We start from the raw sequence: 51,358 nt of genomic DNA, 5'->3' as shown, positions 1-51,358 counted from the left end.
GGCTTGATGATCCGGCTCTCGCGCCGCTCAGCCTCGGCCGCCTGGGCTTCAGCCTCCCTCGCCGCCTCGCGAGCGTCACGCGAAGCATCCCGATCCAGCTTGAAGGTGAGCGCCAGGGTCAGGCGCACGGTGCGTGAGGTCTTGTGGAAGGCTTCGGTGAGGAGCGCCCGTTCTTCCGGCGTCTCCGCCGCACGGGCCTGGACCGCAAGGTCGCGGGCCAGCATCAGGCCGAGCTCTGCGAGCTCGCCCAGGATCTGCTCGGCTCTCTCGCGCTTGGCCACTGCATCCGACACGAACAAAACAAGAACATAGATTGAGCCGGGAGTCAAGGATTTTCGTATCCTCCTCCCACAAGGGGAGGAGGATTGGTGAGGATGCCATTTCCAGCCTAGGACCCATGCCGGCCAATTTGCCTTGGCGTCGCATCACCCATGAGATCGAAGGGGCGCTCCGCGCGGGTGCGCCGGCGACGAGGAGACCGTCCGAAGGTCGGCGATGGGTGGTTAGGGGACATTCGCCGAGCGCTCGTGGAGTGTCAGTGTCTGGCGCACAGCGGCCAGATTGACCTCTGGCTTCATCTAGCGCGCCATCGGCAACCGGTTGCTGACGAACTGGGCGAACTTCTGCCAGGGCGGGCCGAAGTTAGAAAGGATCACCAGCGTGTAGCCGCTGTCCGGGAAGGCCCGGACGTCGCCGTTGGCCCCGGGGCCCCCGCCCTGATGGCCGAAGAAGGGTTTCCCGTTCTCGGCCTTTCCCGAGATGTCGTAGGGATAGCGGCGCCCCGCGATGGTGGCGTCGCCGTGGAGCAGCAGCTCGGTGTGGGCTTGGTCGAGCAGCCGTCCGGCCATCAACGCCGTCATGAACTTCAGCAGGTCGCCAGCGCTCGTGTACTCGCCGCCGGCAGGCGTAGGCGCGCGCAGGCTTTTCATCGGGTCCGTTGAGACCAGCTTGCCGGCGGTAAGGGTATATCCCGTCGCCCGATGCGGTGCGGGCGTCGCGTAGGGCGCCGTCCCACTCTGCGTCATGCCAGCCGGCGCAAAGACATGATCGCGCAGATAGTCGCCCCACGGCTGGCCCGAGACGCGTTCAACGATCCGCCCAAGGATGATGAAACCGAAGTTCGAATAGCTCTTTCGGCTGCCCGGCTCGAAAAGCGGATCGCGGGCGCCGGACAGCGCGATGTAATCGGCGGGCGTCAGCAGTGGCTTCCCTTGCGGGGCCGCGCCGTCGGGGAAATCGCCTGTGCCGCCGGTGTGTGTGAGGAGTTCGTTGACGGTGACTCTCGTTGCGACAGACTTGTTCGGATAGTCCGGCAGATAGCGGCCGACGGGCGCGTCGAGGTCCAGCTTCCCCGACTGCGCCAGCTGCATCACCGCGACCGTCGTGAACATTTTGCCAATGGAGGCTGTCCCCAACTGGCTGTTCACGGTCATGGGAATCCTGCGTTCGCGGTTCTCCTGCCCGCCCGCGTACTGGAAAATCGGCTTGCCGTGCCTGGCGAGCAGAAGGACGCCCGAGAACAGCCCCGCCGCCGTCTCTCGATCGAGCCTGACCTTCAGCGCCGTCAAGAGTTGCGCCTCGTCGAGGACCGGCAGCGGCGGCGCGTCGGTGGGCCGCGGGACGGGATGCGGCTGAAGCAGGGTGATACGATGCGGGTCGCCCGGCTCCACCAGCATCGCGAACTCATCGAAACTGTCGGTGTCCCGTTCGGCCAGGATCACGGATATGATGTTCGGCCCCGGAGCGATGACCTTGAAGGGGACCAGCGGGCCGGTGGTGCTGCGGACCTCCACGAGCGTATCGGACTGCCACTTCGTGGCCGACATGACGTCCCGCACGTAGGCCTTCAGTTCAGCCTCGTCGCCGCGGTTGTAGACCGCGAGCCAATCGGCGAACCGCTTACCGGCGGGTGTGTCGGGAAGCACCGCGGCTGCGAGGCCCTGTGCGGCGCTTTGCGATGGCGGCGCAAGCAGCGTCGCAAGGCCCGCTACGGCGGCGATGCATATCGCGACGATCTTCATCGGAGTCTCCGCTACGATTTTGGAAACTACATATGTAAATCATCGGGTCAAGAGGTCCATTGGGATGAGCCTGAGTCCGCTTCGCGGACGCACGTGAATGTCGGCTACTGGTGCTTCCTGCCACCTGACTCCGCGTCGACCAGCGTCCGCAACGGGTCACAAGCCGACGCTCCGCGTCACCCCCTAGTTCGCCCCGCCGCCCGCCTCCGGCCCCACCACCGCGCGGAACCTGTGCACCGGCGGCGGCATGGGGGAGTCCGGGCCCTTGACGCTCTTCCAGATGATCTCGTTCAGCCGGTGCATGGGCGCCTCGTCGGCGTCGGCGAAGTTCATCTTGGCGCTTTCGCGCGCGCCGTAGGCCTTGGGCGAGTTCATCTCGTTGACGTCGTACTGCGCCGGCAGGGCCTTGTAGGGCGTCAGGTCGGCGGTGGTCCCGAAGGCGGCGTAGAACGGCGTGGCCGCGGCGTCGTACTGGCTGAGCGGCGGCATGCCGAGCAGGAGCTCGATCGAGCGCACCATCGAGCTCGTGGTGTAGAGCGTCGAGTCGACGATCCCGCGCTTCACATAGGGGCTGATCACCAGGCAGGCGGTGCGCCGCGCGTCCACGTGGTCGGGACCGTCCTGGGCGTCGTCCTCCATGATGAAGACGGCGGTCTCCGGCCAGTAGCGGCTGTGGGTGATGGCCTCCAGCATCCGGCCCAGCGCCACGTCCTGGTTGGCGACCATGGCCCGGGGTGAGAACGACTTCGGGTCGGTCCCGTGGGTGTGGTTCTCCTGCATCGACATGACGATGTAGTTCGGCAGGCGCTTTTCGGGGTCCTTCGAGTCGAAGTTCTTCTCGTACTCGCTGAACTCCTGAAGGAAGACCTTGGCGTTCTCGGTGTCGCGCACCCGGTTCTGCAGATAGTTCGGCGAGACGTGACCGACCAGGCCGTTGGCGCCGGGCACGCTGGACATCGGCTCGCCGGTGGAGGCCCGCGTCGCGTACTCGCCGTAGCTGCGATAGGTCAGCCCCTTGCGCCGCGCCGCGTCCCACAGGTAGCCGGACGAGGGCATGTAGGCCATGGAGCGGTTCTTCGCCTGGCTGTGGCCGCCGTAGTTGGCGGGCCAGGACTTCTCGTTCTGGTCGGTGGCGTAGGCGGCGTTGGCCCAGGAGTGGCCGTCCTGGCTGACGTCGCCGTCGGCGTAGCAGTTGTCGAACGCGGCGAACTGCTCGGCCATGGCGTGCTGGTTGGGGGTGATCTGGCGACCGAAGATCGCCAGGCGCGGATCGCCATTGGTGCGCGGCAGGTCGCCATAGACCTGATCGTAGGTCCGGTTCTCCTTGATGATGTAGATGATGTGCTTGATCGGCGAGCCCGCGCCCACCTTGCTGGGCATGATGCTGGGCGTGCGGAAGGGCCGCGCCTCGGCGAGCAGCTTGTCGTTGTAGGGCGTGTTGGCGAACACCTGCCTGGTCCAGCCCGCCAGGTGGGCGCGCAGGCCGGCCAGCGGCAGGCGCTCGACGCTGCTGCGCTGCAGGGTCTTGATGGTCTCGTCACCGCCGTACTTCGACGCCAGCGGGCTGGTGGGGCCCTTCAGGTCCGGATGGCCGGATTCCCCCTTGGTGGCCCCGATGTAGAGCACGTTTCCGCCCTCGGCGAGGGTGAGCGCCGAGGGGTACCAGCCGGCCGGGATGAACCCCAGCACCTCGCTGGTCTCGCGCTTGCGGATATCGATCACCGCCACGTCGTTATTGTCGGCGTTGGCCACGAACAGCAGCTTGCGCCTGGCGTCCAGCGCCAGCGAGTTCGGGGTCGAGCCCAGGGGCGCCTTGGGATAGAGGGCGACCGAGATCACCTGCATCACCGCCCCAAAACGGGGGCCTGGGCGCGTGTCGATCACATAGACGGTGTTCTCGTTGGAGCAGGCCACGAACAGCCGCCCGTCGGCGGCCAGCACCATGTCGTTGGGGTTGAAGCCCACCGCGATGGTCTTGACCACCTTCTCGCTGGCGACGTCGACCACGCTGACCGACTTGTCGCCCCAGTCGGAGACATAGAGCCGCCTGCCGTCGGCGCTCAGCGCCAGCTCATAGGGGCTGATCCCGACGTGGATGCGCTTCTTCACCACGCCGGTCCTGGCGTCGAAGGCGACGACGTCGGTGGCATCCATGGACGTGCCGCGGTTGGCCGCCCAGACCAGGCCGCGCTTCGGATCGGCACGCACGCCGGACCACCAGGTCTGGTCGGTGGGCGGCTTGTCGGTGAACTGGGCCTTGGGCGTCGGGCTGAGCCGGCCGTTGGCGTAGCTGAGCGCATAGATCGGCGCGAGGCTGGCGGCCTCCTTCTTCTCGCCGTTGGCGTTGCCGCCGGAGACATAGAGCGTCTTGCCGTCGCCCGACCAGGCCAGGCCCAGCCAGGTGGTCTTCAGCGGAACCTCCTGCACCAGCTTGTGGGTCTTCTGGTCGATGACCGACAGGCCGTGCGGCAGGTAGCCGGAATGGCCGGCGACGATCACCTTGCCGTCCGGCGAGGGCAGCATCTTCAGGACAAGGTCGTTGAGGTCGGCCACCGACTTGCCGGCCGGGGTGACGCGCCAGCCGTTGGGCAGGTCGAAGCCGCCGCCGCCCGGCAGGGGCCCCGGCAGGGCCGTGGTCGCCTCACCGATGGTCCTGGGCGCGGGATCCGCGGCCCAGGTCGCCGCGGCCACGCCGGCGGCGACCACCGCCGTCAGGCCGGCGATCCAGGCGGATGAGGTGGGGCGCATGCGTGGCTCCGGCCGGGTTGGTTCCTGCCGAGCTTGGGCGCGTCAGGCCCCGCGCGCAACGCCGCGCGGTCGCCCTGGTCTGGCGCCGGATTGCGATAGGTTGATGAAGCCGCCCGCGGGCGAGCCGTTCAGGAGCAGGCCGTCCAGCGGCCCTTGGGACGCGGCATGGGCGGCTCGTCCGAACGCGGCGGGGCGCGCGGCGTGGAGGTCGGCGTCTTGGGCGCGCTGGGGGCGGCGTCCTGGGCGCTGTCGCGCATCCGGCAGCCGGCCTCGGCCATCGGGATTTCGCCCACCGTCACCAGGTCGGCTTCGAACAGGGTGTTGTGCTCGGTGTCGCGGTAGGTGAGGTGCGCGGCGGCGGTCACCTGCTCGACCTTCACCGGGACCAACACAGCCTGCGGCCCCGGCTGGGGCATGGCCTGGGCGCCGGCGGCGAAGGCCAAGACGCTGGCGGCGGCGGCGAAGAACAGCTTTCCCATGGGGCGGGCCTCCCACTCTGGAGCCCAGCTTAGAGCCTCGCGCCGCCGGGCCCGAGTTAAGCTTTGGTCATTCGGCGGGTTTGGCGAGCGCGGTGGCCTTGAGCGCGGTGGCCTTGAGCGCTGGGCGCGAGCGTTTCCAGGCGGCATAGGCGAACACCACCGCCCCGCCCCAGATGAACACGAACGAAAGGGCGCGAAGCGGCGAGAGCTGCTCGCCCTCGGCGACGCCGACGATGAAGCCGGTGGTCGGGCCCAGGAACTGCAGGAAGCCCAGGGACGACAGCGGAATGCGCCGCACGGCCCAGGCGAACAGCACCAGGGGCACGGCGGTGAACGGCCCGCAGGACAGCAGCCACAGGGTCGCGGGCCAGCTCGCGCCCAGGTGGCCCGCGCCCTTCGCCTGCAGCCAGGCCACATAGGCCAGGCCGAAGCCGGCCAGCAGCAGGCACTCGACCAGCAGCCCCGCCTGGGCGGGGACCGCGACCCGCTTCCTGACGATGCCGTAGGCGCCGAAGGAGAGCGCCAGCGCCAGCGAGACGATGGGCAGGCCGCCGATGGCCACGGCCTGGACGATCACCCCGCCGGCCGCCAGCGCGATGGCCAGGTAGCCCAGCCGGTCGATCCGCTCGCGGAAGATCAGCGCCCCGGCCGCCATGCCGATCAGCGGGTTGATGTAGTAGCCCAGCGCGGTCTCCAGCACGCGGCCGGAGTTCACCGCCCAGATGTAGATCGACCAGTTGCCGGCGATCAGCAGGGCCGAGATCGCCAGCCAGGCGAGGTTTCGCGGGTGGCGGAAGGCCGTGCGCACCTCGGCGCCCTGCCGCGCCCAGACCACGAAACCCAGGGCCATCGGAACGGCCCAGACGGTCCGGTTGGCGAGGATCTCCCAGGAGGAGATTCCCAGGCGCCCCATGGCCTGGAACACCAGAGGCACGATCCCCCAGATCAGGTAGCAGACGATCCCCGCCGTGAGCGCCCGACCGCTTCCGACCGATGGGGACGCCGGTTCGGCGTTGGAAACGGTCAAGACTCTAACATCCTTCGGGCGTGAGCGGCCTCACGCCCGGGGGCGGGCCTCGCCTGACGCAGGCGGTTCCATGGCGTCAGGCCAGGGCTTTCTGGCGGATCAGGCCGCGTTCATGGAGCAGCTCGGCGATCTGCACGGCGTTGAGCGCGGCGCCTTTCCGCAGGTTGTCGGCGACGACCCAGAGGCTGAGGCCGTTCTTGATCGTCGGGTCCTTGCGGATGCGGCTGACGAACACCGGGAACTCGCCCTGGGCTTCCTTGGGCGTCATGTAGCCGGTGGAGTCGCGCTTATCGACCACCAGCAGGCCCGGCGCCTCGCGCAGGATGTCGCGGGCCTCGTCCTCGTCGAGCGGGGTCTCGAACTCGATGTTCACGCTCTCCGAATGGCCGACCATCACCGGCACGCGGACGCAGGTCACCGTCAGCTTGATCGCCGGATCGAGGATCTTGTGGGTCTCGTTCCACATCTTGTGCTCTTCGTCGGTGTAGCCGTCGTCCTTGAAGGCGCCGATGAAGGGGATGACGTTGAAGGCGATCTGCTTGGGGAAGGTCTTCGGCGGCGTGGCGCCCAGGACGAAGACGTTCTTGGTCTGGTCGAACAGCTCGTCCATGCCTTCCTTGCCGGCGCCCGAGACCGATTGGTAGGTCGAGACCACCACGCGCCTGATCTTCGCCGCGTCGTGCAGCGGCTTCAGGGTCACCACCAGCTGGGCGGTGGAGCAGTTGGGGTTGGCGATGATGTTCTTGCGGTCGGCCCAGGCGACGTCGTCGGGGTTCACCTCCGGCACCACCAGGGGCACGTCCGGGTCCATCCGCCAGGCCGAGGAGTTGTCGATGACGATCGGGCCGGCGGCGCCGATCTTCGGCGACCATTCCTTGGAGAAGGTCCCCGAGACGCTCATCAGCACCAGGTCGACGCGGCTGAAGTCGAACTGCTCGATGTCCTCGCAGCGGACGATCTGGTCGCCGAAGGAGACTTCCACGCCGATGGATTTGCGCGAGGCGATCGCGTGAATCTTGTCCACGGGGAAGTTCACTTCCTCGAGGATGTTCAGCATTTCGCGGCCCACGTTGCCCGTGGCGCCGACGACGGCGACCCGGTAACCCATCGGTGTTCTCCTAGTCTTGAGGGAGCGTCCCGTTACGCTCCCAAGCCGGCCGAAGCAAGGCGAGGGATACTCGCAAGCCCCCCAGCGGAGCTGAAGTGGGGGCGGCGTGGCGCGGGCGCAACCGCTGTTCCCACCGATGTCATCCTGGCTTGGCCGCAGGCGAAGGCCGGGACCTGTGCACGCGGCGGCGGAGACTAGGTCGGTGTGTCGCCGCCGTGATAGTTCCTGGGCGGCGATGTTCATGGGTCCCGGACATGCCGCTTCACGGGCATTCCGGGATGACCGCTGCACCGACCTGACGGGGAACTTCCGATGTCCGACACCGCCGCGCCGGTCCTCACCGGCATTCCCTTCTCCGACCTGATGGGGGTGGAGATCACGGTCCGCGAGAAGGACCGGGTGGTCGGCCGCATGACCGTGCGCGAGGACCTCTGCACCGTCGGCGGCATCCTGCACGGCGGCGCCTACATGGCCTTCGCCGATGCGCTGGGCGCGGTGGGCGGGGTGCTGAACCTGCCGGCGGGCGCGCGGACCACGACGCTGGAGAGCAAGACCAACTTCCTGCGCGGCGCGCCGGTGGGCTCGAGCGTGACCGGCGAGGCGACGCCCCTGCATATCGGCCGCCGCTCCAGCGTCTGGCAGACGAAGATCACCAATGACCAGGGCAAGCTGATGGCGCTGGTCACCCAGACCCAGATGACCATCGAGGGCTAGGTGCGACCGGGCGAGCGCGCTCTCAGCCCGGCGTGGCCGCGTTGCACACCGAGTCCGTCGCCGCTTCCAGCTCCAGGTCGCCCGCCACGTCGGCGGCCATCGCCCCGTCGACCGGCGCCGACACCCGCTCGGCGACGATCCACGGGCCGCAGGCGGCCGCGGAGGATCGCGTGTAGGTGGGCGCGCCGTTCACTGTCCCGGTGAACCGCAGGGTGGTGAGCTCGGCCGGCTTCACGTGGCCAGGCTTGGCCGGCGACTGCAGGCTGGCCGTGGTTCCCACGTACGGCGCCAGGTCGGCGATCCGGCTGCGCATGGCGGCCACGGATTCCCTCAGCACCGCCTGCACGGTCTTGGGCGGGGCATAGCGGGTGGCATAGAGGGTGACCGAGACTTTCCCGATGTTGACGCCGCAACTCACGTCCTCGCCGCGCGCCAGGCCGGGATAGATCGCCAGCCCGTTGGCGGGCTCCGTCAGGAATTGGCAGATCAGGCCGCTCTGGATGTGGCGCAGCTGGATCACCGCGCCGCGGCTGTCGTTGGCGAAGACGCCCTCGGCCTTCGCCTTGGCGATCATCCGGTCGCCGGCCCCCTTCGCCGCGGCGATCTGTTCCGGCGTCGCGGGCCGCGCCTCCTGGAACACCTGGGCCGCCGCCGGCGCGGCGGTCGTCAGGACCAGCAGGGCAAGGACAGGCGGGGCCGTCCTTGGGCGCATCAGCCCTCCGCCATCTTCAGGATCGCCGCCCATTCGGCGTCGCGCACCGGCGAGACCGACAGGCGGCCCTGGCGGATCATCTCCAGGCCGGCGAGCGCGGGATTGGCCTTCATGGCCTGCAGGCTGACCGGGTGTTTCAGCGGGCGCACCGCGGCCAGCTCCACGGCGACGAAGCGGCCGGCCGGGTCGCTGGGGTCTAGGAAGGACTCCTTCACCACCTTGGCGACGCCGACCACCTCCAGGCCCTCCTGGGAGTGGTAGTAGAGCACTTCGTCGCCGAGCTTCATGGCCTTCAGATGCAGGGCGGCGGCGTTGTTGCGCACCCCGTCCCAGACGGTCTTCCCGTCCTTCCGCAGCTGCTCGAAGCTGTATTTGGCGGGCTCCGACTTGACCAACCAGTGCGCCATCATCCGCTCCCGCCGCTGTCCGGGGCGGAGAGGATCATGTGGGCCGCCGGCTTGGCAAGATGACCCTGGCCGAATGTCGCGAGCGCCCCGTTGACGCGGCCACTGCCGACACCCCATGTCGCGCGCCTGGAGGGCCGATGCCGAACACAGATTCCGAACGCGACCTGCTGCTGCGCGCCGCGGAGCATGCCCTGGCCTGGCTCGACGGACTGGACGCCCGCCCGGTGGCGACCACGGCGACGCTGGCCGAGATGCGCGCGCGGCTGGGCCGCCCGCTGGCGGACCGGGGCGTCGATGCGGCCCAGGTGATCGACGAGCTGGTGGCCGACACCGAAGGCGGCATCCTGGGCTCGCAGGGTGGACGCTTTTTCGCCTGGGTGATCGGCGGCGGCGCGCCCTCGGCCATGGCCGCCGACTGGCTGACCACGGTCTGGGACCAGAACGCCGGCATCCACGCCTGCGGCCCGGCCGCCTCGGTGGTCGAGGAGGTGGCGGCGGGCTGGCTGAAGGCCCTGTTCGGCCTGCCGGAGGAGGTCAGCCTCGGCTTCGTCACCGGCACCCAGATGGCGCACGCCACCTGCCTGGCGGCCGCGCGCCACGCGGTGCTGAAGGGCGCGGGCTGGGACGTGGAGGCCAAGGGGCTGGCGGGGAGCCCGCCGATCCGCATCCTGGCCAACGCCGAGCGCCACGGCTCGGTGGACCGCGCGGTGCGGTTCATGGGCCTGGGCTCGGACAACATCGAGCCGCTGGCGACCACGGACGGCCAGGTCTCGCCCGAGGCGCTGGGCGCGGCCCTGTCGGCCTCGCGGACGCCGACCATCGTGGCGCTGCAGGCGGGCGAGCTGAACCGCGGCGCCTTCGACCCGTTCGCGGCGCTGGCGCCGATGGCGCGGGCCGCCGGGGCCTGGACCCATGTGGACGGCGCCTTCGGCCTCTGGGCGCGGACCAGTCCGGCGCACCGCGACCTGGCCCACGGCATCGAGCTCTGCGACAGCTGGACCACCGACTGCCACAAATATCTGAACGTGCCCTACGACTCCGGGCTCGCCATCGTGCGCGACGCCGCCGCCCATCGCGCGGCCATGACGCTGTCGACCAGCTACCTGCCGGCCGGCGGCGCGGCGCGCGACCAGATCGACTGGAACCCGGAGTTCTCGCGCCGGGCGCGGGGCTTCCCGGTCTATGCGGCGATCCGCGAGCTGGGCCGCGACGGCGTGGCCGGGCTGGTGGCGCGCACCTGCCGCCTGGCGCAGGTGCTGGTCGACGGCCTGGGCGGCCTGCCCGGCGTCGAGGTGATGGTGCGGCCGACCCTGAACCAGGGCGTGGTTCGGTTCCGCTCGCCCGCGGCCGGCGCCACGGACGCCGATCACGACCGCCATACCGACGAGACGATCGCCGCCATCTGCGCCTCGGGCGAGGCCTTCTTCGGCGGGGTCACCTTCCAGGGCCGCCGCTGCATGCGGATCAGCGTCTGCAACTGGCGCACGACGGACGAGGACGTGGCGCGGACCATCGAGGCCGCTCGGACGGTGCTGTTGCGGAATAGTTGACTCTATCAACTATATGCCGTCACCTCGGGGCGGGAGGTCCCCCGTCATGTCCGAAGGCACGCACCCGGTCACCGCCGTCCGGCGCTTCAACCGCTTCTACACCTCGGCCATCGGGGTGCTGGACCGGCGATACCTGGGCAGCCCCTACGGCGTGGCCGAGGGCCGGGTGCTCTACGAGATCGCGACGGGCCCAGGAGGGGGCGAGGGCGTCACGCCGAAGCGGATCGGCGAAATCACCCGCATGGACGCCGGCCAGCTCAGCCGCATCGTCGGCAAGCTGGAGCGTGACGGCCTGGTGGCGCGGCGGCGTTCGGCCACCGACGGCCGCTCCATCGAGCTGTCGCTGACGCCGGATGGCGCGGCGATGTTCGCCGGCTTCAACCAGAGTTCGGCGGCGCTGGCCGAGCAGTTGATCGGCGGGCTGTCGGCGCAGGAGCGGCGCAGCCTGGTGGACGCCCTGGAGACCGCGCAGGACCTGCTGACGCCGGGCGAGCGTCCGCCCGCGCCCATCGTGCTGCGCGGCCATGCGCCTGGCGACATGGGCTGGATCACCGAGCGCCACGGGGTGATCTACGGCCGCGAGTACGGCTGGGGTCCGGGGATCGAGGCGGTGACGGCCCGGGTCTGCGCCGACTTCCTGGAGCACTTCGATCCGGACCGCGAACATTGCTGGATCGCCGAGCGGGCGGGCGAGCGGGTCGGGTGCGTGTTCATCGTCAAGGACACGGCGCCAGAGACCGCGCGCCTGCGCCTGCTGATGCTCGAACCCAGCGCGCGCGGGACAGGGCTTGGACGGCGGTTGGTCGAGGAATGCGTGCGTTTCTCTCGCGAAGCCGGCTACCGCGAGATCGTGCTTTGGACGCATGCGGTGCTGACCGCGGCGCGCAGGATCTACGCCGCCCAGGGGTTCGAGATCGTCGAGACCTGGGAGCACGACGAGTTCGGCGCGATGGAGGTCAGCGAGACGTGGCGGTTGAGGCTTTAGGGCCGTGGAAGGCGCGAGCCGTCAGTCTGAGCCTTAAATCCACGGCGCGCATCATCCCTGGAAGCTAAGGACGGGGGTCCCTCTGATGAGGGGCCGTTTCCCGGGGTCCGCGTTCGACCCGTTGCGGACGTTTGCTCCTCTCCCACAGCGCTGCCGCGCTTGGGAGAGGAGATTCCGCTTTCCACCCGCTGCGGACATCGGCAACCCACAGCCACCTGGCGTGGAAGGCGCCGTCCTAGCTCGCGTCGCCTACAGCTCCGCCAGCACCGCGTCAGCCATCTGGACGGTGGTGAGGGCCCCGCCCAGGTCGGGGGTGCGAGCGCCCTTTTCCAGCGCCTTGCCGACCGCGGCGAACAGCCTGTCGGCGAGGTCGGCGCGGTCCAGCGACCAGCGCAGCGCCATCTCGAACGAGAGGATGGCGGCCAGCGGGTTGGCGATGCCCTGGCCGGCGATGTCCGGCGCCGAGCCGTGGATCGGCTCGTAGAGCCCCGGCGTCCCCGGCGCGCCCAGGGCGGCCGAGGGCAGCATGCCGAGCGAGCCGGTGAGCTGGGCGGCCTCGTCCGACAGGATGTCGCCGAACAGGTTGTCGGTAACCAGCACGTCGAACTGCTTGGGGTTCTTCACCAGTTGCATGGCGGCGTTGTCGGCCAGGATGTGTTCCAAAGCGACGTCGGCGTAGTCGCGCCGGTGCAGGTCGGTGACCACCTGGCGCCACAGCAGGCCGGTCTCCATGACGTTGGACTTCTCGGCCGAGTGGACCTTGTTCCTGCGGCCGCGCGCCAGCTCGAAGGCGACGCGCGCGATCCGCTCGATCTCTTCGGTGGTGTAGACCTGGGTGTCGACGCCGCGCCGGCCGCCGCCAGGCAGGTCTTCGATGCCGCGCGGCTTGCCGAAATAGACCCCGCCGGTCAGCTCGCGCACGATCATCAGGTCGAGGCCCTCGATCACCTCGCGCTTCAGGGTGGAGGCCCCGGCCAGCGGCTGGAAACACAGCGCGGGCCTCAGATTCGCGAACACCCCCATACCGGCGCGCAGGCCGAGCAGGCCGGCCTCCGGGCGCTTGTCGCGCGGCGCGTCGGCCCACTTCGGCCCGCCGACGGCGCCCATCAGCACCGCCTTGGCGGCCTTGGCCTCAGCGAGGGTCTCGTCGGAAAGCGGCGTGCCGAGTTCGTCGTAGCTCGACCCGCCGAACGGTCGCTCGTCGACCTTCAGGTCGTTGGCCAGGCGGCTCGCGAGGCGGCGCACCTCGGCGGTGACTTCAGGCCCGATCCCGTCGCCGGGCAGGAGCAGAAGGTCGGTCATGGGAAGGCCTTTGATCTAGAGCGCGCGTTCCGAGGCGGTCTCGTAGGCGAAGAGTTTGCGATCGGAAACCCCGTGCTCGGCGCAGGCCGCCCGCCAGACCTTCATGTGATCGGCCTGGAAGTGGGCCTCGATCGCCGCCTGGTCGCGCCAGACCTCGAACACCCGGATCAGGCCGGGCTCGGCCACGTCCTCGCCGTAGCTGTAGGTAAGGCAGCCGTCTTCCGCGCGGCTGGCGGCGAGCATGCGCAGCTGGTGCGGCCGCAGGGCGTCCAATTGATCGGTGGGCACGCGCACCGTGCCCGCGATGATGATGCTCATGCGTCCTCCAGCCTCGATCGATGACTCAAAGACTTTTCAACCGTCATGGCCGGGCTTGTCCCGGCCACCCATGAACACCGCCATTTGCGGGTGAGACGGATGTGTCGAAGCCGCGCTTATCCCTGAGCCACCTGCGCGTATGGATGGCCGAGACAAGCCCGGCCATGACGTTTCGCATGCGTGTTTGCTCATGCCTCTTCCAGCCAAGGCTGGGCGAGCGCGCGCTTCATCTCATAGAGGTCGATGTCGCCCGACGCCTGCAGGGTCTCGCCGATGGAATCCAGGCCGTTCAGCATCTTGGCCTTGCGCACCGGATCGATCTCGAAATGGAAGGTCTGGCCGGAGGGTGAGACCAGGGTCTGGGCTTCCAGGTCGACCGTCACCAGGTGGTTGCCGCCCTTGGCCTCGGCCATCAGCGCCTGCACCTGCTCGGCCGGCAGCACCACGGGCAGCAGGCCGTTCTGGAAGCAGTTGTTGTAGAAGATGTCGGCGAAGCTGGTGGAGACCACGCAGCGGATCCCGAAGTCCATCAGCGCCCAGGGCGCGTGCTCGCGGCTCGATCCGCAGCCGAAGTTGTCGCCGGCCACCAGCACGCCCACGCCCCTGTACTCCGGCCGGTTCAGCACGAAGTCGGGCTTTTCGCGGCCCTCGGCGTCGAAGCGCAGGTCGTAGAACAGCCCCTTGGCCAGGCCCTCGCGCTCCACGGTCTTGAGGAACTGCTTGGGGATGATCTGGTCGGTGTCGATGTTGGCCAGCGGCAGCGGCGCGATCTTGGCGTCCAGACGGGTGAAGGCGTCCATCACGCGGCCTCCATCTGTGGGGTCTGCTGGATCATTAGGGTCGGCGCGCCGCCCGGCGCGTCGCGCACGGTGAAGACGTGAGAGCCGGGCTTGCGGCCGGCGCGCAGCTCCGAGACGTCGAAGCCCGCGGCGGCGATGCGGGCGCGGGCCGCCTGCGGGTCGCTCACCCGCCAGGCCAGGCCGCCGAAGCGGTCAGGATCATCGCTCACCGGCGCCTTCAGGCTGGCGCCCACCTCGAACACCGCCTCGCCGCAGCGGAAGAAGAGTTGCCGCGCCCCCCACTGCTCGTTGGTCCGGTCGAGCCGCAGGTCGAGGCCGAACTTCGCGCCATAGAGGCCCAGCGCACGCTCCGGATTGGGCGTGCCGACCACGATGTGGTCCAGCCCGTCGATGTCCGAGGCCGGGTCGCCCAGCGGCTTCGAGGCGATGGCGCTGTGGGCGCTCGCCAGCACGAAGTCGAGGCCGGCGGCGCTGACCCGCGCCAGCGCCCCGGCCGGTTCGACCGCGAGGCCGCGGCGGGCGAACAGGCGCGAGGCCTTGGCCACGTCCTCCACCGCGAAGGCGGCCAGCCAGATCCCTTCCCCGGCGGCGTCCAGCCGGGCGCGGACCCGCTCGCCGGCCGGCCCGTCGCCGCCCTTTCCACCATTTGAGGGCGCGATCACCTCCAGCGCCACGTTCGGGAACCGGAACCAGGCCCGGTCCGCCCCCTCGCGCGGCGCGAAGTCGGGTTCGCGGCCCAGCAGGCGGCGATAGCCGTCCACGGCGGCGGCGAAGTCGCGGACCGCGATGGCGATGTGGTCCAGCCCGGTGATCACAGGAAGAATTCCCTGACGTCGGCGATATGGCCCTTGATGGCGGCGGCGGCGGCCATGATCGGGCTCATCAGATGGGTGCGCCCGCCGCGGCCCTGGCGGCCTTCGAAGTTGCGGTTGGAGGTGGACGCGCAGCGCTGGCCCGGCGGCACCTTGTCGGGGTTCATGGCCAGGCACATGGAGCAGCCCGGCTCGCGCCATTCGAAGCCGGCGGCGGTGAAGATCGCGTCCAGGCCCTCGGCCTCGGCCTGCTCGCGCACCAGGCCCGAGCCCGGCACCACCATGGCCCGGACGTGGGAGGCCACATGCCGGCCTTCCGCGACCTTCGCCGCCACCCGCAGGTCCTCGATGCGGCTGTTGGTGCAGGAGCCGATGAACACCACGTCGACCGTGGCCTCGGTGATCGGCTGGCCGGCTTCCAGGCCCATGTAGTCCAGCGCGCGCTCGGCCGAGGCGCGCTTGTCGGGGCTCGCGAAACTCTCCGGCGCGGGCACGGTGTCGGTGACGGCGATCACGTCCTCGGGGCTGGTGCCCCAGGTGACCAGGGGCGCGATGGCGCCGGCGTCGAGGGTGATCTCGCGGTCCCAGTGGGCGGTCTCGTCGCTGAAGAAGCCCTTCCAATAGTTCAGGGCCATTTCCCAGGCGCCGCCCTTGGGCGTGGCGGGGCGGCCCTTGAGATATTCGAAGGTGGTCTCGTCTGGGGCCACCAGCCCCGCGCGCGCGCCGGCCTCGATGGTCAGGTTGCAGAGCGTCATGCGCCCTTCCATGGAGAGCGCGCGCACCGCCGAGCCCGCGTATTCGATGACGTAGCCGGCGCCGCCGGCCGTGCCGATCGCCCCGATCACCGCCAGGGCATAGTCCTTGGCGCCGACGCCCGGGATCGGCTCGCCCTCGATGTTGACGCGGAAGTTCTTCCCCTTGGCCTGGCGCAGGGTCTGGGTGGCCAGGACGTGCTCGACCTCCGAGGTGCCGATGCCGTGGGCGAGCGCCCCGAACGCGCCGTGGGTCGAGGTGTGGCTATCGCCGCAGACGATGGTCATGCCCGGCTGGGTGCGCCCCTGCTCGGGGCCGACCACATGGACGATGCCGTTCCTGATATCGCCCATGGGGAAGAACTCGATCCCGGCGTCCTTGACGTTACGGGCGAGCGTCTGGAGCTGCAGCCGCGCCTCGTCGTCCTCGACGGCCTCGACGCCCTTGGCCTGGCCCTCGGTGGGAACATTGTGGTCGGCCACAGCCAGGGTGCGGTCGGGGCGGCGCACCTTGCGATGGTGGGTCCGAAGCCCGGCGAAGGCCTGGGGCGAGGTCACCTCGTGGATCAGGTGCAGGTCGATGTAGAGGATCGCCTCGCCGTCCTGCTGGGTCACGACATGGGCGTCCCAGATCTTGTCGTAGAGGGTCTTGCCTGAGGAGGAGCTTTGGCCGGGCATGGGCGGCATGTAGGTCCGCCCACCCGCGCACGTCTAGTGCTGCGGCGCCGCATTTTCCGGTGTGCGGCGCAATTTCCTGCCCCGCGGCCCTTGCAAAGCCGCCCTTGACCCCAAACGTAATTGTCCACGCCGCGAATGGGGATATTCGTCAGCGCATGCCAGGGCCGAACGACTGGGATCTGTTCCAAAGCCTGCACGCGGTGCTGGAGGCCGGCACCCTGTCCGCGGCGGCGCGCCTGCGCGGCCTGACCCAGCCGACGCTGGGCCGCCATATCGAGGCGCTCGAACAGCGCCTGGGCTCGCCGCTCTTCCTGCGCAGCCCGCGCGGCCTGCAGCCCACCGACCTGGCGCTGGAGCTGAAGCCGCACCTGCACGACATGTCGGCGGCCGCCTCGGCGGCGGTGCGCGACGCCTCCGGCGCGGCCAACTCCCTGGTCGGCTCGATCCGGGTCTCGGCCAGCGAGATGGTGGGCGTCGAGGTCCTGCCGCCGATGCTCACCAGCTTCCGCGAGCAGCACCCCGGCGTGGTCATCGAGCTGAAGCTGTCCAACTACAACGACGACCTGTCGCGCCGCGAGGCCGACATCGCCGTGCGCATGACGCCGCCCAGCCAGAGCTCGCTGGTCGCCAAGAAGGTCGGCGAGATCGTCCTGGGCTTCTACGCCACCGCCGAATACCTCGAGCGGCACGGCACGCCCCAGATGATGGAGCAGTTCAAGGACCACACCATCATCGGCTTCGACAGCGGGGTCAGCATCCGCGACGTGCCGGGCATCAACATGCCGGTCAGCCGCGAGCTGTTCACCTTCCGCTCGGACAGCGACCTGGCCCAGACGGCGGCGGTGCGGGCCGGCTTCGGCATCGGGGTCGTCCAGACGGGCCTGGCGCAGCGCTACGGCCTGGTGCGGGTGATCCCGAACTTCGACTTCTTCACCATGGGCTGCTGGATCGTCATGCACGAGAACCTGCGCGGCAGCCGGCGCATGCGCCTGATGTTCGACCACCTGGTCGAGGGCATGACCGCCTACGTCCGCGAGAGCCGCTGCGCGTGAGTGGGCCGCCCTATGCCGGAGGGTGCCAGTGCGGCCAGGTCCGCTGGCGCGCGTCCGCCGCGCCGGAGAACGTCAGGCTCTGCCACTGCCGAAACTGCCAGCGCGCGACCGGCGGCCCCTATTTCGCGCGCATCCTGTTCCCGGCGCAGGCGGTGGAGCGCTCCGGCGAGACGACGGCCTGGGCCTCATCGCACCGGCTGGTCCGGCAGGCCTGCGCCCGCTGCGGGACGCCGGTGTTCGCCGAGCCCAATGACGCGCCCTATCTGGCGGTCTCGCTGGCGACGCTGGACGAGCCCGGGGCGCTCGCGCCGGGATCGCACATCTGGGTCAGCCGCAAGCTTGACTGGGTGGTGATCGACGACGGCCTGCCGCAGTTCCTGGAAGGGGCCTGACGGCGCCTACTGGCGGGCCATCTCGGTCTCGCCCACCGCCTCGCCGTCCAGCGCCTGGTCCGGGTCCATGGTGACGGTGACCTTCTTCAGCAGCCCGGCGTAGGCGAAGGGCGCGGCGTAGTCGGCCACCGGGCTGCCGCGGTCGCGGCCGATGTCGAGGCCCGACCAGGAGATCAGGGTGGCGAAGCCGAGCGTGGAGTCCACGGACCCCGCCGCCTTGCCGTCGACCGTCAGCGTGAAGCGGCGGCCTGCCTTGGTCTTGCGCGCCGCCACGCCCAGGCGATGGGGCCCCGGCGCGATGGGCGCCGCGCTGGTCACGGTCATCTTCAAGCCCCCGATGTTGAGGGTGTGCTTCAACCGCTCGTCCTGCACATAGAGGCTGTAGCCGCTGGTGGCGTCGCCGTGGGCGATCAGCACGCCGTCGGCCCCGCCTGTGGGCACGATGACCTCGGCCTCGATGCGGTAGGAGCGGCTGCGCACGTCCGGCGCCACATCGGTCGGCAGGTGGCCCATGCCGGCATGGAAGACGTATTGCTTGCGCGCGCCGGAGTTGCGGAGCACGTTCTCGGCGAAGCGCGGGGCGAAGCGGTCGTCCAGCGGCAGCACCTGATGGGCCTCAGCCTCCCGCCACCAGAGGTCGACCAGCGCCTTCAGCCGCTCCGGCTGGTCGGCGGCGAGGTCGTGGGCTTCGGAGAAGTCGCGGTCGAGGTGGAACAGCTCCCATTTGTCGGCCTCGAAGGGTTCGCCCGGCGGATGGAAGGCCACCGCCTTCCAGCCGGCCTGCCAGAGGCCCCGGTGGCCGAACATCTCGAAATACTGTGGCCGCGCACGGTCCGGCGCGCCGCTGCCCTGGAGGCGCGGCCAGAAGCTTTCGCCCTCCAGCGGTTGCTGAGCGACGCCATTGACGCTGGCCGGCGGCTCGACGCCCAGGATCTCCAGCAGGGTCGGGACCAGGTCGCAGGCGTGGGCGAAGCCTTCCACCACCTCGCCCTTCCGCGCGATCCCCCTGGGCCAGGCGATGACCAGCGGGTCGCGGATGCCGCCGCCGTGGGTGTTCTGCTTGTAGCGGCGCAAGGGCGTGTTCGACGCCATCGCCCAGCCGTGCGGGAAGTTGGCGTGGCTGTCCGGCCCGCCGATGTCGCCCAGGCGCGCCAGCTTCTCCTCGATCGGCTCGGACTTGCCGTTGTAGGGGCCCATGGCGTTGACGAAGCCGTGGAAGCCGCCCTCCTGGCTGGCGCCATTATCGGACATCACCATGATCAGGGTGTCCTCGCGCTGGCCGGTCTCCTCCAGGAAGGCCACCAGGCGGGCGAGTTCGCGGTCGGTGTGGTCCAGCATGCCGGCGAAGGCGGCCTGCAGGCGGGTGTAGACCCGCCGTTCGTCGGCCGAGCACTCGGCCCAGGGCCTCACCCCGTCGTTACGCGCCGGCAGGTCGGTGTCGGCCGGCACGATCCCCATCGCCTTCTGCCGGGCCAGGCGCCGTTCGCGCTCCACGTCCCAGCCCTCGGTGAAGACCGCGTCGTAGCTTTCGATGACGGCCTTGGGCGCCTGGTGCGGCGCGTGGCAGGCGCCGGGCGCGAACCACAGGAGCCAGGGGGTGTCCGGCGCATTGGCCTGGTGGTCGGCCAGGTAGCGGATCGACTGGTCCACGAGGTCGGCGGTCAGGTGGTAGCCTTGCGCATAGCTCTTCGGCTGTTCGACCGGGGTGTTGTCGCGCACCAGCTCGGGCGAATACTGGTCGGTCTCGGCGTCCATGAAGCCGTAGTAGCGGTCGAAGCCGCGGCCCAGCGGCCAGCCGTCGAACGGCCCGGTCGGCCCGGTCTCGGTCAGCGACGTCACATGCCACTTGCCCAGCATGTAGTTCCGGTAGCCGTGGGGCCTGAGCATCTCCGGCAGGGTCGCGGCCGTCCTGGCGATCTTGCCGCGGTAGCCGGGGAAGCCTGAGTCGAAGTTGGCCAGGCAGCCCACGCCCACCGAATGGTGGTTGCGCCCGGTCAGCAGCGCCGCGCGGGTGGTCGAGCACATGGCGGTGGTGTGGAAGCCGTTCAGCCGCACGCCCTCAGCGGCCAGGGCGTCGATAGTGGGCGTCCTGATCGGCGAGCCGTAGCAGCCGAAGTCGGAGAAGCCGACGTCGTCGAACAGCACCACCAGGATGTTGGGCGCGGTGGCGGGCTTGCGCGGGCCCGGCGGCCACTCGGGCGTGGAGTCCGCCAGGGTCCGCCCGATCTTCGCCGCCATAGCTGCACCCCGCGTGTCACTTCACGCCGATCAAGACGGCCTGCCGCGGCGTCGCGCAAACGAAAACGGCGGCCGCATCGCTGCGGCCGCCGGTTCGAATTCCGTGAGGTCGAGGGGCCTCAGGCTTCCTCGGTCTCCCCGGCGGCCTCGGTGCGGGCGCCCATGGCGCGTTCGGCGATGCGGGCCGACTTCCCGCGGCGGTCGCGCAGGTAATAGAGCTTGGCGCGGCGCACGACGCCGCGGCGCTTCACCTCGATCGACTCGATCATCGGGCTCATCACCGGGAACAGGCGTTCGACGCCTTCCCCGAAGCTGATCTTGCGCACGGTGAAGCTCTCGTTGATCCCCTGGCCGCCGCGGGCGATGCAGACGCCTTCGTAGGCCTGGACGCGCTCGCGCTCGCCTTCCTTGATGCGCACGTTGACGCGCACGGTGTCGCCGGGCTGGAACTCGGGGATCTTGCGGTTGGCGAGAAGGCGGTCAGCCTCTTCCTTCTCGAGGGTCTCGATCATGTTCATGGTCTTCGTCCTTACTGGGCTTCAATCGCCCTTTGCCTGTTGATTGGCGGTTCGCCGCGCCCACAAGTCCGGACGCCGCTCCCGCGTGGTCTCTTCCCGCTGGCCTTGCCGCCATTTCCGAACCTCGGAATGGTTGCCGCCCAGCAGGACCTCGGGGATGCCGAGCCCTTCGAACGTCCGCGGCCTGGTGTACTGCGGATGCTCGAGGAGCCCGTCCTCGAAGCTTTCTTCGGTGAGGCTTTCGGCCTGGCCCAACACACCGGGCACCAGCCGTACGCAAGCCTCGATCGCCACCAGCGCCGCCGCCTCGCCACCGGCCAGGACCGCGTCGCCAACCGCGACCTCCTCGAACCCACGGGCGTCGAGCACCCGCTGATCCACCCCCTCGAACCGCCCGCACAGGACGATCAGTCCTGGACCCGCGGCCCACTCACGAACGCGCGCCTGGGTCAGGGGCCGGCCCCGGGCGCTCATGTACAAAAGCGGACGTTCGCGCCGCTCGACGCTGTCCAGCGCCGAGGCGATCGTGTCCGCCCGCATCACCTGTCCAGGACCGCCACCCGCGGGGGTGTCGTCGAGGAAGCCGCGCTTATCCTTGGAAAAGGTCCGAATGTCCAGGGTTTCCAAGGACCAAAGCCCCTGCTCGCGCCAGGCGGTCCCGATCAGCGAGACGCCCAGCGGCCCGGGGAAGGCCTCCGGGAACATGGTCATGACGGTGCAGTCGAACGGCATGGGGCGTCTAAGGGGGGCCGCCGCGGCCCGCGTCAAGGTTTCACCGGCCTCCGCTCATCCCGGCGGAAGCCGGGACAAGCCTTGTGGGCCGGGCGGGCCGGGCGTAAGCGGCGCCGATGAGCAAGACGACCGCCGGCGAAATCCCCACCGAGAACCTGATCGAGACCCTGCAGCTCGAGCGGCTGGAGGTGAACCTGTTCCGCGGCACGACGGCGGACAATTCGCCGGGCCGGATCTTCGGCGGCCAGGTGATCGGCCAGTCGCTGCTGGCGGCCTATGAGACGGTGGAAGCGCGCATCTGCCACTCGCTGCACTGCTACTTCATCCGGCCCGGCGACCCGACCATCCCCATCGTCTTCGAGGTGGATCGCAGCCGCGACGGCGGCAGCTTCACCACGCGGCGCGTGATCGCCATCCAGCGCGGCCAGCAGATCTTCAACCTCGCCGCCTCGTTCATGGCCCTGGAGGACGGCTTCGAGCACCAGGCGGACATGCCGGCCGTGAAGCGCTGGAACGATCTGCCGGACGAGGCGGAGATGCAGCGCGAGGCCATGGCCCGGATGAAGGACCTGCCGGAGGAGGCAAAGCGCTGGATGTCGCGCCCGCGGCCCATCGAGATGCGTTCGCTGGACGCGCGCAGCTACTTCCAGGGCGGCGAGGCCAAGGACCCGGAGAGCAACGTCTGGTTCCGCTGCCGCGAGCCGATCGGCGAGGACCAGCACATGCACCAGGTGATCATGGCCTACGCCTCGGACATGAACCTGCTGTCCACCGCCATGCGGCCGCACAAGGTCCACTGGCAGACGCCGGGCTTCCATTCGGCCAGCCTCGACCACGCCATGTGGTTCCACAAGCCGACCAACTTCAACGACTGGCACCTCTATTCGCAGGACAGCCCGTCGGCGTCCGGCGGGCGCGGCTTCATCCGCGGCTCGATCTTCCGGGAAGACGGGACCCTGGTGGCCAGCGTGGCGCAGGAAGGGTTGATCCGGATGCGGAAGAAATAGCGCCGGTCGGGGGCTTGCTTGGCGCGTTTGGCAATCTGAGCGCCCGACCCCATCTGAGCCCGAGCTTGGCTAAGGGGCGCGGCGATGCCGGTCTATCTGCAATGGCTGCTGGCGCTCGCCGCCCTGGTGGTAATCGCGCCGTCGATCATGTGGGCCGGGCATGTCTTCGGGCGCAAGGTCGGGCGCAAGAACCCCGGGCTGGGCATCGCGCTGCTGCTGTTCGTGCCGTTCTTCAAGCTGGATCCGCCGCCACCGCCGCCGTGGGAACATGTCCACAAGGACGACGAGGATCCGGGCGCGCCGCCGAAGCCGTGAGGGCTTCGGCTACTCCACCTCATCGGGCCGCACCGCGACGATGCGGCCGGCGTCCATCTGCACCTCGGGGACGGCCTCGCGGGTGAAGGGGAGCCACCAGGCTTCGCCGGTGGTGGGCGCCACTTCCAGGAGGTCGCCGGCGCCGAAGTCGCGCACGGACTTCACGGTCCCCAGCAGGTCGCCCTCCAGGCTGACCACATCCATCCCGATCAGGTCATGGATGTAGAATTCGTCCTCGTTCGGCTCGGGCAGTATCGAGCGGGGAACGTGGAGCTTGAGGCCGCGGAAGGCCTCGGCCTCCTCGCGGGTGGCGACTTCCTGGGCGCGGGCCACGACGCCGCCCTTGGCCGCGCGGCCGCCGGTCAGGGTGAGGCCGACCTGGCCATCCTCACGCAGCAGGGTCTTGTAGCCGACCAGCGCCAGCGGCTCGGCCGTGAAGCTGGTGATGCGCACCTCGCCCTTGACGCCAAAGGCGCCGGCGACGCGGCCGACGAGGATCAGGTCTGAAGGCTTTTCAGCCACGACGTCTCCACCAATCCCGCTCACCCCGGCGAGAGCCGGGGCCCAGGCTGAAGCGCCGTATGGGTCCCGGCCTTCGCCGGGATGAGCGGAGTGAGGTTAGCCTTCCGAGGCTTCACTGGCCTCGGCGGCCGGGGCCTCCTCGGCAGGCGCTTCGGCGGCGGGTTCCTCGGTCGCCGGGGCTTCTTCGGCAGCCGGAGCTTCCTCAGCAGCCGGAGCTTCCTCAGCAGCCGGCGCTTCCTCAGCGGCGGCTTCAGCGGCCGGAGCCTCTTCCGCGGCGGCTTCGGCCGGCGCTTCCTCGGCCACGGCCACGGCCTCGGCAGCGGGCGCCTCTTCCACCACTTCCGGCTCGGGCGCCGGCGGGGCGTTCTTGGCGTCTTCCAGGGCCTGGGCGCGGTCGGCCTCGCGCTGGGCCTTTTCCTCGACGCGCTCCTTGGCCTTCTGGCCCGGCTCGCCCTTCTTCGGGTTGTTGCTGTTGGTCCAGGTCCCGACGCCCTGCTTGGCCAGTTCGCGGGCCACGCGGTCGGTGGGCTGGGCGCCCTTGCTCATCCACTCCTGGATGCGCTCGACCTTCAGGGTCACGCGGTTCGGGTCGTCCTTCTTCAGCAGCGGATCATAGGCGCCCACCTTCTCGATGAAGCGGCCGTCGCGCGGGCTGTGGCTGTCGGCGACGACGATCGAGTAGTAGGGGCGCTTCTTGGCGCCGCCACGGGCGAGACGGATCTTCAGCATTGGTCTTGGTCCTTGAGATGAAAGCGGTTTGGGGTCTGAAAGTTATTTCTTGAAGGGGTTGAAGCCGGGGGGCAGGCCGCCGCCGCCCAGGCCTGGCAGGTTTCCAGGAAGCTTGAGATCGCCGCTCTGCAGCTTGGCGGCCATCTCCTCCATCTCTTTCTCCGACGGCATCGGCATCTTGCCGCCGCCGAGGTTTTTCAGGCGGTTCATGCCGCCGCCGCCGGGGCCGCCCATGCCGCCCAGCATCTGGGCCATCTGGGCGAAGCCCTTGCCGCCGCCGCGGCTCATCATCTTGAAGGCGTCGGCCATCTGGCGGTGCTGTTTCAGCAGGCGATTGATCTCGGACACGTCGACGCCGGAGCCGGCGGCGATGCGGCGCTTGCGCGAGGCGGCCAGGATGTCCGGCTTCCTGCGCTCCTCCTTGGTCATGGAGGAGATGATCGCCGCCTGGCGGTCGATCATCCTGTCGTTGATGTTGGCTTCGGCGATCTGCTTTTTGATCTTCTGGACCCCGGGCAACATGCCCATCAGGCCCTCCATGCCGCCCATGCGCTTCATCTGCTGAAGCTGCTCGGCCATCATGTCGAGGTCGAACTGGCCCTTGGCCAGCTTCTTGGCCATGGCCTCGGCCTTGGCGACGTCCAGCTCCTGGGTGGCTTTTTCGACGAGGGCGACGACGTCGCCCTGGCCCAGGATGCGCCCGGCCACCCGCGCGGCGTCGAAGACCTCCAGGCCGTCGATCTTCTCGGACACGCCCAGGAACTTGATCGGCAGGCCGGTGACCTCGCGCATGGAGAGCGCGGCGCCGCCGCGGCCATCGCCGTCGGCGCGGGTGAGGATCAGGCCGGTGAGCGGCAGGCGCTCGTGGAAGGCCTTGGCGGTGCGCACCGCGTCCTGGCCGGTCAGCGCGTCGGCGACCAGCAGGGTCTCGGACGGGTTGGCGATGCGGGCGATCTCGGCCGCCTCGCTCATCATCGCCTCGTCGAGGGTGGTGCGCCCGGCGGTGTCGAGGATGACCACGTCGAAGCCCTGCAGCTTCGCCGATTGCAGCGCGCGCCTGGCGATGTCCGGCGCGGCCTGGCCGGCGACGATCGGCAGGCTGTCGACCTCGGCGAGCTTGGCCAGCGTCGCGAGCTGCTCCATGGCGGCGGGGCGGCGCGTGTCGAGCGAGGCCAGCAGGACGCGCTTGCGTTCCTTGCCGAGCTTCAGCGCCAGCTTGCCCGCGGTGGTGGTCTTGCCCGAGCCCTGCAGGCCGGCCATCAGGATGACGGTCGGCGGGTTCAGCGACAGGTTCAGGCCGGGCGGTTCGTCCGTGCCGCCAAGCATCTCCACCAGGCCGTCATAGGTGATCTTCACCACCTGGTCGGCGGGGCGGACGGAGCGGATCACCGCCTCGCCGGTGGCGGCCTCCTTGGCCTTGGCGATGAAGTCGCGGACCACCGGCAGGGCGACGTCGGCCTCGAGCAGGGCCACGCGGACCTCGCGCAGGGCCTCATCGACATCCTTCTCGGACAGCACGCCCTTGCCGCTGAGGCGGTCAAAGACGCTGGAGAGCCGATCTGTCAGAGCGTCGAACATTCGATCCTCTAAAGCCCAAACGCAGTCGACCCCCGTGCACGATTGCGTGGACGGGGGGCCTCGCCGCCCTCGTCCCATATGGTGATGGGGGTCGTGGCGGTGGAGGGCGCTGACCGAGGTTGGCGCCGGAAGGGCGGGCTTATGCGCCTAAGAGGGGTGGAGCGTCAAGGAAGGGAAGACTTTGTCACCGCCTCGCTCAGCGCGTTCACGCGCTCCATCAACTCTAGCAGCGCTTCGGGCGGACATCCCAGACGGGTATGGATTTCCGATCTTGGGATATGCCCGCCGTAGCAGACCTCATTGAGAGCGCAGTAGATCATGTCCAACTCTTTCAAGGACACCGAGAGGACGGTTGAACCAAATCGGGGCGTCTCAGTGCTCATGGTCGTTTGATCTCTTCACGAGGCATCGTCAGACGCCACCCCGCCTTAAACCTCATGGTGGATGCGAGCCTTGGGGCCTCGGCTTGTCAAGGACCCGCCCATGGCGCGCCGCGATGCGGCCGGCGAAGCCGGTGTCGGCGGAGAAGCCGAGGCCCCAAGGCAGACTGGCCGGCATGAGATTTAAGCCGGAGAGCGCGTGTCACCCCAGCGTGTCATCCCGGTTTCGCAGCAGGCGAAGACCGGGGCCCATCGACGACGCGCTTCGGGATGGGATGCAGCGTCGCCGCCGCACGCCTTCTTGCACCTCGGAGTCCATGGGTCCCGGACAAGCGCTGCGCGCTTTCCGGGATGACAGCTGATGGTCACGCGAGGATGCGGCTGAGCTCCGCCCGGAGCGCCTCGACGTTGCGGCGCACCTTGGCCTTGTAGATCCGGACCGCATCGCGCTCGACGGGGATCATCTGGCGTTCGGGCAGGTCGCGGCCGAACAGGTCGAGGAGCAGGCTGCGGAACTTGCCGGACGAGGCCTCGCCGCCGTCGGCGCCGACCTGTTCCACATAGGCGACTTCTTCGGCGGCGGTCATGGCGCAGAGCAGCGGGTGCAATCTGGGCGAGACCACGCGGCGGCTCTGCTGGTAGCGGGCGATTAGGCGGTCGAGCGGGGCGTCGGAGAGGGCCTCGGCCCCCACCTCCAGGGTCTCGTCGCGGGTCCAGCGGGCGAGCGGGAAGGCCTCGATCAGCCAGTCGCCGAGGTGGCGCATGTTGGCGCGGCCGGCGCCGTAGAGCAGCAGGTCCTCTTCCGAGCGCGCCCACCAGCTCTCCAGCCGGTCGAGGACGGCGCCCAGGCGCGCCGCGTCGAGGCTCGCCCGGTACTGGGTCCCGAAGACGCCGACGGTGCGGCCGGCGCGGTCGATGAGGCGCGAAAGCTCGTCGGTGAGCAACGGCTGGAACAGGCTGTTGCCGAGGCCGAGGATCATCAGGTCGGGTTTGCCGGTTGGCGCGGCGTCCAGAGCCCCCAGGTCGACATGGGTCACCCGCGCGTTGTCGGGCAGGAGGGACGGCAGGAGCTGGACGCCCAGGCGGTCGCCGAAGTTGGGCAGGCTGGCGTAGCTCACCACCCAGACGTCGCGCTCCGGCGTCACGCGGACCGGCTCGGTGGTCAGGCGCAGCAGGAACTGGCCCGGGTTGATCTCGCGCCCGGTGATCCGCGCGAAGCCCGCGGCGCTCAGCAGGCCGATCAGCTGGTCCTGGGTGAAGTCGTTGACCCAGCCCAGCGCGCGGCGGTCGGCCGGGCCGCGCCCACCGGCCACGCAATAGCTCATGACCACGGTCCGCCCGAGCCCGCGCAGCCGCTTCAGGAAGGCCGGCGCGTCATAGAGGTATTCGACGACGCCCAGCACGGTGACCAGGTCGGCGGCCACGCCGGCCGGGAACTCGCCGGCGTTGAAGTCGCAGACGATGGTGCGTTCGTCGCGCTGGGCGAGGTCGCAGGGAATGTAGCGGCAGCCCTCGGGCAGGACGCGCTCCAGGGCCATGGCCCCGCAGCCGAGGTCGAGCACCGTCGCGCCGCGCGGGATGTGCTGGGCGGCCAGGGCCGCGCGGCCGTCCCAGGCGGGATCGAGCTGGGCCGGGTCGGTCCAGCGCGCGCGGTCGGTCTCGCCCTTGTCGATGACCGCCTTGCGCCGCCCGGCCTCGCCGCCGCCGCCCGGTTTGTCGCCTGCTTGCGTCATGAGGCCAGCCGCCGCGCCAGGTCGGCCCGCAGTTCGGCGAGGTTCGCGCGCACCTTGGCCTTGTAGGCGCCGACCGCGGCCCGATCAACGTCCCACAGGGCGCCGGCCGGCTGCTCGGCGCCGAAGATGTCGACCAGCATGGAGCGGAACTTGCCGGAGGCCACGCCGCCCGCGTCCTCGTACTGCTCGGCATAGGCTGCCTGGTCGGCGGATGTGAGCGCGCAGAGCAGCGGGTGCATGCGGCCCGAGCGGACCCGGCGGTAGGCCTGGATGCGCTCGATCATCCGGTCCAGCGGCGCGTTGCCGGCCACCTCGGCGCCCACCTCCAGCTCGGCGTCGATGGTCCAGCGGCTCATCGGGAAGGCGTCGACCAGGAAGTCGCCCATGTGGCGGACGTTCGTGCGGCCCTGGCCGTAGAGCAGGGCGTCCTCCTCATAGCGCGCCCACCAGGCCGAGAGCCCGCCCAGCAGCCGATCGAGCGCGGCGCGGTCGAGGTTCTCGCGGTACTGGGTCCCGAAGAGGCCGATGGCCTGCGGCGCGCGCTCGACCAGGGCCAGGAGTTCGGGGGTCAGGAGCTGGGTGAACAGGCTGCCGCCGGCGCCGACGATCAACAGGTCCGGCGCGCCCTCGGGAGGCGCGTCCCACGGCTTGTGGTGCAGGTGGGTCACCCGCGCGTTCGGCGGCAGCAGGCCGTTCAGCAGCTGTGGGCCGAGCCGATCTCCGAAGTTGCCGTGGTTGTTGTAGGAGACGATCCAGACCGAGCGCTCCTTGACGGATGGCGGCGCGGCGGGGGCCGACGCCGGGGTCGCCTTCGGAAGCGGCGGCGGCGAAGGTTTGGCGACCGCGATCTCGATGGCCGGCGCCTGGCCGCCGGCGGCCGGCCGGAAGACGGCCTCACCCAGGTCGGCCAGCATCTGGTCCAGCACCGCGGGCCAGCGGGCGGCGGCCGACTGGCGGTAGATGCGCAGGCTCGGATACCAGGGGCTGTCAGTCCGTTCGTTCAGCCAGCGCCAGTTCGCGCCGACGAAGGGCAGCAGCAGCGAGACCGGCTTGCCCATCGACCCAGCCAGGTGGGCGACCGCAGCGTCCACCGTGATGACGTGGTCGAGGCCGGCGACGATCGCGGCGGCGTCACCCAGGTCGAACGCGCCGGTGTCGGCCGGGTCGAGCGAGACCGCCGCGGGCAGCGTCATCAACGCCTGGACGAAGGGGTCGGGCAGGGCGCGACCGGGGTCGTCGCGCCAGGCTTCGAACCCCTTGCCCACGACGCCGACCCCACCCGGCGGGCGCACGGGCTCGGCGCGGATCGCGAGCGGTGGCGGCAAGGCTTCGAGCGTCACGCCGAGCCGCAGCGGCAGCGAGCCCAGGGGCGTCCAGGCCTGGCAGTCCGGCGCCTGGACGCCGTCCTCCATGGCCAGCGCCGAAAGCCCCGCGGCCTGGAACAGGCCCGCGAGCCGGGGCGGGCAGAGCAGGGTCGCGGCGATCCCTCGCGCGGCGAGGGGCGCCAGGAAGCGGGCGAACTGGATCATCTCGCCGTAGCCGCCCTCGGGCCAGACCAGCAGCGAGCCCACGGCCTCGCCGCGCCATTCCGGCAGGCTCAGCATCGGCAGGCTGACGCCGTCCGGCCCGGCGGCGCCGCGGCGCGCCTCATAGAGCGGCCAGCCTTCGGCGTATCGGCCGGCGGCGAGCAGGGTCGTGGCCAGCCGCAGCCGCAGGTCCCGGTCGTCCGGGCGCCGCGCGACGCCGTCGCGCAGCAGGGCCTCGGCCTCGTCCCGCCGGCCGCCCATGCGCAGCAGGGCCAGCAGGTTGTTGCGCGCGCGCCGATCGTCGGGACGGGCGGCCAGGGCCTGGCGATAGAGCGCCTCGGCGTCGGCTTCCCGTCCGAGCACGTGCAGGGCGGCGGCCAGGTCGAGGGGATCGGCGCTCATCGCCGCCTCATAGCACACCGGCTTCCCGGCGCGACGGGCGCCGCAGACCCCGGAGCGGAGCCCAGGCGCGGCAAAATCCGCGCATCGTAAGCTTTTGAAAACGCGTCATTTGATAGAAGGTGAGACGCGGGATTGCGATGCGCCCGCGAAGGACTTGGCCAATAGTTTCGAGTATAGCGCCGAAGCGGGCCGCGACAAAATCGCACACAACCAATCGTTGTTGTTCGAACCCAGTAAAAACACAGGGATTTCCGGTTTGAAGCTCGGATATCTTGATATCTGTGTTAACCGTTTTTTTCGCCGTCCCGCCTAATTTACAGCGATACGGGCCTGAATGGCCTCAAGGGCGGACTTCCTGAAGTATGTATGTTTTGCGCGCTGAAGCGCCTGTCGGTGATCGTGTTGCGAAGTCCGCGAGGTCCTTCCAGCTTTCGATCCTCGTGGCAGCCCTGGCCGTCGCGTTCGCGGCGATGTTCTGCGTGCGCCCGGCCGCGGCGCTTCCCAGCTTCGCCCAGCAGACCGGCGAGCCCTGCGCGAGCTGCCACGTCGGGGCCTATGGCCCGCAACTGAAGCCCTATGGCCGCGACTTCAAGCTGTTCGGCTATGTCAGCGGCGACGGCGCCAACACCCTGCCGCCGATCGCGGCCCTGGTCACCGGCTCGTTCACCGAGACCCAGGCCGACCGGCCGGCCCTGGCGCACTATGCGACCAACGACAATTCCGCCGTCACCAGCGCGCTGCTGGCCTATGCGGGCAAGGTGGGCTGGGGAATCGGCACCCTGTCGGAGGTCACCTATGACCCGGTGCGCAGGAAGTATGCGGTCTCCCGCGTCGATTTCCGCCGCGCCTTCACCTCCAGCTTCGCCGGCGGCAAGGACCTGATCTGGGGCGCGGAGCTGAACAACCGCCCCGGCCTGCAGGATCTGTGGAATTCCACGCCGGTGTTCGAATTCAACGCGGCGACCTCGGCCTTCGCCGCCTCGCCGGCCGCCGCGAGCCTGATCGACGGGAAGCTCTCGGGCCGGGTGGCCGGGGCCGGGTTCTTCGCCATGTGGGACGACTGGCTCTATACGGAGTTCGCCGACTACGGCCAGCTGGACCGCAACCTGCTGAACCGGGCCGGCCTGGCGACGCCGGCCACCGCCGACCGCTACCAGGGCCAGATCCCCTATTGGCGGCTCGCCGCGCAGCACAGCTTCGCCGACACCCACTATTGGGAGGTCGGCGCCTACGGCCTGCATGCCGACCGCTTCCCCGGCGACATCCAGACCGCGGGGACGGACGGGCTCAGCGATCTCGGCTTCGACGCGACCTACCAGTACATCGGCTCCAAGCGCCATTTCGTGGCCGCCCACGCCACCTGGATCCACGAGGAAGACCAGCTCGACGCGGCGCGGATCACCGCCAAGACGGCGGCGGCCGACTATCTCGACACCATCCGCGCCGACGTCATCTACAGCTTCGCCGACACCTGGACCCCGGCGGTCGAGTGGTTCCACACCTCCGGCTCGACCGACCCCAAGTTCTTCAAGACCGCCAACGGCAGCCCCAACACGGACGGCTATGTGGTCGAGCTGTCCTATGCGCCGTTCGGCAAGAAGAGCCCCTCGATCCCCTGGGCCAACCTGCGGCTGAACGCGCGCTATGTAGGCTACACCCGCTTCAACGGCGCGACCGCGCGGGCGAACGCCAACAACACCCTGTTCATCGGCGTGAACCTGGCCTTCGCGCCGTTCGGCGGGCTGGTGAAACGATGAGCCTGGCCCGCGCCCGCCGCCACGCCGACCTGGCGCTCAAGGCCTATGCGGTCCTGGGCGGCGCCGCGGTGATCGCGCTGGCCACCGCCGCCTGGGCGGCCACGGTGTTCACCGTCGACCAGAAGAACCTGAAGTTCAGCGTCCGTGAGCTGACGATCTCCAAGGGCGATTCCGTCGAGTTCACCAACAGCGACGACACCTCGCACAACATCACGGTCAGCGGCGCGGGCTTCACCCTGAACAGCGGCCTGCAGAAGCCGGGCCAGCCGTTCAAGGTCCCGCTGGTCAAGACCGGCGTCTACAAGGTGAGCTGCGGCATCCACCCGAACATGCGCATGACGGTGACGGTCGAATGACCTCGCCCGCCGCTTCCGAGCCGGCGAGCGCGTCCGGACGCATGGGCGCGGCCCGCTATCCGCGCGCCTTGCAGGTCCTGCACTGGACGCTGGCGCTGACGATCTGCCTGCAGATCGCCCTGATCTTCGTGCTGCGCCGGCTTCAGACGGTCGAGTACGCCAACGTCGTCCTCAGCATCCACCGGGCCAGCGGCACGGTGATCGGGCTGATGATCGTGGCCCGCCTGGCGCTGGGCCTGAGGCTCTCGCCGCCGCGCTCGCCGGCCGGCTGGCCGCGCTGGCAGACCGTGGCCGCGCGCCTGGTCCATGGCGGCTTCTGGGCCCTGCTGCTGCTGCAGCCGATCCTGGGGGTGCTGTCGGCCTGGTCGCGCGGCGACCAGGTGCTCGTGGCGGGCCTCATCCCGCTGCCGCCGATCGGCGCCTTCACCGAAGCCCAGGGCGTCGCCCTGAAGCTCGCGCACCGCTGGACCGCCTATGGCCTGATCGGCCTGATCGGCGTCCACCTGGGCGCGGTGGTGTTCAACCGCTACGTCCGCAGGGTGTCGGTGATGGAGCGGATGCTGGCCGCGCCCAGCGCCAACCGGCTGGTCAACCGGGTGCCGCTCAGCGTCCAGCTGGCGGCGGCCTGTGGCGCGATCCTGGCGCTGTCGGTGGCCGCCGGGCTCTACAGCGCCAACCAGTACCGCATCTTCAGCGACGCCCGCGACCGGTTCGACGAAACCGCCGTCGCCACGCTCGACGACATGCGCGTCACCCACCTCGACCTGAAGTCCCTGATCCAGCTGATCGCCGAGGCGAAGCCCGGGTCGGAGGCGGTGGTCGCCCGGAAGACCCGCAAGCTCGCCACCGACATCGACGGCTACCGCGCCCGGGCCGCCGATCCGCAGGTGCGTTCCGGCGTGGCGAAGGCCTCGGCCGCCATGCACGCGGTGCTGGAGCGCGGCCCGAGCCGGGCCGGCCTGGCGGCGGTGGACGCCAGCCTGCAGGACGCCGTCGACGACCAGACCAACGTCGTCCTCACCGGCCGGCTGCAGATCCGCGAGTTCGCCGCCCACGGCCACGACTTGATCATCCTGATCCTCGTGCCGACGGTCATGGCCAGCGGCGTGCTGGCCTTTTTCCTGTCGCGCAGCGTGCTGGTCGCGCTGGCCCGCGCCCGGGCGGTCGTCCGGGAGGTCGAGGCCGGCGTCTCGGGCGCGGCCGTCCAGGTGGTGGGGCAGGGCGAGTTCGCGCGCCTGATGCGCGACACCCTGCGGATGCGCGACACCGTCGAGGCGCGCCAGCGCGAGGCCGCGGCCCGCCAGATGGAGCACCAGACCCAGATCGAGCACGAACGGCTCGCCAAGGAGGCCGCCGAGGCCGCTAACCGAGCGAAGAGCGAGTTCCTGGCGATCATGAGCCACGAGATCCGCACGCCGATGAACGGCGTGCTGGGCATGGTGCAGGCCATGCAGCACGGCGAGCTGTCGCCGGAGCAGCGCGAGCGCCTGACCATCATCGGCCAGTCCGGGGAAAGCCTGCTGGCGATCCTCAACGACATCCTCGACCTGTCGAAGATCGAGGCCGGCAAGCTTGAGCTGGAAGCGGTGGAGTTCGACCTCGAACAGCTGGTGATGACCACCCACGCCGGCTTCGTCGCCGTCGCCGACAAGAAGGAAGTCGAGCTCAACCTCGAGATGGGGATCGACGCCGGCGGGCTCTATCGCGGCGACAGCGTGCGCCTGCGCCAGGTGCTGTCGAACCTGGTCTCCAATGCGCTGAAGTTCACCTCCGAGGGCGCGGTCGGCATCAACGTCACGCGCCAGGACGGCCGGGTGCGCTTCGTGGTCAGCGACACCGGGGTCGGCATTCCGGCCGAACGGATCGGGCGGCTGTTCGAGAAGTTCGTCCAGGCCGACTCGTCGACGACCCGCAAGTACGGCGGCACCGGGCTGGGCCTGGCGATCTGCCGCGAGCTCTGCGAGGCCATGGGCGGCGAGGTCAGCGCCCAGAGCCAGGAAGGCGAGGGCTCGACCTTCATCGTCGACCTGCCGCTGGAGCGGATCGGCGACGCGCGCGCCGCGCCCGCGGCGGCGGAGCAGGCGGAGATCGGCGACCAGCCGCTGCGCATCCTGGCGGCCGAGGACAACCATGTGAACCAGCTGGTGCTGAAGACCCTGCTGGGCCAGGCCGGCATCGAGCCGACCGTGGTGGAGAACGGCGCCGAGGCGGTCGAGGCCTGGGAAGGCGGCGAGTGGGACGTGATCCTGATGGACGTCCAGATGCCGGTGATGGACGGCCCGACCGCGACGCGGGAGATCCGCCGCCGCGAGGCCGAGACCGGCCGGCCGCCGACCCCGATCCTGGCGCTCACCGCCAATGCCATGACCCACCAGTCGGAAGGCTATCGCGCGGCGGGGATGAACGCCGTGGTCGCCAAGCCGATCCGGGTGGGTGAGCTGTTCGCCGCGATCATCGCCGCGACGGGCGGCGAGGCGGCCGAAGAATCCGTCGCGGCCTGACGGCCCGCGCCGCGGGGGCCTCGGTCCACCAGCCCGCATCTATGTCCGAAAACCGCCAGCAATGGCGGCGAACGGGCCTATATTCATCCCATGACCCAATACACCCTCTTCGAGACCGCCATCGGCTGGGCCGGTTTGGCCTGGGGCGAGAGCGGCCTCGTCGCCGCCCACCTGCCGGACGCCACGGCGGAGGTCGCGGCCAGGAGCTTCCGCCGCCGCTTCCCGGAGATCGTCGAAGGCGCGCCGCCGCCTTATGTGCTGGACGCCATCGCCCGCATCCGGGCCCTGATGGAGGGCGAGCCCGTCGACCTGACCGGCGTGCCGATCGAGATCGAGCGCGTGCCGGAATTCAACGCCCGCGTCTATGAGATCGCCCGCGCCGTGCCGCCGGGCCAGACCATCACCTATGGCGAGATCGCCCAGCAGCTGGGCGACAAGCTCTTGGCCCGCGATGTCGGCGCGGCGCTGGGCCAGAACCCCTGGCCGATCGTGGTGCCCTGCCACCGGGTGACGGCGGCGGGCGGCAAGCCCGGCGGCTTTTCCGCACGCGGCGGGGTGAACACCAAGCTGAAGCTGCTGACCATCGAGGGCGCGGCCTTCGTGCAGCCGCCGCCGGCGAAGCCCGCGAAGGCCCAGGCCGCCACGGCACAGCCGTCGCTGTTCGATTGACCCCAGCCGCCGAGCGCCGCCTGCTGCAGGCCGTCATCGCCATCGCGGGGATCGTCCCGGTCGGCGGCGGCCTGTGGGGCGTGCTGGGCCACATGAGCACCGAGGGCGCGCTCTCGACGAGCAACGCGCGCTATCTCTCCGGCCTGCTGCTGGGCGTCGGCCTGACCTTCTGGATCGCCATCCCGACCATCGAGCGGCGCGGGACCATCGTGCGGGGCCTTGCGGCGATCGTGGTGATCGGCGGCCTGGCGCGGCTGGCCGGCGCGGTGTCGGTCACCGGCTTTCCGCCCGCCGTCGCCCTGCCGCTGGTCATGGAGCTCGGCGTCACGCCGCTGATCGCGCTGTGGCGTGAGCGGGTCGAGCGCAGGCTAGCCGGCTAGAGGCCGGCCCGCCGAGTTGGCGAGGTAGAGGCCGATCAGCAGCAACAGGGCGACGCCCTGAATCCAGCGGGTCTTCACGAAGGCCAGGATGACGGACAGCACGATCAGCACGGAGACCGGCGAGGCCAGGGTGAGCGGGTCGAACCGGCGGTGCGCCACGGCGACCTGCGCCCAGATGTCGACGGCGGTCATCAGCACGGTCTCGCCAGCGAACAGCAGCCAGAAGCGCCGGCGCACCGCCTGGAAGTGGGCGGCGAGATCGATGGGCCCCCCGTGCGGCGTCTCGTCCGGCAGGGCCGCGGCGGCCAGGAGGAACATCATCACCGTCGCGCTGACGATGCCGAGGAACATCTCGAAGGTCAGGCCACGCGCGATCTGGGCGGTGCCGAACCAGCTCCACCACTGGGTGAGGATCTTCAGGAAGGCGACGATCGCCGCCAACGGTGCGAGCGCATCCCAACGCACCCGTGCGCCTGCGCTCAGCAGCCGATGCAGGCTGATCGCCAGATCGCTGACCGCCAGGCCGAGGATGACGGCGATGAACGCCAGCAGATATTCGAAAGGGCCCACCCAAACCTCCGCGCCCCGCAAGAGCGGGAACCGAGCGTGGCCGGGATGTTAATCGCGATCCGAGGTTTCAGCGGAATGGATTTCGCGCGCCCGACCCCTTGAAAGGGATTTGCGCCCAAAGCCGGCCGGAGCGGCGGCGGTCTACTTCAGATCGTTCAGATGGCCCTTGAGGAGCTGGGCCACCAGTTCGGCGACGGGGCCGCCGGTGGCCTGCTGGTTGGCGGCCTCGATCCCCAGCGCATCCATCATGGCGCGATGGGCCTTGGGCGAGAGGGTGGCGAAGGCGCGGGTGGTGGCGCGCGAAAGCGCCAGCGCCGTCTGGACGTCGATGTCGAGCGCGACGGCCGCGACCGGGTCGATGGCGGGGATGGATTTCGGGGACATGATCGTTCGATGAGGCCGGGTGACGCAGCGGCGCTCCAACCGCCCGGAACGGCGGTCGGCGCAAGCTCCCGTCACAGCTTGGCTTGAGGCTGGGTTGGGCCGCTAGATGGGTCGGTCTGACAGCGGTGTCAACCTGCGGCGTCCCAATTCGGCACACTTCAGCTTTGGCGGTGGCTCAGGTCTTCAGGCGCCCGAACAGGTCGGCGAGCACGCCCACGGCCCGCTCCGCCTCGGCCCGGTCGATCACCTCCTGGTCGTTCTCATAGCCCATCATGTCGCCGCCCCAGAGCGCCTGGACGACGATGCCGTCGCGCCGCGAGAGCATGCCGACGTGGTGGTAGTAGAGGCCGTAGTCCACCTCGGCCTGCGGGATCAGCCAGGCGATCTGGCCGCGCACCGGGGTGACGCTCTCGTCGCGGCAAAGGACGCGGGCCCCGTAGCCCGGGCAGTTGATCACCACCTTCTGCGGCAGGGTGGCGAGCTCGGAGAGCGTGTGGAACTCGCGGCGCTCCACCTGGCCGCCGCCGGCCAGGAAGTCGGCCATCAGGGTATGGGCGTAGTCGGCGACGTTGAACTGCAGCTGCGAAGAGCGGCGCACCTCAGTCCCCGGGAACGGGGTCGCGCCGGGCGGGGCGACGTGGTCGCGCGGCGTGATGTCGGAGAGGCGGTCCGAATAGCTGGCGAATTCCAGGGCCGGGCGGGTCTGCGGCGGCGAATAGGCCGGCCGGTCGTCGAGCACCACATAGCGGTCGCGCCACTCCACCGGCGAGCCGGGCAGGCCCAGGTAGCGGCGGTAGCGCTTGAAGGAGATACGCGCCATCTCCTCCCAGAGGTCGCCGAAGCCCGGCGGCGCGGCGCTGGCCAGCGCGATGCGGCTGTCCGGCGTCCAGCTGCCGGTGGCGCGCGCCGAGCGGGCGTCGGGCAACAGCTCCTTGGCGTAGATGGTGACCTTGGCGCCGGCCTCCTGCGCCAGGATCGCCGAGGTCAGGCCGAGCGCGCCGCAGCCGACGATGGCGATTTCCTTCGGGCTGTTCGCCATGGCCTTGCGCAGCGCCATGGTCCCCGAGCCCCAGGACAGCGACCAGCCGGAGCCGCCGTGGCCGTAGTTGTGGACCACGAGGGTGTTTCCGATGGTCTCGGCCTCGATCCGCGGACCCTGGGCGCGGAACGGGCGCAGGCAGACGGTGATGTCGAACACCCGATCCATGCTGGCCCGCACCCGATAGATCGGCGGGCCGGGCGGAAGCTTCGTCGCGGTGGCCAGATTCGGGGCCGACGCAGGCCTGACCGGCGCGGGTGTGGAGATCGCGACGCAGCCGCCCAATCCGAACAGAGCGGGGCCCAGGAAGCCGGCGCTCGCCGAGACGCCGAGGAGTTTGCGCCGGTCGAGGTCTGAAAAGCGCGCCATGGGCTCCTCCGGAAGACTCGCGTCGGCCAGACTGGCCCCCGCGCAAGCGTCGCCGCAAGGGGCTGGTGACAGTCCTGGCGGGCGCCGCTAACACCGGGTCATGGCCATCGGCGTCTTCGATTCCGGCGTGGGCGGGCTGTCGGTCCACCGCAGCTTGGTGCGCCAGTTCCCCGCCGCCGACTTCATCTATCTGGCCGACCAGGCCAATACCCCCTATGGCGGCCGGCCCGGCGAGGAGATCGTGACCCTCACGCGCGCCGGCTGCGAGCGGCTGTTCGCCGAGGGCTGCAGCCTGGTGGTCCTGGCCTGCAACACAGCCTCCGGCATCGCGCTGCGGCGCCTGCAGCAGACCTGGCTGCCGGGCTATCGGCGCGAACTCGGCCGGCCGGTGAACGTGCTGGGGATCATCGTGCCGACCATCGAGGCGGCCACCGGCCTGCCCTGGGAGCACGAGGCCGAGCGGCGCGGCGACAAGGTCGAGAAGCTGGACGTGCTGGCGGTGTTCTCGACGCCGGCGACGACCGGCAGCCGGGTCTATGAGATCGAGATCGACAAGCGCCGCCAGGACGTGGCGGTGTTCTCGCAAGCCTGCCCGGAGCTGGCGCCGATGATCGAACAGGGCGCGGCCCGCGACGAGCTGGCCGCCGCCGTCGCCCTGCACGTGAAGGCGATCACCACCCGCATCGGCCGTCCGCCCGACCGGGCGATCCTGGGCTGCACCCACTATGAGATCGTGGGAGACCTGTTCCGCGCCGCCCTGCCGGCGGGCGCGCCGCTGATCCACCAGCCGCAGGCCACCGCCGAGGCCCTGGGGCGCTATCTCGAACGCCATCCGGAATACGACGCCGGGACGGGCGGCCGCCGCCGCTTCCTGACCACCGGCCGCCCGGGCGCCCAGTCCAGCCTGGTTGAAGCCTTCTGGGGTGGGCCGCTAAGCTTCGAGCAGGCCTAGGAGGAGGTCCCGATCATGAAACGACTGCTTTTCGCGCTGGCCGCCGTGGCGGTCGCGGGTGCGGCCCGCGCCGAGGTCACCGACCGCTCGCCCGCCGGTTTCGAGGTGGTCGAGAAGGCCACCATCGCCGCGCCCAGCAGCAAGGTCTGGGATGCGCTGATGCGACCGGCCAAGTGGTGGTCGAGCCAGCACACCTTTTCCGGCGACGCCAAGAACCTGTTCATCGATCCGGCCGGCTGCTTCTGCGAGCGGCTGAAGAAGGGCGCGGCGCGGCACATGGACATCGTCTACGCCGACGGCGCCACCATGCTGCGGCTGTCCGGCGCGCTCGGGCCGCTGCAGGCCACCGGCGCCTCGGGCCACCTGAGCTATGCGCTGAAGCCGGTGGGCGAGCAGACCGAGGTCACCTTGAGCTACGACGTCGGCGGCTACGTCAAAGGCGGCGTCGAGTCCTTCGCCACCCCGGTGGACAAGGTGCTGGGCGAACAGCTCGCCCGGCTGAAGAAGGCCATCGAGACGGGCAAGCCGGATTAGGGCTGCGGAAAACACGGACCACACGGAAGATGGCCTTGGCGCTTTCCGTGTCCTTCCGTGAATTCCGTGGTTTCCAAATTCTGCCGGCTCCGCCGGTCTCGTTCGTGTGGTTCGTGGACGAATCCCGGGGCAGCCAGCGCCGCCTCGCCGGCGACCGCATGGCTGCTCAGCCTGGATCACCCGGACAAGCCGGGTGATGACGAGGGTTGGTGCAATATCCCGTCGATTGAGCGTGGATTTTCGATAGAGCGAGCCTATCTTGAGGCATGCTCCCGACCCTTCGCCAACTGCAGTACCTGAAGCTGCTCGCCGACCACGGCAGCTTCGGCCGCGCCGCCGAGGCGGCCCACGTGACCCAGCCCACCCTGTCGTCCGGCATCCAGGAACTGGAGAAGACCCTGAACGCCCCGGTGGTCGACCGCGCCCGCTCCGGGGTGATCCTCACCGCCGTGGGCGAGGAGGCGCTGCGCCGCGCCACGGTGATCCTCAACGAGACCGAGGAGCTGGTGGAGGCGGCCAAGAACGCCGGCCAGCCGCTGACCGGCCGCTTCCGCCTGGGCGTCATCCCGACCGTCGCGCCGTTCCTGTTGCCGCGCGCCCTGCCGTTGCTGCGCCAGCGGTTCCCTAAGCTGCGGCTCTATCTGCGCGAGGACCTCACCCAGCGGCTGATCGCGGCGCTGAAGGCGGGCCAGCTCGACGCGGCCCTGATCGCCCTGCCGTTCGACATGCACGGGCTGGACTGGGCGCACGTCTCCGACGACGAGCTGCTGGCCGCCGTCCCCGCCGACCATCCGCTGGCGCGCGAGAAATCCGCGGCGCCCGAGGCGCTGGAAAAGGAAGGCATCATCCTGCTGGAAGATGGCCATTGCCTGCGCGAGCACGCGCTGGCCGCCTGCGGGCTGAAGCCGCCGCGCGCCGCCCCGGGCGAGGAGAGCTTCGCCGCCACCTCGCTGCCGACCCTGGTGCAGATGGTGGGCTCGGGCCTGGGCGTCACCTTCCTGCCGGCCATGGCGGTGGACGCGGGCCTGGCCGAGGCGGCCCAGGTCGCCGTGCGGCCGATCGATGCGCCGCACCCCAGTCGCGAGATCGTCGTCGCCTGGCGCGCCGGCTCCAACCGCGGCGCCGAAGGCCGGCTGCTGGCCGAGGTGCTGCGGGAGTGAGGTCCGACTTCAACGACTAAAAAAGATATATCGAAATACGCTTGCATTTCGAAAACAGTCCAGATATATCGAAATCGCCCCGACTAAGGAGGGGGCTTCGATATGCATAGACACCATCATTTCTTCGGCGACCGGCACGAGCGCCATGGCCGCGGCCGCTGGGGCCACTGGGCGGAGCACGCCCGCGACCATCACGGCCGCCATCGCGGCGGGCGCTTCATGGAGCACGGCGACCTTCGCTTCGTGGTCCTCAGCCTGATCGCCGAACAGCCGCGCCACGGCTATGAGCTGATCAAGGAGCTGGAAGAGCGCACCGGCGGCGCCTACCGGCCCAGCCCCGGCGTCATCTACCCGCTGCTTTCGCTGCTGGAGGACGAAGGCTTCATCCGCCCGACCGAGGCGGACGGCGGCCGCAAGCTGTTCGAGATCACGGCGGAAGGCCGCGCGGCCCTTGAGCAGAACAAGGCCGGCGTCGACGCCATCTTCGGCCGCATGGACGAAGCCAGCCAGGCCTCGCGCCACTCCGGCCATCGGGTCGGCCGCGCCATGGCCAACCTCGGCATGGCGCTCGGCCAACGGATGCGCCGCCCGATCACCGACGAGCAGATCGACCGGCTGATCGCCATGATCGACGACACCGCCGCGGCGATCGAAAAGCTCTAAGACCCGCTTCCTTCGGCTGACGCCGCGCCCAGGTGGGCCGGCGCTATCCTACAGTCAAAGGTCCGGCGCCCCCGCCTCGCCAGAGGCGGAGGTTTCGCGTTTCCGGTGTCATCCCGGAATGGCGCGTAGCGGCATGTCCGGGACCCATTGACTCTGTGTCGCCAGGAGAGGCTCAGCGTCGAAGTTCAGGCCTTTCCCCACCCAGGGCGTGTATGGGTCCCGGTCTTCGCCTGGCGGCGAAACCGGGATGACACCGCGTTTCAGTCCATCAGCTTTTGGGACAGATAGACGTAGTGCCGGGCCCAGCGGCGGGCGTTCAGTTCCGGGTCGGCGTCGTTGGCGTGCCCGCCGAAGGTCTGCTCGTAGTAGAGATAGGGCAGGCCCATCTTCTCCATCATCGCGGCGAACTTGCGCGGATGGCCCGGATGCACCCGGTCGTCGCGGGTGTTGGTGGTGATGTAGGGCTCGGGGTATTTCACCCCGGGCTTCAGGTTCTGGTAGGCCGAATATTTGGCGATGAACTCGCGGTCCGCCGGAATGTCCGGATCGCCGTATTCCGCCACCCAGGACGCGCCGGCCGACAGGTGGTTGTAGCGCAGCATGTCGATCAGCGGGCTCTCGACCACCACCGCGTTGAACAGTTCCGGATGCTGGGTCATCGAGACCGTGGTCAGGATGCCGCCGTTGGAGCGCGCATAGATGCCCATGTGGCGCGGCGAGGTGATCTTCCGTGTCTCCAGGTCCTTGGCCACCGAGGCGAAATCGTCGAAGGCCCGCTGGCGGTGCTCGCGCAGCGCCGCCTCGTGCCAGGCCGGGCCGAACTCGCCGCCGCCGCGGATGTTGGCGACCACATAGGCGCCGCCGCGCTCGAGCCACAGCTTGCCCATCTGCGGGATGTAGGCCGGCGGCTCGGAAAGCTCGAAGCCGCCGTAGCCGAACATCTGGACGGCCGTTGAGCCGTCGAGCTTCATGTCCTTCCGGTGGACCACGAAGTAGGGGATCTTGGTCCCGTCGTTCGAGGTGGCGAAGTGCTGGTCCACCACGTCCTTGCTGGCGTCGAACTGGGCCGGAAGCTGCTTCACCCTGGCGGTGGCGAAGCCGGCGGCGTCGGCCAGCCATAGCGAGGTCGGGTCGAGGAAGCCCTCGGCGGTGAAGAACATCTGGTTGTCGTCGTCCGACGCGCTGACCAGGTTGATGTTGGCGTTGGCCGGCAGCTTCAGCCGGTGGGCCAGCCAGACGCCTGCCTTGTGGTCGTAGACGTCGACCGCGCCCTTCACGTCGTCCAGCAGGACGATCGCCAGCCGGTCCTTCGAGGACGACACCCGCTCCACGGCCTCGTGCGCGCCGGGCATGAACACCAGCTGGGCCTTGGCGTTCGCCGGGTCCTTCTTGAGGTCGGCCAGGTCGTAGCTGATCACTGCGCCGGCCTTGAAGGCCTTCCAGTCCTGCTTGATCGTGAAGACCAGCTGGCCATCGACGTAGGTGTCTTCCTCGACCTTCCGGGGCAGCGGGATCGCGGTCAGGCCGCCCTTGTCGTCGAGCAGCTTGAATTCGCGCTCGTAGAAGGTGAGGCCGTGGCTGATCATCACCCCGTCGACCGCGCCGTGCTCGCCCTCCAGCACCCGGGCGCCGGCCTGGACGTCGGTCTTGGCGCCGCGGAACACCTCCCGAGGCTCGGCGCCGCGCTTCACGATCTTCACGACGTAGGCGTAGCCGGACCTGGTCACCTCGTCGGGCGTCCAGGGGCGGGAGACGATCAGGGTGTCCTTGTCGATCCAGGCGGCGTTCTGCTTGGCGTTGGGGAAGTGGAAGCCACCTTCGACGAACTTGCCGGTCGCAGTGTCGAACTCGCGATCCTCAACCGCGTCCGAGCCGCCGTTGGAGAGGTGGACGAGGCAGAGCGTCTGGGCGGGCTTCAAGCAATTGGCGCCCTTCCAGATCCAGTTCTTGCCCTCGGCCTTCGACAGGGCGTCGAGGTCGAGCAGGGTCTGCCACTTGGGGTCGGCGGTGCGGTAGGACGCCAGGCTCGTGTGCCGCCAGATCCCGTGGATGTGGGTCCCGTCCTGCCAGAAGTTGTCGACGCCGCCGGCCCGGAACCGCGGGGTGGCGATGCGGTCCTTGGCGGTGAAGATCGCCAGCGCCTCCTTGCGGAACACCTCGTAGCGCGGGTCTTCCTCCAGCCGCACGTGGGTCTTGGCGTTCTGGCCCTCGACCCAGGCCATGGACCTGGGACTGTCGATGTCCTCCAGCCACTGGAAGGGATCGACCGCGCCGATCTCCTTGGGGCCCTGGGCGTGGGCGGCCGTGAGGACGGCGCCGGCGGCGGTGAGCGAGACGAGGGCGGCGAGCGTGAGCGGCAGAGCTTTCATGCCCACATTTCTAGCGAGGTCGGAACGAACCTGTCTCGCGCGGAGTGATTTCCGGTCGGAAACGCGCCTGTTCCTTGGCGCGCGTGCCTAACGGCCGCTCTTCGCCTATATGTCCGCCGCCATGAGCCGTCCGTTCCTGAAGATGAACGGGCTCGGCAACGACTTCGTCGTGGTCGAGGCCCGCAGCGCGCCGTTCGCGCCGAGCGCCGATGAGGTGCGCGCGATCGCCGATCGGAAGAGCGGCGTCGGCTGCGACCAGCTCATCTCGATCGAGCCCGGCGAGGGCGCCGACGCCAAGGCGCGGTTCTGGAATTCCGATGGCGAGGAAGTCTCCGCCTGCGGCAACGGCACGCGCTGCGTGGGCTGGCTCTTGATGCAGGCCGCCGGGACCGACCGGGCGGTGATCGAGACCCAGGCCGGCCGGCTGATCGCCACCCGCGCCGGCGAGCGGCTGGTCAGCGTCGACATGGGCGAACCGGGCCTGGACTGGCGCGACATCCCGCTCAGCCGCGAGCAGGACACCCGGGCGCTGGACGCGGCGCTCTATGACGACCCCACGCTTTCCAGCGCGCCGGGCTGCGTCTCCATGGGCAACCCGCACGTGGTGTTCTTCGTGGACGACCTGGACGCCACGCCCATCGCGACCATCGGGCCGCTGGTCGAGCACGACATCCTGTTCCCGCAGCATGTGAACGTCGGCTTCGCCCAGGTCATCGACCGCGGTCGCATCGCCTTAAGGGTCTGGGAGCGCGGCGCGGGCCTGACCCGGGCCTGCGGCACCGGCGCCTGCGCGGCGCTGGTGGCGGCGTCGCGCCGTGACCTGGCGGATCGCGCCGCCGTGGTCGTCACCGATGGCGGCGAACTCTTGATCGAATGGCGCGAGGACGGCCACGTCCACATGACCGGCCCGGCCGCCGTCGACTTCGCGGGGGAGCTGCCATGAGCGGCGAGCCCACCGACGTCGATATCGTGACGTTCGGCTGCCGGCTGAACGCCTACGAGAGCGAGATCATCCGCAAGCAGGCCGCCGCCGACGGGCTCTCCGACGCCGTGGTCTTCAACACCTGCGCGGTGACCGGCGAGGCGGTGCGCCAGGCCAGGCAGGCGATCCGCAAGGCGCGGCGCGAGCGGCCGGGCGCGAAGCTGATCGTCACCGGCTGCGCCGCCCAGATCGACCCCGCCGCCTTCGCCGCCATGGCCGAGGTGGACTTGGTGCTGGGCAACGCCGAGAAGTCACAGGCCGGCGCCTATCTGCCGAAGCCGCAGGCCGGCCGGGTGCGGGTCAACGACATCATGAGCGTGCGCGAGACCGCCGGGCACCTGGTGGATGGGCTGAAGGACCGCGCCCGCGCCTATGTCGAGGTGCAGAACGGCTGCGACCACCGCTGCACCTTCTGCATCATCCCTTATGGCCGCGGGAACTCGCGCTCGGCGCCGGCGGGCGAGGTGGTGGAACAGGTGCGAAGGCTGGCCGCCCAAGGCTACCGCGAGGTGGTGCTGACCGGCGTGGACGTGACCAGCTGGGGCGCCGACCTGCCGGGCGCGCCCACCCTGGGCCAGCTGACAGCCCGCATCCTGAAGCTGGTCCCGGAGCTGCCCAGGCTGCGCCTGTCGTCCATCGACGCGGCCGAGATCGACGCCGACCTGCTGCGCTGCCTGGCCGAGGAGCCGCGGCTGATGCCCTACCTGCACCTGTCGCTGCAGGCGGGCGACGATATGATCCTGAAGCGGATGAAGCGCCGCCACAGCCGCGCCGACGCACTGCGGCTGGTGGCCGAGGTGCGCGCCGTGCGCCCCGACACCGCCTTCGGCGCCGACCTGATCGCCGGCTTCCCGACCGAGACCGAGGCGATGTTCGAAAACACCCTGTCGCTGGTGGAAGAAGCCGGGCTGTCGTTCCTGCACGTCTTCCCCTACAGCCCGCGCCCCGGCACGCCGGCCGCGCGCATGCCGGCGGTCGCCAAGCCCGAGGTGAAGGCCCGCGCCGCGCGCCTGCGGGCGGCGGGCGAGGCGGCGCTCGGCCGCCACCTGGACCGTCAGGTCGGGCGAAGGCTGATGGGGCTGGTGGAACGTGCCGATCCCAAGCAAGGGGGCCTCGCCCGGGCCGAGGACTTCACCGAGATCGCCTTCACCGGCCCGGCGGCGGTGGGCGAGGTTGCGGCCTTCGCGGTCACCGGCCACGACGGCCGGCGAGTCCTGGCGCGGGTCCCGGTCCTGGAGGCGGCGGAATGAGCATCAGCGGCGGTTGTCAGTGCGGGGCGGTGCGCTTCCGGGTCGAGGGCAAGGTCGGGGCGGCCTCGATCTGTCACTGCCGCATGTGCCAGAAGGCGACCGGCGGCCTCTTCGGATCCTACGCCTCGGTCCGCCCGGACGAGCTCACCTGGACGCGCGGCGCGCGCCAGCGGTTCCAGAGCTCGAACAAGGTCTGGCGCGGCTTCTGCGCCGATTGCGGAAGCCCGCTCACCTATGAGTACGGGGACCGCCTCCTCGCGCTCGCCGTCGGCGCCTTCGACCAGCCGGGTGAGATCAGGCTGCGCGAGCAGCTCGGGTCGCGCGATCGCATCGCCGATTTCGCCGCGCTGGCGGCCCTGCCGGTCCATGAGGAGGACGAGCCCCGCGCCGCCGCCCATCTGGCCAGTATCACGTCCTACCAGCACCCGGACCACGACACCGAGGCCTGGCCGCCGGCCGAGCGCTAGCCGTCCGCGTCGGTTGGGCCGCCGAACCCCGGCAGCGACCATTTCCAGAGGATCGCCCCGGCGCGCAGGGTGAGCGCGATGCCGAAGCCTGCCACGCCCGCCGCGATAGTCGGCATGCCCACCAGGGTCAGGATCACGAAGGCCGCCGCGCCGGCCAGCGCCGGGGTCACATAGAGCTCGCGCTGCAGCAGAACCGAGGGTTCGTGGGCCAGGACATCGCGGATCACGCCCCCGAAGGTGGCGGTCAGCACGCCCATGACCACGGCGCTGAACGGCGGCGCGCCCAGCGACTGGGCCTTCAGCGCGCCGACCACCGTGTAGGCGGCCATCCCCAGGGCGTCGAGCCAGGTGAGCGTCTGGCCGCGGAAGCGGCGCGGGCCCAGGATCCACACCGCCGCGGCGGCGGCCAGGCAGGCCACGATGTACTGCGGCCTGCCGACCCAGAAGACCGGCGCGCCGATCAGCAGGTCGCGCAGGGTCCCGCCGCCGACGCCGGTGACCGCGGCGAAGAAGCCGAAGGTGACGATGTCATGCTTGCGCCGCGCCGCCGCCAGCGCGCCGGTCGCGCCGAACACCGCGACGGCGGCGTAGTCCAGCACGGTGAGCGTGGCGGTGAGCCGATCCATGGCGCCGCTAGCGTCCTGATTCCGAAGTTCGCATGCGCATGTGGCGGGCTCCGACGAACTTCGGAATCAAGAAGGACGCTAGCCAATATAGACTTGCTCGTGTGCTTTTCGGATTTGAAGTTCGCTCGGCGCGCGACCCAGAACGAAGCGAACTTCAAATCCAGCACACGAGCCTGGAAGGGTTCGTGACGGCGCGCAATGAGCCCGCTATAGGCCCCCGCATGACCGAACCCAAACGCGGCTGGTTCTCACGGCTCACCGAAGGCCTGACGCGCTCGTCCAAGCAGATCAGCGAGCAGATCACCCAGGTCTTCGTGGCCAAGGAGCCCCTCGACCAGGCCAAGCTCGACGAGCTGGAGGAGATGCTGATCGAGGCCGACCTCGGCCCGCACTCCGCCGCCCGCATCACCCAGCGCTTCGCCGACGAGAAGTTCGGCAAGAATGTCGACGAGGCCGAGATCAAGGAGGCGCTCGCCGCCGCGATCGGCGACGAGCTGGCCGCGCGCCAGGGCCATTTCGACGCCTTGGCCGGCCCGCGGCCCTACATCGTGCTGTTCATCGGGGTGAACGGCTCGGGCAAGACCACGACGCTCGGCAAGATCGCGTCCGACCTGGTCGGCCGCGGCGCCAAGGTGCTGGTGGTGGCCGGCGACACCTTCCGCGCCGCCGCCGTGGAGCAGCTGAAGGTCTGGGCGGAGCGGGCCGGCGCCGACTTCATCTCCCGGCCGATGAACTCCGACGCCGCTGGCCTGGTCTTCGAAGCCGTGGAACGGGCCCAGGCGCAGAGCTACGACGTGGTGCTGATCGACACCGCCGGCCGGCTGCAGAACAAGCAGGGGCTGATGGATGAGTTGCACAAGATCATCCGCGTGGTGAAGAAGGTCGCGCCCGAGGCGCCGCACGAGACCCTGCTGGTGCTGGACGCCACGGTGGGGCGCAACGCCCTGGCCCAGGAGAACATCTTCGGCAACCAGATCGGGGTCAGCGGCATCGTCATGACCAAGCTCGACGGCACCGCGCGCGGCGGGGTGTTGGTGCCGGTCGCTCAGGCCTCGGACAGTCCGATCAAGCTGATCGGCGTGGGCGAGGGGATCGACGACCTGCAGCCCTTCGACGCCCATGCCTTCGCCCGCTCCCTGGTCGGCCTTTCGGAGCCGGTCCGTTGAGTAACGAGACGCCCCACCTGTCCACGCCGGCCCGCAAGGCGCCGGCCCCGGTGCATTGGTTCGTGAACTACGCGGGTCTGGTCGCCTTCCTGATCAGCGTGCTGGTGACCAAGCTGCAGCACTACGACGACAACGAATCCGCCATCCTCTCGAGCTGGGCGATCATCGGCGGCTCGGTGCTGGCGCTGCTGGTGGGCCTGCTCTGGGAGCGGCGCCTGGCGAACATGCCGCTGGTCACCGCCGTCCTTGGGCTGATCTTCGGCGGCCTGACGATCTTTTTCCACGACGCGCGGTTCATCAAGGTCAAGCCGACCATCCTCTACACCGCCTTCGGCCTGTTCCTGGTCACCGGCGCCCTGCGCGGCAAGAACCCGCTGAAGGTGCTGATGGGCGACGCCTTCCATCTTCCGGACCCGGCCGTCCGTACGCTCACCCTGCGCTACGCCCTGTTCTTCTTCGCCCTCGCCGTCGCCAACGAGGTGGTCTGGCGCACCCAGAGCACGGTCACCTGGGCGTTCTTCAAGTTCCCGGGCGTGGCGATCATCATCTTCCTGTTCGCCATGAGCCAGGCGCCGCTGATCATGAAGCACATGCCCGACGACGAGGCGGAGGCGGCGAAGGAGCCGGCGGACGGCAAGCCGCCGGTGGACGCGCCATAGACTTGCGGCGCCGCCCACGGAAGGTCTGTAATCAAACCGACGTATTCCTCCTTTATTGACGCTGCCGAGCTCGCGGGGGAGACCGATGGCCAAGAGCAAGTCCGGCGCTAAGGGCGGCATCGCCGCGCTCGACCAGTCGCCCAGCCACCTCCTGCACCGCGCCCTGCAGCGGGCCCTCGACATCTATGTGGACGAGTTCGGCGAGGCCGGGATCACCCAACGACAGTATGCGGTGCTGGCCGCCGCCGACGAGCGGGAGGGCGCGACCCAGGCCGACCTGGTGCGGATCACCGGCATCGACCGCTCGACCCTGGCCGACATGGCGCGGCGGATGATCGGCAAGGGCCTGCTGGAGCGCGAACGCTCCAACATCGACGCCCGGGCGAACGCGGTGCGCCTCACCGAGGAGGGCCGGCTGGCCCTGGCCGCCGCCCGGCCGAAGATGGCCCAGGCGGACGCGCGGCTGCTGAAGCTGATCTCCGGCGGCGGCCGCCGCTCGGCCTTCGTGGGCCTGCTGCGCGACCTGGCCCGCACCCCGGACGCGCCGAAGGCCGAAAAGAAGGCGCCGGCGAAAACGGAAAAGGCCCCGAAACCGGCCAAGCCCCCGAAGCCGGCCAAGGTCGCCAAGGCGGGCAAGGCCGGCCACAAGGGCGGGCACAAGAAGGCGAAGAAGAAGGCCGCCTAGTCCAGCGCGTCTTCCTGGGTCGGCTGGCCGGGCCCGACGATGGTCGAGGGCCGCAGGAACGGCGAGCGCAGCCGTACATAGGATTCAGACGGCAGGTTGCGGGTCACCAGGGCCAGCAGGGCCGAACCCTGAGCGTCCTGCGGGGGCGAGCGCTCGCCGTACAGCGCCTCCCACAGGGCGACGGCTTCCGCATGGATCCTGGAGTCACGGGTCTGCATGGCGTTCCAGAAAACACCTGTGAGCGACCGCCGTTCCCGGTTAAGGAAGTTAATTATTCTAAAGGTTTAGCTCTATGGCTCGCGGTGTCAGACGCGGATGTCGAGCAGCGAGCCGGGTCGAAGGATCTTGGCCGGAGGCTCGGTGGGAACCGCCGCCGGGCGCAGTTGCGCCGGGGCGGCTGCGGGAGCGGCCGTCGGCGTGAAGGTCGCCGCCTGCGGCGCGGCGGGCGCAGCCGGCGCGGCGGCCCGGCCCAGGGCGGCGTCGAAGAAGGCCCGTTGCGCGGCGGACCGGGCGGCGTCCGCGGCCTGGCCCGGCGCGGCGGTCGGGGCCTGGGGCGGAAAGGCGTTCGGGCGGATCGGCGTCACGGGCGAAGGGGCTCAAGTATGGTTAACGCCCGCTCAACTTGCCCCGGTCGTGATCAACGCCCGGTTAACATCCGCGCGGTCAGCGGCTGGACGTCGCCCGGGCTCAGGTTGGTGTACTTGGCCAGCACCTCGCCGCCCTGCGCCACCACATAGGTCTCCGGCACGCCGGAGACGCCGAACTCGATGCCGGCGCGGCCGTCGCGGTCGACCAGCCGCTCGCTGAACGGATCGCCCAGCTTGGCCAGGAAGGCCTTGGTGTTCTGCGGGTCGTCCTTGTAGGCGATGCCGACGATCCGCACGTGCCTGGCCTGAAGGTCCATCAGCACCGGGTGCTCGATCTGGCAGGGGCCGCACCAGGACGCGAAGAAATTGATCAGCACCGGGCCCTGACGCGACGCCTCGCGGACCTGCTGCAGGGCGCCGTCGTCGAGGTTGGGCAGGGCGAGGTCCGGCGTCTCCTTGCCGACCAGCGCCTTGGGGATCACATGCGGGTCGTGGTGCAGGCCGTAGCCCGCGAACAGGATGGCCAGCACCGCCAGCACGACCAGCGGCAGGGCGGCGACCCACCTACTCATGGCTGGGGCTCATTTCCGCGACAGCTCTTCGTAGCGCGCCTTCCAGCGGCGCGAGAGGTTGAGACTGGCGCCCACCATGGCCACGAACACGGCGGCGGAAAGGCCATAGGCGGTCCAGATGTAGAAGGCGTACTTGCCGGTTTCGAGGTGGATCATGTGAGCCCCAGGTCAGCCCCTGGCGATCCGCAGGGCGGCGGCCTCGGCGCGCCGGCGCCAGACCTCGCCGCGGATCCGCACCAGCCACAGCGACCCGAACGCCGAGGTGTAGGCCAGCACCATCAGGATCACCGGCCAGTAGAACACCGGCGCCAGTTTCGAGCCCGTGGACGTGAACACCGAGGCGCCCTGGTGCAGGGTGTTCCACCAGTAGACGCTGTAGTGGATGATCGGCAGGTTCACCGCGCCCACCAGGGCCAGGATAGCGGCGGCCCGCGCCCCCTTGGTCTCGTCGTCCATGGCGGCGCGCAGCGCCATGTAGGCCAGGTAGATCAGGAACAGCACCAGTTCCGAGGTCAGCCGCGCGTCCCACACCCACCAGGCGCCCCATTCCGGCCGGCCCCAGAGCGAACCGGTGGCCAGGGTCAGCAGGGTGAAGCCCGCGCCCAGCGGCGCGGCGGCCTGGGCGGCGCAGTCGGCCAGGAGCTGGCGCCAGACCAGCGAGAGCAGGCTGGCGACCGCAAGGCAGGCGTAGACGAACTCGCTCATCCACGCCGTCGGGATGTGGATGAACAGGATGCGGACCGTGAAGCTCTGCTGGTAGTCCGGCGGCGCGCTCCAGCCCAGCCACAGGCCGGCCACGGCGCAGGCCACGGCGATCGCCCCGAACATCGGCGCGGCCCAGCGCGAGAACGCCATGAACCGCTCGGGGTTGGTCAGGAAGGCCGGAGCCGGGATCATGGGGCCGGATTAGACCGCGCTTCTGATCCCGGCAAGCACGGCGCAGTCAGTCGAGCCGCGGCGGGGCGGGCGGCGCGGGCCGGACCGGCAGGGGCGGAAGCGGCGGCATGCGGCCCATGTGGGGCAGGCCGTCCATGCTCACCATCACCCGCATGTTGCCCATGCCCGGCAGGATCATCATCGGGCCGGGCAGCGGCATCTCGTCGAACACCTTCTTCTGCGAGGAG

55 protein-coding genes are annotated in these 51,358 nt (G+C 69.9%); 22 read left to right on the top strand and 33 right to left on the bottom strand.

All coding sequences use genetic code 11. From position 1 onward, the window contains the following. The 6 genes from VGL85_RS03190 to VGL85_RS03165 all read right to left on the bottom strand — a co-directional run. The coding region (locus tag VGL85_RS03190) for a hypothetical protein (RefSeq protein ID WP_331585905.1) at positions 1–293 on the bottom strand (293 nt) is incomplete at its 3' end. A 285-nt stretch (positions 294–578) separates the two neighbouring features. Further along, complete coding sequence (locus tag VGL85_RS03185) at positions 579–2,021, bottom strand: serine hydrolase domain-containing protein (protein ID WP_331585903.1); 1,443 nt, start codon at positions 2,019–2,021, stop codon at positions 579–581. Between the two features lie 183 nt (positions 2,022–2,204). Beyond that, entirely contained in the window at positions 2,205–4,769 is a 2,565-nt protein-coding gene (locus tag VGL85_RS03180; protein WP_331585901.1) for a bifunctional YncE family protein/alkaline phosphatase family protein, read from the bottom strand. A gap of 128 nt (positions 4,770–4,897) precedes the next feature. Next, on the bottom strand, positions 4,898–5,248 hold the full coding sequence (locus VGL85_RS03175; protein WP_331585899.1) for a hypothetical protein: 351 nt from the start codon (positions 5,246–5,248) through the stop codon (positions 4,898–4,900). 67 nt (positions 5,249–5,315) lie between these two features. Continuing rightward, a complete protein-coding gene (gene rarD / locus VGL85_RS03170; RefSeq protein ID WP_331585897.1) occupies positions 5,316–6,275 on the bottom strand; it encodes an EamA family transporter RarD in 960 nt (319 codons plus the stop codon). 76 nt (positions 6,276–6,351) lie between these two features. Continuing rightward, positions 6,352–7,383: an aspartate-semialdehyde dehydrogenase gene (locus VGL85_RS03165; protein ID WP_331585895.1), complete on the bottom strand. Its 1,032-nt coding sequence runs from the start codon at positions 7,381–7,383 to the stop codon at positions 6,352–6,354. A 312-nt stretch (positions 7,384–7,695) separates the two neighbouring features. On the opposite strand from VGL85_RS03165, the gene VGL85_RS03160 reads away from it, so the two are divergent. Beyond that, on the top strand, positions 7,696–8,097 hold the full coding sequence (locus VGL85_RS03160) for a PaaI family thioesterase (protein WP_331585893.1): 402 nt from the start codon (positions 7,696–7,698) through the stop codon (positions 8,095–8,097). A gap of 22 nt (positions 8,098–8,119) precedes the next feature. On the opposite strand, the gene VGL85_RS03155 is transcribed toward VGL85_RS03160, so the two are convergent. Next, entirely contained in the window at positions 8,120–8,809 is a 690-nt protein-coding gene (locus tag VGL85_RS03155) for a hypothetical protein (RefSeq protein WP_331585891.1), read from the bottom strand. Continuing rightward, entirely contained in the window at positions 8,809–9,216 is a 408-nt protein-coding gene (locus VGL85_RS03150; RefSeq protein ID WP_331585889.1) for an EVE domain-containing protein, read from the bottom strand. The genes VGL85_RS03155 and VGL85_RS03150 overlap by 1 nt, the downstream gene beginning before the upstream one ends. Positions 9,217–9,353: 137 nt before the next feature. Between VGL85_RS03150 and VGL85_RS03145 the strand changes: the two genes are divergently transcribed. Then, positions 9,354–10,766 carry a pyridoxal phosphate-dependent decarboxylase family protein gene (locus VGL85_RS03145; protein WP_331585887.1) on the top strand — a complete coding sequence of 471 codons (1,413 nt, stop codon included), beginning with the start codon at positions 9,354–9,356 and terminating at the stop codon, positions 10,764–10,766. Positions 10,767–10,812: 46 nt separating this feature from the next. Further along, positions 10,813–11,751, top strand: coding sequence for a bifunctional helix-turn-helix transcriptional regulator/GNAT family N-acetyltransferase (locus tag VGL85_RS03140; protein WP_331585885.1), 939 nt, complete (start codon positions 10,813–10,815; stop codon positions 11,749–11,751). A gap of 249 nt (positions 11,752–12,000) precedes the next feature. On the opposite strand, the gene leuB is transcribed toward VGL85_RS03140, so the two are convergent. From leuB to leuC, 5 genes are all read right to left on the bottom strand, one after another. Then, complete coding sequence (gene leuB, locus VGL85_RS03135; protein WP_331585883.1) at positions 12,001–13,053, bottom strand: 3-isopropylmalate dehydrogenase; 1,053 nt, start codon at positions 13,051–13,053, stop codon at positions 12,001–12,003. Positions 13,054–13,068: 15 nt separating this feature from the next. Next, positions 13,069–13,371, bottom strand: a complete 303-nt coding sequence (locus tag VGL85_RS03130) for a putative quinol monooxygenase (RefSeq protein ID WP_331585881.1) — start codon at positions 13,369–13,371, stop codon at positions 13,069–13,071. A 188-nt stretch (positions 13,372–13,559) separates the two neighbouring features. Continuing rightward, positions 13,560–14,171: a 3-isopropylmalate dehydratase small subunit gene (gene leuD / locus VGL85_RS03125; RefSeq protein ID WP_331585879.1), complete on the bottom strand. Its 612-nt coding sequence runs from the start codon at positions 14,169–14,171 to the stop codon at positions 13,560–13,562. Next, positions 14,171–14,986, bottom strand: coding sequence for a VOC family protein (locus tag VGL85_RS03120; RefSeq protein ID WP_331585877.1), 816 nt, complete (start codon positions 14,984–14,986; stop codon positions 14,171–14,173). Before VGL85_RS03120 ends, leuD begins: the two co-directional genes overlap by 1 nt. Beyond that, positions 14,983–16,413 carry a 3-isopropylmalate dehydratase large subunit gene (gene leuC / locus VGL85_RS03115; protein WP_331585875.1) on the bottom strand — a complete coding sequence of 477 codons (1,431 nt, stop codon included), beginning with the start codon at positions 16,411–16,413 and terminating at the stop codon, positions 14,983–14,985. The genes VGL85_RS03120 and leuC overlap by 4 nt, the downstream gene beginning before the upstream one ends. A 155-nt stretch (positions 16,414–16,568) precedes the next feature. On the opposite strand from leuC, the gene VGL85_RS03110 reads away from it, so the two are divergent. Together VGL85_RS03110 and VGL85_RS03105 are read left to right on the top strand one after the other, a co-directional pair. Then, positions 16,569–17,465: a LysR family transcriptional regulator gene (locus VGL85_RS03110; RefSeq protein ID WP_331585873.1), complete on the top strand. Its 897-nt coding sequence runs from the start codon at positions 16,569–16,571 to the stop codon at positions 17,463–17,465. Then, complete coding sequence (locus VGL85_RS03105; RefSeq protein ID WP_331585871.1) at positions 17,462–17,857, top strand: GFA family protein; 396 nt, start codon at positions 17,462–17,464, stop codon at positions 17,855–17,857. The genes VGL85_RS03110 and VGL85_RS03105 overlap by 4 nt, the downstream gene beginning before the upstream one ends. A 6-nt stretch (positions 17,858–17,863) precedes the next feature. Here VGL85_RS03105 and VGL85_RS03100 read toward each other — a convergent pair whose 3' ends face one another. From VGL85_RS03100 to trmD, 3 genes are all read right to left on the bottom strand, one after another. Further along, positions 17,864–20,095 carry an arylsulfatase gene (locus VGL85_RS03100; RefSeq protein WP_331585869.1) on the bottom strand — a complete coding sequence of 744 codons (2,232 nt, stop codon included), beginning with the start codon at positions 20,093–20,095 and terminating at the stop codon, positions 17,864–17,866. A gap of 119 nt (positions 20,096–20,214) precedes the next feature. Beyond that, positions 20,215–20,613, bottom strand: coding sequence for a 50S ribosomal protein L19 (rplS, locus tag VGL85_RS03095; protein ID WP_331585867.1), 399 nt, complete (start codon positions 20,611–20,613; stop codon positions 20,215–20,217). Between the two features lie 21 nt (positions 20,614–20,634). Beyond that, positions 20,635–21,345 (bottom strand): tRNA (guanosine(37)-N1)-methyltransferase TrmD, encoded by a 711-nt coding sequence (gene trmD / locus VGL85_RS03090; protein WP_331585865.1) that lies wholly within the window; start codon positions 21,343–21,345, stop codon positions 20,635–20,637. 116 nt (positions 21,346–21,461) lie between these two features. On the opposite strand from trmD, the gene VGL85_RS03085 reads away from it, so the two are divergent. Next, entirely contained in the window at positions 21,462–22,352 is an 891-nt protein-coding gene (locus tag VGL85_RS03085) for an acyl-CoA thioesterase II (protein ID WP_331585863.1), read from the top strand. 84 nt (positions 22,353–22,436) lie between these two features. Then, positions 22,437–22,667 carry a hypothetical protein gene (locus VGL85_RS03080; RefSeq protein WP_331585861.1) on the top strand — a complete coding sequence of 77 codons (231 nt, stop codon included), beginning with the start codon at positions 22,437–22,439 and terminating at the stop codon, positions 22,665–22,667. 9 nt (positions 22,668–22,676) lie between these two features. On the opposite strand, the gene rimM is transcribed toward VGL85_RS03080, so the two are convergent. The 6 genes from rimM to VGL85_RS03050 all read right to left on the bottom strand — a co-directional run bounded on the left by rimM (position 22,677) and on the right by VGL85_RS03050 (position 29,537). Next, positions 22,677–23,189 (bottom strand): ribosome maturation factor RimM, encoded by a 513-nt coding sequence (gene rimM, locus VGL85_RS03075; protein WP_331585859.1) that lies wholly within the window; start codon positions 23,187–23,189, stop codon positions 22,677–22,679. A gap of 96 nt (positions 23,190–23,285) precedes the next feature. After that, positions 23,286–23,918, bottom strand: a complete 633-nt coding sequence (gene rpsP / locus VGL85_RS03070; RefSeq protein WP_331585857.1) for a 30S ribosomal protein S16 — start codon at positions 23,916–23,918, stop codon at positions 23,286–23,288. A 42-nt stretch (positions 23,919–23,960) separates the two neighbouring features. Next, on the bottom strand, positions 23,961–25,496 hold the full coding sequence (ffh, locus tag VGL85_RS03065; protein ID WP_331585855.1) for a signal recognition particle protein: 1,536 nt from the start codon (positions 25,494–25,496) through the stop codon (positions 23,961–23,963). A gap of 164 nt (positions 25,497–25,660) precedes the next feature. Continuing rightward, positions 25,661–25,879 (bottom strand): hypothetical protein, encoded by a 219-nt coding sequence (locus VGL85_RS03060; protein ID WP_331585853.1) that lies wholly within the window; start codon positions 25,877–25,879, stop codon positions 25,661–25,663. Positions 25,880–26,241: 362 nt separating this feature from the next. After that, positions 26,242–27,609: a hypothetical protein gene (locus VGL85_RS03055; protein ID WP_331585851.1), complete on the bottom strand. Its 1,368-nt coding sequence runs from the start codon at positions 27,607–27,609 to the stop codon at positions 26,242–26,244. Then, a complete protein-coding gene (locus VGL85_RS03050; RefSeq protein WP_331585849.1) occupies positions 27,606–29,537 on the bottom strand; it encodes a tetratricopeptide repeat protein in 1,932 nt (643 codons plus the stop codon). Before VGL85_RS03050 ends, VGL85_RS03055 begins: the two co-directional genes overlap by 4 nt. A 440-nt stretch (positions 29,538–29,977) precedes the next feature. On the opposite strand from VGL85_RS03050, the gene VGL85_RS03045 reads away from it, so the two are divergent. From VGL85_RS03045 to VGL85_RS03025, 5 genes are all read left to right on the top strand, one after another. Then, positions 29,978–31,294, top strand: a complete 1,317-nt coding sequence (locus VGL85_RS03045) for a hypothetical protein (RefSeq protein ID WP_331585847.1) — start codon at positions 29,978–29,980, stop codon at positions 31,292–31,294. Beyond that, positions 31,291–31,650, top strand: a complete 360-nt coding sequence (locus tag VGL85_RS03040; RefSeq protein WP_331585845.1) for a cupredoxin domain-containing protein — start codon at positions 31,291–31,293, stop codon at positions 31,648–31,650. The genes VGL85_RS03045 and VGL85_RS03040 overlap by 4 nt, the downstream gene beginning before the upstream one ends. After that, a complete protein-coding gene (locus tag VGL85_RS03035) occupies positions 31,647–34,151 on the top strand; it encodes an ATP-binding protein (protein WP_331585843.1) in 2,505 nt (834 codons plus the stop codon). The genes VGL85_RS03040 and VGL85_RS03035 overlap by 4 nt, the downstream gene beginning before the upstream one ends. A gap of 90 nt (positions 34,152–34,241) precedes the next feature. Next, positions 34,242–34,820 (top strand): methylated-DNA--[protein]-cysteine S-methyltransferase, encoded by a 579-nt coding sequence (locus VGL85_RS03030; RefSeq protein WP_331585841.1) that lies wholly within the window; start codon positions 34,242–34,244, stop codon positions 34,818–34,820. After that, complete coding sequence (locus tag VGL85_RS03025) at positions 34,817–35,200, top strand: DUF4345 family protein (RefSeq protein ID WP_331585839.1); 384 nt, start codon at positions 34,817–34,819, stop codon at positions 35,198–35,200. Before VGL85_RS03030 ends, VGL85_RS03025 begins: the two co-directional genes overlap by 4 nt. On the opposite strand, the gene VGL85_RS03020 is transcribed toward VGL85_RS03025, so the two are convergent. From VGL85_RS03020 to VGL85_RS03010, 3 genes are all read right to left on the bottom strand, one after another. Then, the gene (locus VGL85_RS03020; RefSeq protein WP_331585837.1) at positions 35,189–35,770 is read right to left on the bottom strand and encodes a hypothetical protein; all 582 of its coding nucleotides are present in this window, start codon (positions 35,768–35,770) and stop codon (positions 35,189–35,191) included. The two genes, VGL85_RS03025 and VGL85_RS03020, sit on opposite strands and share 12 nt — an antisense overlap. A 141-nt stretch (positions 35,771–35,911) precedes the next feature. Next, positions 35,912–36,154: a hypothetical protein gene (locus tag VGL85_RS03015; protein WP_331585835.1), complete on the bottom strand. Its 243-nt coding sequence runs from the start codon at positions 36,152–36,154 to the stop codon at positions 35,912–35,914. A 175-nt stretch (positions 36,155–36,329) separates the two neighbouring features. Further along, the gene (locus tag VGL85_RS03010) at positions 36,330–37,562 is read right to left on the bottom strand and encodes an FAD-dependent oxidoreductase (protein WP_331585833.1); all 1,233 of its coding nucleotides are present in this window, start codon (positions 37,560–37,562) and stop codon (positions 36,330–36,332) included. Between the two features lie 100 nt (positions 37,563–37,662). Here VGL85_RS03010 and VGL85_RS03005 point away from each other — a divergent pair, with 100 nt between their 5' ends. From VGL85_RS03005 to VGL85_RS02990, 4 genes are all read left to right on the top strand, one after another. After that, positions 37,663–38,514, top strand: a complete 852-nt coding sequence (locus VGL85_RS03005) for an aspartate/glutamate racemase family protein (protein ID WP_331585831.1) — start codon at positions 37,663–37,665, stop codon at positions 38,512–38,514. 15 nt (positions 38,515–38,529) lie between these two features. Continuing rightward, the gene (locus VGL85_RS03000) at positions 38,530–39,048 is read left to right on the top strand and encodes an SRPBCC family protein (protein ID WP_331585829.1); all 519 of its coding nucleotides are present in this window, start codon (positions 38,530–38,532) and stop codon (positions 39,046–39,048) included. A gap of 266 nt (positions 39,049–39,314) precedes the next feature. Next, positions 39,315–40,208, top strand: a complete 894-nt coding sequence (locus tag VGL85_RS02995) for a hydrogen peroxide-inducible genes activator (protein WP_331585827.1) — start codon at positions 39,315–39,317, stop codon at positions 40,206–40,208. 102 nt (positions 40,209–40,310) lie between these two features. Continuing rightward, positions 40,311–40,871 carry a PadR family transcriptional regulator gene (locus VGL85_RS02990; RefSeq protein WP_331585825.1) on the top strand — a complete coding sequence of 187 codons (561 nt, stop codon included), beginning with the start codon at positions 40,311–40,313 and terminating at the stop codon, positions 40,869–40,871. A 260-nt stretch (positions 40,872–41,131) separates the two neighbouring features. Here the strand turns inward: VGL85_RS02990 and VGL85_RS02985 are convergent, their stop codons facing one another. After that, positions 41,132–43,240, bottom strand: coding sequence for a prolyl oligopeptidase family serine peptidase (locus VGL85_RS02985; RefSeq protein ID WP_331585822.1), 2,109 nt, complete (start codon positions 43,238–43,240; stop codon positions 41,132–41,134). A gap of 121 nt (positions 43,241–43,361) precedes the next feature. On the opposite strand from VGL85_RS02985, the gene dapF reads away from it, so the two are divergent. From dapF to VGL85_RS02970, 3 genes are read left to right on the top strand one after another with little or no spacing between them, the layout of a single operon-like run. After that, complete coding sequence (dapF, locus tag VGL85_RS02980; protein ID WP_331585820.1) at positions 43,362–44,183, top strand: diaminopimelate epimerase; 822 nt, start codon at positions 43,362–43,364, stop codon at positions 44,181–44,183. Beyond that, positions 44,180–45,472, top strand: a complete 1,293-nt coding sequence (gene mtaB, locus VGL85_RS02975; protein ID WP_414695160.1) for a tRNA (N(6)-L-threonylcarbamoyladenosine(37)-C(2))-methylthiotransferase MtaB — start codon at positions 44,180–44,182, stop codon at positions 45,470–45,472. Before dapF ends, mtaB begins: the two co-directional genes overlap by 4 nt. Next, positions 45,469–45,939, top strand: coding sequence for a GFA family protein (locus VGL85_RS02970; RefSeq protein WP_331585816.1), 471 nt, complete (start codon positions 45,469–45,471; stop codon positions 45,937–45,939). Before mtaB ends, VGL85_RS02970 begins: the two co-directional genes overlap by 4 nt. Here VGL85_RS02970 and VGL85_RS02965 read toward each other — a convergent pair. Further along, positions 45,936–46,565, bottom strand: coding sequence for a trimeric intracellular cation channel family protein (locus VGL85_RS02965; protein ID WP_331585814.1), 630 nt, complete (start codon positions 46,563–46,565; stop codon positions 45,936–45,938). The two genes, VGL85_RS02970 and VGL85_RS02965, sit on opposite strands and share 4 nt — an antisense overlap. Positions 46,566–46,786: 221 nt before the next feature. Between VGL85_RS02965 and ftsY the strand changes: the two genes are divergently transcribed. The 3 genes from ftsY (at position 46,787) to VGL85_RS02950 (ending at position 49,075) form a co-directional block, all read left to right on the top strand. Beyond that, entirely contained in the window at positions 46,787–47,731 is a 945-nt protein-coding gene (ftsY, locus tag VGL85_RS02960; RefSeq protein WP_331585812.1) for a signal recognition particle-docking protein FtsY, read from the top strand. Further along, positions 47,728–48,390: an inner membrane-spanning protein YciB gene (locus tag VGL85_RS02955; protein WP_331585809.1), complete on the top strand. Its 663-nt coding sequence runs from the start codon at positions 47,728–47,730 to the stop codon at positions 48,388–48,390. Before ftsY ends, VGL85_RS02955 begins: the two co-directional genes overlap by 4 nt. 85 nt (positions 48,391–48,475) lie before the next feature. Next, positions 48,476–49,075: a MarR family winged helix-turn-helix transcriptional regulator gene (locus tag VGL85_RS02950; RefSeq protein WP_331585807.1), complete on the top strand. Its 600-nt coding sequence runs from the start codon at positions 48,476–48,478 to the stop codon at positions 49,073–49,075. Here VGL85_RS02950 and VGL85_RS02945 read toward each other — a convergent pair. From VGL85_RS02945 to VGL85_RS02920, 6 genes are all read right to left on the bottom strand, one after another. After that, positions 49,072–49,293 (bottom strand): hypothetical protein, encoded by a 222-nt coding sequence (locus VGL85_RS02945; RefSeq protein ID WP_331585805.1) that lies wholly within the window; start codon positions 49,291–49,293, stop codon positions 49,072–49,074. The genes VGL85_RS02950 and VGL85_RS02945 overlap by 4 nt on opposite strands. Positions 49,294–49,380: 87 nt before the next feature. Next, positions 49,381–49,659, bottom strand: a complete 279-nt coding sequence (locus tag VGL85_RS02940) for a hypothetical protein (RefSeq protein WP_331585803.1) — start codon at positions 49,657–49,659, stop codon at positions 49,381–49,383. Positions 49,660–49,712: 53 nt separating this feature from the next. Further along, a complete protein-coding gene (locus VGL85_RS02935; RefSeq protein ID WP_331585801.1) occupies positions 49,713–50,234 on the bottom strand; it encodes a DsbE family thiol:disulfide interchange protein in 522 nt (173 codons plus the stop codon). Between the two features lie 9 nt (positions 50,235–50,243). Further along, entirely contained in the window at positions 50,244–50,390 is a 147-nt protein-coding gene (ccmD, locus tag VGL85_RS02930; protein WP_331585799.1) for a heme exporter protein CcmD, read from the bottom strand. A gap of 12 nt (positions 50,391–50,402) precedes the next feature. After that, the gene (gene ccmC / locus VGL85_RS02925; RefSeq protein ID WP_331585797.1) at positions 50,403–51,131 is read right to left on the bottom strand and encodes a heme ABC transporter permease CcmC; all 729 of its coding nucleotides are present in this window, start codon (positions 51,129–51,131) and stop codon (positions 50,403–50,405) included. Between the two features lie 46 nt (positions 51,132–51,177). Beyond that, positions 51,178–51,358, bottom strand: a 181-nt coding sequence (locus tag VGL85_RS02920) for a hypothetical protein (protein ID WP_331585795.1), incomplete at its 5' end; no start/stop codon positions are given.

It is taken from the genome of Phenylobacterium sp., from assembly GCF_036501465.1.
In the GTDB taxonomy this organism is placed as follows: Bacteria; Pseudomonadota; Alphaproteobacteria; order Caulobacterales; family Caulobacteraceae; genus Phenylobacterium.
The sequence above is the reverse complement of the archived record's forward strand: the minus strand, read 5'-3'. Positions and strand labels throughout refer to the sequence as shown.

Bases quoted from the DNA above. Each gene is read 5' to 3' on its own strand.
- VGL85_RS03185 (WP_331585903.1), bottom strand. From the start codon at position 2,021: ATGAAGATCGTCGCGATATGCATCGCCGCCGTAGCGGGCCTTGCGACG.
- VGL85_RS03180 (WP_331585901.1), bottom strand. From the start codon at position 4,769: ATGCGCCCCACCTCATCCGCCTGGATCGCCGGCCTGACGGCGGTGGTC.
- VGL85_RS03175 (WP_331585899.1), bottom strand. From the start codon at position 5,248: ATGGGAAAGCTGTTCTTCGCCGCCGCCGCCAGCGTCTTGGCCTTCGCC.
- VGL85_RS03165 (WP_331585895.1), bottom strand. From the start codon at position 7,383: ATGGGTTACCGGGTCGCCGTCGTCGGCGCCACGGGCAACGTGGGCCGC.
- VGL85_RS03160 (WP_331585893.1), top strand. From the start codon at position 7,696: ATGTCCGACACCGCCGCGCCGGTCCTCACCGGCATTCCCTTCTCCGAC.
- VGL85_RS03155 (WP_331585891.1), bottom strand. From the start codon at position 8,809: ATGCGCCCAAGGACGGCCCCGCCTGTCCTTGCCCTGCTGGTCCTGACG.
- VGL85_RS03150 (WP_331585889.1), bottom strand. From the start codon at position 9,216: ATGGCGCACTGGTTGGTCAAGTCGGAGCCCGCCAAATACAGCTTCGAG.
- VGL85_RS03145 (WP_331585887.1), top strand. From the start codon at position 9,354: ATGCCGAACACAGATTCCGAACGCGACCTGCTGCTGCGCGCCGCGGAG.
- VGL85_RS03140 (WP_331585885.1), top strand. From the start codon at position 10,813: ATGTCCGAAGGCACGCACCCGGTCACCGCCGTCCGGCGCTTCAACCGC.
- leuB (WP_331585883.1), bottom strand. From the start codon at position 13,053: ATGACCGACCTTCTGCTCCTGCCCGGCGACGGGATCGGGCCTGAAGTC.
- VGL85_RS03130 (WP_331585881.1), bottom strand. From the start codon at position 13,371: ATGAGCATCATCATCGCGGGCACGGTGCGCGTGCCCACCGATCAATTG.
- leuD (WP_331585879.1), bottom strand. From the start codon at position 14,171: ATGGACGCCTTCACCCGTCTGGACGCCAAGATCGCGCCGCTGCCGCTG.
- leuC (WP_331585875.1), bottom strand. From the start codon at position 16,413: ATGCCCGGCCAAAGCTCCTCCTCAGGCAAGACCCTCTACGACAAGATC.
- VGL85_RS03110 (WP_331585873.1), top strand. From the start codon at position 16,569: ATGCCAGGGCCGAACGACTGGGATCTGTTCCAAAGCCTGCACGCGGTG.
- VGL85_RS03100 (WP_331585869.1), bottom strand. From the start codon at position 20,095: ATGGCGGCGAAGATCGGGCGGACCCTGGCGGACTCCACGCCCGAGTGG.
- rplS (WP_331585867.1), bottom strand. From the start codon at position 20,613: ATGAACATGATCGAGACCCTCGAGAAGGAAGAGGCTGACCGCCTTCTC.
- trmD (WP_331585865.1), bottom strand. From the start codon at position 21,345: ATGCCGTTCGACTGCACCGTCATGACCATGTTCCCGGAGGCCTTCCCC.
- VGL85_RS03085 (WP_331585863.1), top strand. From the start codon at position 21,462: ATGAGCAAGACGACCGCCGGCGAAATCCCCACCGAGAACCTGATCGAG.
- VGL85_RS03080 (WP_331585861.1), top strand. From the start codon at position 22,437: ATGCCGGTCTATCTGCAATGGCTGCTGGCGCTCGCCGCCCTGGTGGTA.
- rpsP (WP_331585857.1), bottom strand. From the start codon at position 23,918: ATGCTGAAGATCCGTCTCGCCCGTGGCGGCGCCAAGAAGCGCCCCTAC.
- ffh (WP_331585855.1), bottom strand. From the start codon at position 25,496: ATGTTCGACGCTCTGACAGATCGGCTCTCCAGCGTCTTTGACCGCCTC.
- VGL85_RS03060 (WP_331585853.1), bottom strand. From the start codon at position 25,879: ATGAGCACTGAGACGCCCCGATTTGGTTCAACCGTCCTCTCGGTGTCC.
- VGL85_RS03055 (WP_331585851.1), bottom strand. From the start codon at position 27,609: ATGACGCAAGCAGGCGACAAACCGGGCGGCGGCGGCGAGGCCGGGCGG.
- VGL85_RS03050 (WP_331585849.1), bottom strand. From the start codon at position 29,537: ATGAGCGCCGATCCCCTCGACCTGGCCGCCGCCCTGCACGTGCTCGGA.
- VGL85_RS03040 (WP_331585845.1), top strand. From the start codon at position 31,291: ATGAGCCTGGCCCGCGCCCGCCGCCACGCCGACCTGGCGCTCAAGGCC.
- VGL85_RS03035 (WP_331585843.1), top strand. From the start codon at position 31,647: ATGACCTCGCCCGCCGCTTCCGAGCCGGCGAGCGCGTCCGGACGCATG.
- VGL85_RS03030 (WP_331585841.1), top strand. From the start codon at position 34,242: ATGACCCAATACACCCTCTTCGAGACCGCCATCGGCTGGGCCGGTTTG.
- VGL85_RS03015 (WP_331585835.1), bottom strand. From the start codon at position 36,154: ATGTCCCCGAAATCCATCCCCGCCATCGACCCGGTCGCGGCCGTCGCG.
- VGL85_RS03010 (WP_331585833.1), bottom strand. From the start codon at position 37,562: ATGGCGCGCTTTTCAGACCTCGACCGGCGCAAACTCCTCGGCGTCTCG.
- VGL85_RS03005 (WP_331585831.1), top strand. From the start codon at position 37,663: ATGGCCATCGGCGTCTTCGATTCCGGCGTGGGCGGGCTGTCGGTCCAC.
- VGL85_RS03000 (WP_331585829.1), top strand. From the start codon at position 38,530: ATGAAACGACTGCTTTTCGCGCTGGCCGCCGTGGCGGTCGCGGGTGCG.
- VGL85_RS02995 (WP_331585827.1), top strand. From the start codon at position 39,315: ATGCTCCCGACCCTTCGCCAACTGCAGTACCTGAAGCTGCTCGCCGAC.
- VGL85_RS02990 (WP_331585825.1), top strand. From the start codon at position 40,311: ATGCATAGACACCATCATTTCTTCGGCGACCGGCACGAGCGCCATGGC.
- VGL85_RS02985 (WP_331585822.1), bottom strand. From the start codon at position 43,240: ATGAAAGCTCTGCCGCTCACGCTCGCCGCCCTCGTCTCGCTCACCGCC.
- dapF (WP_331585820.1), top strand. From the start codon at position 43,362: ATGAGCCGTCCGTTCCTGAAGATGAACGGGCTCGGCAACGACTTCGTC.
- mtaB (WP_414695160.1), top strand. From the start codon at position 44,180: ATGAGCGGCGAGCCCACCGACGTCGATATCGTGACGTTCGGCTGCCGG.
- VGL85_RS02970 (WP_331585816.1), top strand. From the start codon at position 45,469: ATGAGCATCAGCGGCGGTTGTCAGTGCGGGGCGGTGCGCTTCCGGGTC.
- VGL85_RS02965 (WP_331585814.1), bottom strand. From the start codon at position 46,565: ATGGATCGGCTCACCGCCACGCTCACCGTGCTGGACTACGCCGCCGTC.
- ftsY (WP_331585812.1), top strand. From the start codon at position 46,787: ATGACCGAACCCAAACGCGGCTGGTTCTCACGGCTCACCGAAGGCCTG.
- VGL85_RS02950 (WP_331585807.1), top strand. From the start codon at position 48,476: ATGGCCAAGAGCAAGTCCGGCGCTAAGGGCGGCATCGCCGCGCTCGAC.
- VGL85_RS02945 (WP_331585805.1), bottom strand. From the start codon at position 49,293: ATGCAGACCCGTGACTCCAGGATCCATGCGGAAGCCGTCGCCCTGTGG.
- VGL85_RS02935 (WP_331585801.1), bottom strand. From the start codon at position 50,234: ATGAGTAGGTGGGTCGCCGCCCTGCCGCTGGTCGTGCTGGCGGTGCTG.
- ccmD (WP_331585799.1), bottom strand. From the start codon at position 50,390: ATGATCCACCTCGAAACCGGCAAGTACGCCTTCTACATCTGGACCGCC.
- ccmC (WP_331585797.1), bottom strand. From the start codon at position 51,131: ATGATCCCGGCTCCGGCCTTCCTGACCAACCCCGAGCGGTTCATGGCG.